This window comes from Taishania pollutisoli (assembly GCF_014518315.1).
GTDB classification, from domain to species: Bacteria; Bacteroidota; Bacteroidia; order Flavobacteriales_D; family Crocinitomicaceae; genus Taishania; species Taishania pollutisoli.
On the sequence record NZ_JACVEL010000015.1, the window covers coordinates 1 to 46044 of the forward strand.

At 40.0% G+C, this 46044-nt stretch carries 34 protein-coding genes; 18 read left to right on the plus strand and 16 right to left on the minus strand.

All coding sequences use genetic code 11. The features are described 5' to 3' along the window. Positions 1-519 precede the first annotated feature (519 nt). The 7 genes from H9Y05_RS14915 to mtnB form a co-directional block, all read right to left on the minus strand. Positions 520-2310, minus strand: a complete 1791-nt coding sequence (locus tag H9Y05_RS14915) for a hypothetical protein (RefSeq protein WP_216714745.1) — start codon at positions 2308-2310, stop codon at positions 520-522. Positions 2311-2620: 310 nt separating this feature from the next. Then, the gene (locus tag H9Y05_RS14920; protein WP_216714746.1) at positions 2621-3466 is read right to left on the minus strand and encodes a hypothetical protein; all 846 of its coding nucleotides are present in this window, start codon (positions 3464-3466) and stop codon (positions 2621-2623) included. A gap of 63 nt (positions 3467-3529) precedes the next feature. Beyond that, the gene (locus H9Y05_RS14925; RefSeq protein ID WP_216714747.1) at positions 3530-5221 is read right to left on the minus strand and encodes a DUF4139 domain-containing protein; all 1692 of its coding nucleotides are present in this window, start codon (positions 5219-5221) and stop codon (positions 3530-3532) included. A 334-nt stretch (positions 5222-5555) separates the two neighbouring features. Then, complete coding sequence (locus H9Y05_RS14930) at positions 5556-6548, minus strand: CAP domain-containing protein (RefSeq protein ID WP_163492925.1); 993 nt, start codon at positions 6546-6548, stop codon at positions 5556-5558. 82 nt (positions 6549-6630) lie between these two features. Further along, positions 6631-7767 (minus strand): radical SAM family heme chaperone HemW, encoded by a 1137-nt coding sequence (gene hemW, locus H9Y05_RS14935; protein WP_216714748.1) that lies wholly within the window; start codon positions 7765-7767, stop codon positions 6631-6633. 11 nt (positions 7768-7778) lie between these two features. Further along, positions 7779-9014, minus strand: coding sequence for an acireductone synthase (gene mtnC, locus H9Y05_RS16425; protein ID WP_235992229.1), 1236 nt, complete (start codon positions 9012-9014; stop codon positions 7779-7781). Between the two features lie 107 nt (positions 9015-9121). Further along, complete coding sequence (gene mtnB, locus H9Y05_RS14945; RefSeq protein WP_163492923.1) at positions 9122-9724, minus strand: methylthioribulose 1-phosphate dehydratase; 603 nt, start codon at positions 9722-9724, stop codon at positions 9122-9124. Between the two features lie 83 nt (positions 9725-9807). Here mtnB and H9Y05_RS14950 point away from each other — a divergent pair, with 83 nt between their 5' ends. Then, on the plus strand, positions 9808-10467 hold the full coding sequence (locus H9Y05_RS14950; protein WP_163492922.1) for a DUF4412 domain-containing protein: 660 nt from the start codon (positions 9808-9810) through the stop codon (positions 10465-10467). 75 nt (positions 10468-10542) lie between these two features. Here H9Y05_RS14950 and H9Y05_RS14955 read toward each other — a convergent pair whose 3' ends face one another. Next, the gene (locus H9Y05_RS14955; RefSeq protein ID WP_216714749.1) at positions 10543-11826 is read right to left on the minus strand and encodes a pyridoxal phosphate-dependent aminotransferase; all 1284 of its coding nucleotides are present in this window, start codon (positions 11824-11826) and stop codon (positions 10543-10545) included. 200 nt (positions 11827-12026) lie between these two features. On the opposite strand from H9Y05_RS14955, the gene H9Y05_RS14960 reads away from it, so the two are divergent. Together H9Y05_RS14960 and H9Y05_RS14965 are read left to right on the plus strand one after the other, a co-directional pair. Continuing rightward, positions 12027-12767 carry an FkbM family methyltransferase gene (locus H9Y05_RS14960; protein WP_163492920.1) on the plus strand — a complete coding sequence of 247 codons (741 nt, stop codon included), beginning with the start codon at positions 12027-12029 and terminating at the stop codon, positions 12765-12767. Next, positions 12767-14200: an oligosaccharide flippase family protein gene (locus H9Y05_RS14965; RefSeq protein ID WP_235992230.1), complete on the plus strand. Its 1434-nt coding sequence runs from the start codon at positions 12767-12769 to the stop codon at positions 14198-14200. Before H9Y05_RS14960 ends, H9Y05_RS14965 begins: the two co-directional genes overlap by 1 nt. 303 nt (positions 14201-14503) lie before the next feature. On the opposite strand, the gene H9Y05_RS14970 is transcribed toward H9Y05_RS14965, so the two are convergent. The 3 genes from H9Y05_RS14970 to dxs all read right to left on the minus strand — a co-directional run bounded on the left by H9Y05_RS14970 (position 14504) and on the right by dxs (position 20827). Next, positions 14504-16951, minus strand: a complete 2448-nt coding sequence (locus tag H9Y05_RS14970) for a TonB-dependent receptor (RefSeq protein ID WP_216714751.1) — start codon at positions 16949-16951, stop codon at positions 14504-14506. Between the two features lie 11 nt (positions 16952-16962). Next, positions 16963-18699: a peptide ABC transporter substrate-binding protein gene (locus tag H9Y05_RS14975; RefSeq protein WP_163492917.1), complete on the minus strand. Its 1737-nt coding sequence runs from the start codon at positions 18697-18699 to the stop codon at positions 16963-16965. 175 nt (positions 18700-18874) lie between these two features. Continuing rightward, complete coding sequence (gene dxs, locus H9Y05_RS14980; RefSeq protein WP_235992231.1) at positions 18875-20827, minus strand: 1-deoxy-D-xylulose-5-phosphate synthase; 1953 nt, start codon at positions 20825-20827, stop codon at positions 18875-18877. Between the two features lie 147 nt (positions 20828-20974). On the opposite strand from dxs, the gene H9Y05_RS14985 reads away from it, so the two are divergent. From H9Y05_RS14985 to H9Y05_RS15025, 9 genes are all read left to right on the plus strand, one after another. Next, positions 20975-21646: a T9SS type A sorting domain-containing protein gene (locus H9Y05_RS14985; protein WP_163492915.1), complete on the plus strand. Its 672-nt coding sequence runs from the start codon at positions 20975-20977 to the stop codon at positions 21644-21646. A 93-nt stretch (positions 21647-21739) separates the two neighbouring features. Then, complete coding sequence (locus H9Y05_RS14990; protein WP_163492914.1) at positions 21740-22918, plus strand: sigma-54-dependent transcriptional regulator; 1179 nt, start codon at positions 21740-21742, stop codon at positions 22916-22918. 24 nt (positions 22919-22942) lie between these two features. Next, the gene (locus H9Y05_RS14995; RefSeq protein ID WP_163492913.1) at positions 22943-26059 is read left to right on the plus strand and encodes a YfhO family protein; all 3117 of its coding nucleotides are present in this window, start codon (positions 22943-22945) and stop codon (positions 26057-26059) included. A 25-nt stretch (positions 26060-26084) separates the two neighbouring features. Next, positions 26085-27002, plus strand: coding sequence for a glycosyltransferase (locus H9Y05_RS15000; protein WP_163492912.1), 918 nt, complete (start codon positions 26085-26087; stop codon positions 27000-27002). A 131-nt stretch (positions 27003-27133) separates the two neighbouring features. Beyond that, the gene (locus tag H9Y05_RS15005) at positions 27134-27886 is read left to right on the plus strand and encodes an FkbM family methyltransferase (protein ID WP_163492911.1); all 753 of its coding nucleotides are present in this window, start codon (positions 27134-27136) and stop codon (positions 27884-27886) included. Between the two features lie 15 nt (positions 27887-27901). Beyond that, on the plus strand, positions 27902-28504 hold the full coding sequence (locus tag H9Y05_RS15010; RefSeq protein WP_163492910.1) for a class I SAM-dependent methyltransferase: 603 nt from the start codon (positions 27902-27904) through the stop codon (positions 28502-28504). Then, on the plus strand, positions 28501-29328 hold the full coding sequence (locus tag H9Y05_RS15015; protein ID WP_163492909.1) for a LicD family protein: 828 nt from the start codon (positions 28501-28503) through the stop codon (positions 29326-29328). Before H9Y05_RS15010 ends, H9Y05_RS15015 begins: the two co-directional genes overlap by 4 nt. Next, positions 29325-30314: a glycosyltransferase family 2 protein gene (locus H9Y05_RS15020; protein ID WP_163492908.1), complete on the plus strand. Its 990-nt coding sequence runs from the start codon at positions 29325-29327 to the stop codon at positions 30312-30314. Before H9Y05_RS15015 ends, H9Y05_RS15020 begins: the two co-directional genes overlap by 4 nt. Before the next feature lie 103 nt (positions 30315-30417). Then, on the plus strand, positions 30418-31920 hold the full coding sequence (locus H9Y05_RS15025) for a lipopolysaccharide biosynthesis protein (RefSeq protein ID WP_216714752.1): 1503 nt from the start codon (positions 30418-30420) through the stop codon (positions 31918-31920). Between the two features lie 168 nt (positions 31921-32088). On the opposite strand, the gene H9Y05_RS15030 is transcribed toward H9Y05_RS15025, so the two are convergent. Continuing rightward, positions 32089-35142, minus strand: coding sequence for a T9SS type B sorting domain-containing protein (locus tag H9Y05_RS15030; protein WP_216714753.1), 3054 nt, complete (start codon positions 35140-35142; stop codon positions 32089-32091). A 176-nt stretch (positions 35143-35318) separates the two neighbouring features. Between H9Y05_RS15030 and H9Y05_RS15035 the strand changes: the two genes are divergently transcribed. Both H9Y05_RS15035 and H9Y05_RS15040 read left to right on the plus strand, forming a co-directional pair. Continuing rightward, a complete protein-coding gene (locus tag H9Y05_RS15035) occupies positions 35319-36386 on the plus strand; it encodes a sensor histidine kinase (RefSeq protein ID WP_163492905.1) in 1068 nt (355 codons plus the stop codon). Next, a complete protein-coding gene (locus H9Y05_RS15040) occupies positions 36367-37125 on the plus strand; it encodes a LytR/AlgR family response regulator transcription factor (RefSeq protein WP_216714754.1) in 759 nt (252 codons plus the stop codon). Before H9Y05_RS15035 ends, H9Y05_RS15040 begins: the two co-directional genes overlap by 20 nt. Before the next feature lies 1 nt (position 37126). On the opposite strand, the gene H9Y05_RS15045 is transcribed toward H9Y05_RS15040, so the two are convergent. Next, positions 37127-37756, minus strand: coding sequence for an NUDIX hydrolase (locus H9Y05_RS15045; RefSeq protein ID WP_216714755.1), 630 nt, complete (start codon positions 37754-37756; stop codon positions 37127-37129). After that, positions 37756-38349 carry a hypothetical protein gene (locus H9Y05_RS15050; RefSeq protein WP_216714756.1) on the minus strand — a complete coding sequence of 198 codons (594 nt, stop codon included), beginning with the start codon at positions 38347-38349 and terminating at the stop codon, positions 37756-37758. Before H9Y05_RS15050 ends, H9Y05_RS15045 begins: the two co-directional genes overlap by 1 nt. 208 nt (positions 38350-38557) lie before the next feature. Here H9Y05_RS15050 and H9Y05_RS15055 point away from each other — a divergent pair, with 208 nt between their 5' ends. Continuing rightward, on the plus strand, positions 38558-40990 hold the full coding sequence (locus H9Y05_RS15055; RefSeq protein ID WP_216714757.1) for an outer membrane beta-barrel family protein: 2433 nt from the start codon (positions 38558-38560) through the stop codon (positions 40988-40990). Between the two features lie 5 nt (positions 40991-40995). Here H9Y05_RS15055 and H9Y05_RS15060 read toward each other — a convergent pair whose 3' ends face one another. Further along, the gene (locus H9Y05_RS15060; RefSeq protein WP_163492900.1) at positions 40996-41169 is read right to left on the minus strand and encodes a hypothetical protein; all 174 of its coding nucleotides are present in this window, start codon (positions 41167-41169) and stop codon (positions 40996-40998) included. Between the two features lie 192 nt (positions 41170-41361). Between H9Y05_RS15060 and H9Y05_RS15065 the strand changes: the two genes are divergently transcribed. The 3 genes from H9Y05_RS15065 (at position 41362) to H9Y05_RS15075 (ending at position 45034) form a co-directional block, all read left to right on the plus strand. Then, entirely contained in the window at positions 41362-41802 is a 441-nt protein-coding gene (locus tag H9Y05_RS15065) for a deoxycytidylate deaminase (RefSeq protein ID WP_163492899.1), read from the plus strand. Beyond that, positions 41792-43384 carry a S41 family peptidase gene (locus H9Y05_RS15070; RefSeq protein WP_216714758.1) on the plus strand — a complete coding sequence of 531 codons (1593 nt, stop codon included), beginning with the start codon at positions 41792-41794 and terminating at the stop codon, positions 43382-43384. Before H9Y05_RS15065 ends, H9Y05_RS15070 begins: the two co-directional genes overlap by 11 nt. Positions 43385-43516: 132 nt before the next feature. Next, on the plus strand, positions 43517-45034 hold the full coding sequence (locus H9Y05_RS15075; protein ID WP_216714759.1) for a hypothetical protein: 1518 nt from the start codon (positions 43517-43519) through the stop codon (positions 45032-45034). 54 nt (positions 45035-45088) lie between these two features. On the opposite strand, the gene yaaA is transcribed toward H9Y05_RS15075, so the two are convergent. Beyond that, the gene (yaaA, locus tag H9Y05_RS15080; protein ID WP_216714760.1) at positions 45089-45853 is read right to left on the minus strand and encodes a peroxide stress protein YaaA; all 765 of its coding nucleotides are present in this window, start codon (positions 45851-45853) and stop codon (positions 45089-45091) included. Between the last annotated feature and the right edge of the window lie 191 nt (positions 45854-46044).

Consider the following 46044-nt stretch of genomic DNA (forward strand, 5'->3'; position numbering starts at 1 on the left):
GCCTGCCTGCGCTGATGGTACTGCCCTTTTGAGGGTGGGAGAGTAAGTCGATGCCACTTTTTAAAAGCCCATACATTTAGTTGTGTGGGCTTTTTTGTTTATACTGGTTTATCCCTCAAAAATGGAATGAATAGGATAATAGATAGCTACAAATTCATGGATTACTTAACTGTATACTTTAAAATCACATAGATACATCGTTGAATATTGTAAAAATCACTGTAGTTAGTGACACATAGCAGTTCATTTTATGAACTGGATGTATTACTTCTTCCAATACTCAGATGCTTTTGATAAAAAATGTTAGGTACTCCCGACAATTTTCTGAAAAACTAAACCTCGATGAATGTAATAGGAATGCACTTACAAAAATGATCCGTTAATCCTCAGCAGGACGTAGTTTTTTTAGGAAGTTTTTCTTTGAAACGATAACCTGTCTGTATTCTGTTTGTCTGTGTTATCTTATCTTTTAATTATGTATCCATGGTGAAAATACCGTTCAATTTTTAGAACAGACTATTATTTATATAGACAAATAGTCAATTTCCTTAAACGCATATTGTATTTAGGATTTGTGACAACTTCAAAAGAAATGGAATCAGCAGAAAGGTTTTGTGGCAATTCTCCCTGAACCTTAAATTCACCCCATTTGTTGTTGTCTAAAACTTGTCCCAAATAAAAATTCTCCGTTAAAACTTCTGCTTCTCCCTGATGATATTTCACAACTTTCAGACTTGAGAGCGTTTCTTGGTCTTGAACAAATCCTTCTCCGGAAAGTTGATAATACTTGCTGCTTACCAATAGATGACCTTTTATGACCAACAGTGAAATAGGGTTATCAGAAACAAATGAATTTTTGAAGTTCTCTTTCCATGTATAGGTATGAAAATCATAGTGATAAATGGAAAGTGGGTGCAGTTTTGTTTCGTCAATTTCAAAATTTTCCCGGAAATACATCCAGTGAAAACGGTTATCCGTTTTTAGAAAAACATCCCAATACCGTTTGTAATTCATCTCCGACAAATGATAAATTGCGTGTAGTTTTTGATCGTTCTGGATCGTATTGTGTTTGAATAAAACAAGGATTGCAGCAACCAGTAACAATTGAATAACCGTAAAACTATAATGAAACAGAAAGGCAAAAGGAATAATCATCACAGCATAAATATCAACATAAGGCCGCATCCCCAAGCTACCTCCGTAATACCAATTCCACCAGGAAGAAGTTATATACGTAAAAATGAAAAAGAAGAGCAACCATCCCCAAAATAAGTAGCGTTGTTTTTTATAGAGTTTGAAAAGACCAATGACACACAAAATCAGTGCGGGGGTATAAACAAATAATCCCTTTTGGAAACTGAATAGGACATTTATTATTTCCGGGGAAAAAAGATTGTCAAATCCTTCTTCTGTATACCCGTTAAATTTCCAGACTCCATATTGCTGGTAAATAGTTAAAAATTGAAGGCTTACGGGAACAAGAAAAAGAAACAAAGCAAAACTTGTTTTAAGTAATCTGTTTTTCTGAAATAATGCGAAAAAATCATGTTTAAAAGCTGCAAAATTCGGATATAAAAACGGAAGAATGATGATAATCAACAAATTTACAGGTCGCAATATTACGATCAGGCCAAGTAATAGGGAAAGTAAAAAGAGAAAGAATGATGCTTGGGAAAGAACGTATTTTCTGCAACTCCATAAGAAAAGCGCGATGACTCCGAACGAATATACATGGGAAAAAGCGGGTTCAAATAATGTGTAATACTTGAGGTTGGTGCAGAATACCAACAAACTTATTGATGAAAGCGTTGTGAAAATGGAAAGGTGATAGCTTCTGAGAAAAAAATACAGAGCAACGACACCTCCCAGTAAGAAGAAAAATGCTGCAACTGCGATGGAAACTTCGTAAGGATGTGAGTAACCGTTCCTTTCATAATTACTTGCTTTGGTGTATTGGTCAGCAACGACAAAGAACGGGCTCATGCAAACGGCAGTGCCAACAAAATATTTATTGGTCATCGGTAGCTTTCCCCAATCGACGTATCCCAACCCCTGCATGATCTTACTGTTGTTTGTTTTTTCAGAAACCCGGGTAAGAAACTCAAAATTAGACGTTCCGTAGATAAAAAACTGGGGAAGATAGGCATAGTAACCGGAGCCGTCGCTACTGATGATTTCTTTTGAATTATTTTCAGACCAATGGTAATGCTCATCAGACGAATGATAATAATCATACGTGATTGTCAGTAGAAAAATCGGTAAATAAATCCACTTAGGGATTTTATTTATTAGCTGGTTGAAAAACTGCATTTGTCTGTTTCAACAAAAATAATAAACTTCGTTGATAAAGAAGTCGTCCGGATACTTACACACCAAAAAAGCGAAGAAAATATTTCTCCGCTTAGCGGTATAATGTAATTGTATAAATGCTTGAGTATGTGAAACTGTTTTGTATAACGTTGTTCGTCGTTCAATAATAACAGATTCAAAGATTATCTCCCGTTTTCTGCTGTTAACAGGTGGTATTTTTTTCTTTGTTCATTCTTTTTTCATCCATCCGTACATACGTGGTGAAAATACCACCCAATTTTTAGAACAGTACCTTTTCTTTTATAACATTTTATTTTACCTGTTTTTTTACTCTCTTAAATATTGTGTGCCTAATATAGTCGGAGCTACCTTTGATATATGTAATTTCAGAGACCTCTAATAACTTACAAAATGCAAAATAATCCGGTTCGTTTTCATTGCTGTAAATATTCCCGTTTTTAATGGTGAATGCTACTGAATTTAAATCCCAATGTTTACAAATACCTACAATTTCACCATTTTCAAAATAACATTCAGAAAGAGGAAGCTTATCATATATACCATATTGAGGGATTCTTCCGAGAAGAACACTTCTTCCTTGTAATAAACCATTCACACAATCTGCGCTAAACTCAACAGTAATGTTTTTTGTCTCATAATAGGATTGCCCATTCGGCAGATAGCCAGCGATTTTATCGGGTGTAAAACTGACTGTCAAGATTTCTTTAACTCTACCTGTAAACAGTTTTCCGTTTTCATATCTGTAAGCAACCATTTTTTCTCCCTTTTCAAATCTTACAGAAGAAATGTAAGGATTATCACTGTTTTTATTAAATCCTCCGTTGACGGTATCTGCTCTCCAGCCATCTGCCGGATAAAAACCTGCGATGTTTTCACCAACGTATTGATTATAGGTCAATCCGTCATCTGGACTTATTGTTTTCAGATCATCCGGATCAATCAGTAACAATTTACTTTTTAAATGATCATCAAATTGAGACGACTGTTTACAACAATAACAACCTACAGCGCAACAACTATGACCATGAGCACAATCAAGGCGAAAGAATTCTTCTGGTACAACTATAGTATCTGATTGTCCATATACACCAATATGGTAAACAAATGACAGTAGGAGAAAGATGCTTTTCATCATATTTCTTATTGTTAAATAATAGCGGTCATTTTACAGTGACCGCTATTATTTTGATTACTCTACTTATAAATTCAGCTGTTTGTCTTTATTATATTTTACTTTGTACGAGAATTGGATCAATTCACTTTGTTTTGGTTTCAATTTCGAATCCCATTCCAATAAACCTGTTACCGAATTGTATTTTGCTTTAGCAGATTCCAGTAAGGTAATTTCAATGTCACCATCATAAGCAACCGGAATTTGATCTTGAATAATAATGTCAATGTTGGTCGCTTTTTGATTTTTCACCTCGATCAGATATGTATACGTTTTTTCAATATAGTTACCAACGATTTTTTCTTTGGTATCATTTTTCAGATATGTTCGCTTGACAATGATATTCGGATCTTTTCCTAAGCTTAAATTCAGTGTGTCATCCAGTGAAGTCGGATCCAGGTATGTTTCTCCGATATAACTTCCGTCAAAGAAGATGGACGCTTTTGCCGGAACCAGTTGTAGCTCTTCTAATTTGGAAATTTGTGCAACCAGGTAAGCGGACTTATCGGCTTTCGGAACAGTAAAGTACTTGTAATTGGCTTTCAAATCTTTATTGCTGATCAATACCATGTGCTGCTCATTGTTTGATTCGATGGTGTAGGGGAGGTCGATGATGAACTCTGCTGAAATGGTCTGGTTGACCATGGTTACAAATTGGTCAGCGGTAGTAGCAGAAGATTCGTAATCGGCAGTTGAATAAGCTTCTGTCTTTTTTCGGTCTTCGGATGCCGCTTTTTCTTTATACATAATTCCCGTACTCATGTTATTGGTTGTACTTGGAGCCGCATAACCTTGCTGATAGCTGGCATAATTCACGTACCATGGGTGCAACGTTGGCTTTGTTTTGTTCTGATACGGGTTATTGGTAGAAATCGTCAGGCGTACATTATCCCACTTCTCACCGGTACTTTGAAACACCTGCGCTTTATAGTTCAGATTGACCTGTCCTGTGGCAATCTCGCTGCGTAAGTCATACAATGGAATCCATCCGGCTTGCGATACGAGGTATGAGACATCCAACTTTCCGGACACAGGTGTAGTGGCTTGTACTGTAATAATGATTCTTGGAATCGGACCTGCATTGGCAGGAGTAAGGTTATTACTTGATTGGTAATTGCGTAATTTGGTCAGTCTTCCGCTCATGGCATCCCGCTCTTTTGTTTTTGTTGCCTTTTTACGGTTCAGGTTTCCCAGTTTCACATTCAATTCATTCATTTTGATGGTGTAATAGTCAATGGTTTCCTTTAGCAGCGCTATTGAATCATTCACTTTTCCCTGACCTCTTACAGCTCCGTTGTTCGCTAATATGGATTTGGTTGCATTCAGTACGTCAATTTCATTTTGAAGTGTCTGCAGATCAAAATTGATCCATTCCAGTGAATCCTCCAGACGTTGGATATCCTGTCTGACTTTTAAGGGAAGCCCTTCCAGTGAAATTTCTTCGGGTTTTGGATAATACATGGAAAACTTGGTGTCCAGGATAATGATTCCTCCTGTTGCTTTTACCTGGATACTTTTGGCATCAAGGTAGGAGCTTACATTTTCTAAAATGATTTGAGAAACGCCCGTTTTTACATTGAAACTGGCTTTCCGGAAGATTTGTGCACCTTGTGAATAAACGGTTACATTGCTAATCGTGGATTTGACGATTTCTTCTTCCAACGCGTTTGAGAAAAACGAAGTTCCCAATAAACAGATAATTGCTACTAACTTTTTCATGACTTTCTGATTTTTCTATCCGTACAGTCAATCTGAAAATAGGTTCAAATCATGAATTGTTAAAAAAACGTTAATTACATTTAACTCATTGTAAAACATAGGTTTTTGATGATTTGAAAAGGATAACGATTGCTGAATCACATAGTTTTGTATAGTACATAGTTGTTGTGTGTAACGGATTTAGTGACACATAGGGGTTCATTTCATGAGTTGATGATTACTGTTGTTGTCGTTGGAATAGTGTATTGTTCTGCCAGAAAAAGAAAAGGTCGCCATTGCTGACGACCCCTTCCTGGTTGTTGTTTGTTGAGAATTTATGTTTTTATTGGTAAGATCAATTCCCCGTTGCCAGCACCCAATAATATTCATGCGGACTTCCTTCTACCTGTACAAATCCTATTCCTACTACACGAGAGTCATGTTCAAGTAATATCTTGGCATGTGCATCGCTATTTAACCATTGCTGAAATGTTTTTTCTGCTTGTTGATTGCCCGCCGCAATGCATTCACCTGCCGCATTTCCCCTGTAAAATCGTTTGATCCGGTCAAATGTACTTCCTACGATGACCAACTTGTCATTGATTTTATCATTGGATGCATGACTGAAGTATCCCTGTGTTCCCTGATCATAAGCATGATAACGACAAGCTTTAGCAAGGTCTTCATTCCACGATAATGCAGGAATTCGTCTTTTTGCCCGTTCTTTATTGATTAAATCCAGCAACTTTTTTTCTTCTTCCGCATTGTAGGACAACACGTTCTCATTACCGGAAGGCATTCCGTAAAATTGTCCTTCCACACGTACAAAATCCGTGGGAACAGCAGTTGACTCAACGTCCTGAATGACTGATTTTGTCAATAAATCATCTACTTCTTCCTGCTTGTAAAACGGTGAGAGGGATTCTACCTTTGCCAAACTTTCTAACAGGCTCAGACTCAAATCTCCCATTTCATTTTTGTCAAGCGTCTTGATCAACCGTTCAGCTCTGTTGCGCAGGGAAGAGACATGCTCATCCCATTGAACCAATTCCCGGTCATTATCTCCACTGTATTTTTCAAATTTGGCAGCACTGATCACAGAGCGATTCATCTGCAAATAAGTTCCTTTCAGTGTTTGAGATTCCTTGCTCTTGTCATAATAAATAACAGAAGCAAAATAGTAGGGGATAGACTCGGTTGATTTTTTCTTCATGACTTTCTTGGATACCTCCATGCACTTGTCACGATCGGATAAATACAACTTATTTAACTTGTTGTACAATTTTTCATTTGCCCAACTTACGGATACAGTAAGGAGCAATAGCGTTGAAACGAGGAGCGTACGCATATTGATAGAAATTTAGAGATATCTATCATAACGTAATCGATTTAAAAATATTGTTAGAACGGCGCCAATTTTTTACAGGCAACTAATTTTCATCATGCAAACGAAACAAATCTGAAGCGATTCTGTCAGCCTGCAGACGCCCTGACTTTGTCAGACGAATTGAATCACTCTTTTTTTCCATCAATCCCTGCTCACATAATTGATCTACCTGTGTATGGAAACGTACATCAATCGGAAAAATTTGTTCCAGCTGATGAAGGTTGACACCGTAAACAGTTCTCAGTCCTGTTAATAACAATTCATTATAGATATCTGTGCTGGTTAATTCCTCTGTTTCAAACCAGGAGGTCTGTTGCTCAATGGCATTCATATAGGTGTGGTTGTTACGAATATTCCATGAGCGGGAATAACCGTTATACGAATGAGCAGAAGGACCTGCGCCAAGGTAGTGAATTCCTTTCCAGTAATTAGAATTGTGTCTGGATTCAAATCCGGGTCTACAAAAATTAGAGATTTCGTACTGCAAAAATCCATGTTTTTCCAATGTCTCTACCAGTAATAAAAACTGTTCCGCCTGGGTATTTTCACTTGCAGGAATTATTTTCCCTTTTTCTACAAATGTATCCAAAGCTGTTCCTTCTTCAACAGTGAGACAATAGGCAGAAACATGTTGTACCCCCATCTTAATGACTGTTTCAATGTGATGGATCCATTCTTCATTGGTCAACCCGGGAAGCCCGTAGATTAAATCTACCGTAAGATTTTCAATTCCGTTTTGAATTGCCATGGCAACGCAACTGTATGATTCCTCGACGGTATGCGCACGATTCATCCAGTTTAGATCACTTTTTTTAAAAGATTGTAATCCAACACTTAGTCTGTTGATCCCTGAAGTTTTCCAAAAAGTGATATTTTCCGGAGTGATGTCATCAGGATTGGCTTCCATTGTTACTTCGCTGAGCAATGATGTATCAAAATAGGTATGCACAGTGGTCAGCAATTGCGTCAATTCTTCATGTAGTAAAATACTGGGAGTTCCACCTCCAAAATAGATTGTTTCTATTGGTTGATTTCCGAGGTAATCTTTTCGAATTTCCAACTCATGGCACAGCGCATCAACCATTCGTTTGCGGTATGCATGAAAAGTGGTACTGAAGTGAAAATCACAGTATGTACACTTTTGTTTACAAAACGGAATATGGATGTAAATTCCTGCCAATGGATATTGAATCAGTGTTGAATCAACTGGTCTACTTCATTGAAGCTGGAAACAACTTTATCCCAATGAGGTGTATTCCCTTCCCGAACCAGTTGAATGGTTTGAAAACCTGCTGTTTTTGCAGCAATCAGTTCCTCCGTAATATCAGATAAGAACAGGATATTCTCGGGATTCATATGAAGCGATATCGCAATATGACGATAAGTTTCAACTTCGCGTTTTCCCCCTGTTGTGGTATCGAAATAGTTACTAAAATATTGGGTAAGGTCTCCTGCTTCTGAATAACCGAAAATTAGGCGTTGAGCAGCAATGGAACCGCTGGAAAAAACTCCTGCTTTACGGCCTTCTTTCGTCCATTTTTCTAACAATGGCGCAACATCAGCATACACATGACCTTTCAATGCTCCAGATTTGTACCCTTCATCCCAAATTACGCCCTGTAAAGTTTTCAGTGGCGTAATTTTCTTATCTGCAAGACTCCATGATTTCAGTTTGGCAATGATTTCATCTGTTGTTTTAACCGTTTCGCCATCCAGTTCTTTCGCGAGTTGTTTTGTTTCCTCAAATGCCTGTTTGACCACCGGAAGATGTATCAGCTCTTTCAATTGTTCGATCCGTTCATTGAAATAAGGAAACAGGGTTTCTGTTACAAAGGAGATCGAACTTGTGGTTCCTTCAATATCAGTCAGGATATACTTTACTTCATGTTTCAACGGAATCTTGAAATGACTGTAACGTTGCTCTACTTTTGATTCGGTATAATGAGGTACCCAACCACTCATATCAATGAAAATGCGAATTGCCTTTACAAACGGACGGGAAGCTCCGGCATCAAACCAGTGCTTGGTCCCTGCAGGAACGGAAATCAAATCCCCGCGTTCACACAACAGGTTAAAAACAGGTTCCGTTTCCAGGTTGAACCAAAAAATACCTTGCCCATCCACAAAGAAGCGAATTTCATCTTCTGTATGAATGTGTTCGGAAAGAAATTTTGCTCGAATGGCTTCGTATCCTTCCATGCCCGGACGCATATTGATCACATCGGCAGTTTGGTAACCTCCCCGTTCCATAAACGGTCCCAAATCGTTGGCGTATGCCTTCAGGATTTCTTCCTGTGTAGCATCATCGTCAAACGTCACAGCGCAATGCCATTGATCAAAGTATAAGTTTCGATCGTTGAAGAATTGACGGATTTCACTGGGGTCTGTAATTGTAATATTTTTGTCCGGAATTGATAGAATTGCCATTGGGTATTGTATTTAATGGATACAAAAATACGAAAAAGAGAGGTCTGTTGAAAGACAGGGGTGGAAGATTGAATAAAAAACAGTTGAACAGGTTTTAGCAATCAGTTTTACTTTAGCAGCACATTTCTGTATTGTACTTCTGACAAATACTCCAGCGTTTCCAGGTGTCGTTTGGCTTCAAATAAGCTTGTTCCCCAGGCATACGTCCCGTGCTTGCGCATGATAAAACTGTGGTGCCGGATTCTTGCTTGATTACTACGTAACGTTCGCGCAAAATCAATCATGTCTTGCGTGTTGTCAAAAACAGGAATGCGAACAGTGGCGTCATGTGTGGTTTCTCCTGCAAATCCTTTTTGAACTTCATATCCTTCAAACGGAACCTCCTGTTGGTACATGTTCGACATTAAAACGGGAAACACCGAATGGCTGTGCAGGATCACTTTTGTCTCCGGAAATAATTCATACAGCACACAGTGAATCAGTGTCTCTGCGGATGGTTTGACACCCGCGTATTTCCCGGTTGGACGCCCGTTTTTATCCACTGTAATAAAATCTTCTGCTGAGAATTGAGATTTATCCACTCCGCTTCGGGAAACCCAGATGGTAGTGTTTTCATCCAAAAAAGAATAATTGGTAGAAGTGGCCGGCGACCATCCTCTCTGGTGATAATTGCGAATTGTTTCAGCTATTTGTTCCTTTAGAGTGCTCATGTATTTTTGGATAAAGAAGTAAAATTATAGCTTTTGGTTTGATAATTGTTGTATTTTCGTTCGAAATTTATAAAACTATAACAATGAAAAAAATATTTTCTTTACTAACAGTACTTTTAATCACTGCTTGTTCTTTTGCACAAATCAACGAAGGAAAAGTGAAATATAACCTTGAATTCAATAGCCCTGATCCGGCAATGCAGGCTCAGTTTGCAATGTTGAAAGGGTCTACAATGCAGATGTATTTTTCTCCTGAATTCAACCGTGTTGAAATGAACATGGGAATGTTTGTTCAGTCTGCAACAGTTGTTGACATCAAAGGAAAACAATCCGTTATGACAATGGACGGTATGATGGGGAAGAAAGCAACGAAAATGTCGACAGAAAGTCCTGAAAAAGAAGAAACACCGGATGTAGAAGTTGAAAAAACAACTGAATCTAAAAAAGTTGCTGGTTACAAGTGTACGAAATACATCATCACAACAGAAGATGGAAGTGTTGTCAACATGTGGGTAACGGATGAGTTGGTAAGTTCAAAAGAAGGAATGCAGTTTGTAGATGACAAAATTCAAGGATTTCCGTTGGAGTTTGAAGTAGCAGCAGAAGGAATGACAATGGTTTTCTCTGCAATTGAAGTAGAAAAAGGATTGAAAAAATACAACAAGAAAGATATTTTTAACATGTCTATTCCGGAAGGATACGAAGTAATCAACGCGGAAGATTGGAAAGGAATGGGAATGTAATCGTTCCTGAAGTAAATGAAAAAGGGCTGTTTCACATCGAAACAGCCCTTTTGTTTTGGGATCAAATGATATATTTTAATTCAGCTTGCTCAATGCCGTTCGCAGGTTGGTGATTACCTGTTCAATATCAGCTACACTGCATGTTCCGACTGACATTCTGTACCATGGAGAAGACGTTGCTGCCCCGAACGCATAAAATGGAACAATTGCCAGCTTCGCTTCGTTGAGGATGTAGGATGTCACATCTTGCGTTGTTTCCAGTACCCTTCCGTCAGCTGTTCTTTTTCCGTGTAAATCAAATTTGATGGTCAGGTAAATAGCTGCCTGTGGTGCAATCGCATCTACAGCATATCCTTCTGCTTTCAACGCAGAGAATCCATCGTAAAATCCTTTTAGGCGGGTATAAATTTTTTCTTTCTGTTCCTCCAGAAACGCGTCATACAAATGCAAATCCATCAGAAAACGGGCTGTTGCCAATTGTTCAGCTTTTGGTGCCCATGCACCTACATGCGACAGAATAGCTTTCATCTTGGCAATAATTGATTTCGGCCCCATGGCCCAACCTACACGTACACCTGTTGCTGATAACGATTTGGAGATTCCGTCAACAAAAACAGTATATTCTTTCATTGAAGGACGTAATGACACCGGATTGTAATGTTGCGTGTTTCCAAATGTTAATGCCCAATAAATCTGATCATACATCAGGTATACAGATTTTTGATTCGGGCCTCGTCGGCTGTTTTCTTCCAGGATCATGTCACAGATTTCTTCCAGTCCTTCTTTTGAAAATACGGTTCCTGTCGGGTTTTGAGGGGAACACAATGCAACCATACATGCTTCTCCGATGTGCGGACGAATATCTGCTGCGGACGGCATGAAATTATTTTCCGGTTTGGCTTCTATCACAACTGACTTAGCGCCGTTTAAATATGAATAATGATTGTTGTTCCAGGACGGGACAGCAAAGATAACGGTATCGTTCGGGTTGACCAATGCGCGGTAAATTGCGTAAATAACAGGTCGGGCTCCGCCGGCAATTAATAATTCATCCGTTGCATATGTTAAATCACCTCGCTCCTTTAATAAATCGGAAACAGCCTTACGCAAATCCAACATCCCGTCGGCTTCCGGATAATTGGTCTGATCAGAAGAGTATTCTTCAATAATGTATTGCTTTAAAGCGGATGGGATCGGAAACTGAGCAGGGCTGAAATCGCCGATGGTCATGTTGTAGATATGTTCTCCCTGTTTTATCTTTTCATTTACTTCCGCGGCAAGTTTGATGATCTCTGATCCGATAATTCCATGCGCCAAATCGGAAACCTTTACAACCTGATCTGCTGTTGTCTGATTCATACGTTTTTTGTTTTTCACAAAGCTAAAAATAAATAGGTGGATAAAAACGAAAACCAACGTGTAATTTTTTATTTTTTTGCAGCATAAAAACGATTTAGTGGGGGAATTCCGAAAGAACGGAAAAACGATGTGTTACGCGGGGAAATAAAAATTTCCGAAGTAAAATAAAATTTCTACTTTTGTGCCTTTCTGCTTAAGAAATGAAGAATTCAATAAAATATGTCTTACAAAAATCGCTTGGCTTTGAGCGGTACTTATATTTGTTTTCTCATTTTAAAATCAAAACGCTTAAAAAGGATAAAAACGAACGTGATTTCTTTCATTTTCTCAACCTGATAAAAGAAGGAAAAGGAGATGTGATCGACATTGGTGCAAACATCGGGATCATGACGTATTTCCTCGCCTCGAAATTCAATACCTGTACTGTTCATTCCATCGAACCGGTTCCTGTCAACTTCGCTGTATTGGGAAGAATTGTCAAAAAGTTCAACCTTTCTAATGTGCAGTTGTACCCGGTGGCACTGGGACAGGTTCAGGGAACATTGAAAATGATTATGCCTTACAACGGAAAAACAAAAATGCAGGGACTTTCCCATGTAAAACATGAGTCAATTTCCGAGTGGAATGAAGGCGAAGAGTTTGATGTTCCTGTAAAGACACTGGACGAATTATTCGCAGGACAAACAATCCAGGCGATAAAAATTGATATTGAGAATTTTGAGTATTTTGCCTTTTTGGGCGGGAGACAGCTTTTAGAACAAAATAAACCGATTATTTATGCCGAATTGTGGGACAACGACAACCGGAAAAATAGTTTTGAATTGTTGAAATCACTCGGTTATGATGTGTTTGTAGTTGAAAATGAAAAGCTGGTGTTGTTTGATGGAAAGAAGCACATTACCCAGAATTTTATTTTTAAAACGAACGAACCGGTGCGCTGATGCAGCAAAAATTTCTCTCAAACCTTGTTTTGCTTTTGCTTTTAAACCTGGTGATTAAACCAGTTGCAATATTTGGTATTGATGCCACCGTGCAAAACCAGGTTGGTTCGGAAGCGTATGGTTTGTATTTCAGTTTGTTGAATTTTACCTTTCTGTTTAACATCCTGCTGGACTTGGGAATTAACAACTTCACAACAAAGAATGTCGCGCAATACCCGGGACTCATGACAAAATACATGGGGCGCATTGCCGGACTCCGACTTGTTCTTTTTGTATTGTACGCTGTGTTTACTCTGATCCTGGCATCGGTACTCGGTTATCCGCCTGAGGTGTACCCTGTATTAAGTATCCTGATCACCCAGCAGTTTCTCATTGCAATGATTGCTTATTTCCGGAGTTATTTATCAGGGATGCTACTCTTCCGACTGGATGCGTTACTTTCCGTATTGGATCGTTTTTTACTCATTCTTCTTTGTGGAGCGGTGTTCTTTTTCACGCTACCCGGAAATGCATTTAAATTGGAGTATTTTATCTGGATTCAGTTTATTTCTTACATACTGTCATTCCTGGTTGGTTTGATGTTGGTCGTCAGACACATCGGAACGAGTAAAATTCGCTTCCACCGTCCGATCTCATTTTTAATCATTCGCCAGAGTATTCCTTACGCGTTATTGATTGTATTGATGATGCTATACACACGGGTGGATTCGGTAATGTTGGAGCGAATGCTGGACGACGGGGCTGTTCAGTCCGGAATTTATGCTCAGGGATTTCGCCTTATTGATGCATTCTTCATGTTTGCCATGTTGTTTTCCAACCTGTTATTACCTATTTTTTCAAGAATGATCGGATTGAAGGAAAATGTGAAGGAATTGTTTTCACTTTCTTCAAAATTGCTGATCTGGGGATCCATTGCACTTGCGTCTTTTTGTTTTTGGAATGCACACGAAGTACTGGATTTGATTTATACGAATGATATTGAAAAAAGTGTACCGCCGTTTCAACTGTTAATGCTCACATTTGTCGCCATGTGTATCATCCTTATCTTCGGGACATACCTGACTGCTTTGGGAGAAATGAAAACACTGAATACAATCGCGTTTATTGGTTTGATAGTGAATGTAGGTGTTAATCTGTATCTGATTCCTCGCTGGGGAGTATGGGGGGCAGCGGTTTCCACATTGATGGCACAGTCTGTTGTAGCTGTCAGTCAGTTGTATATTGTCGCAAAACGCTTGAAGCTAAACTGGCAATTCGCAGATGCAGGTGTATTCATGTTGTTTGTTGCAGTGTGTTTTTCAATCGGATGGCTGGGAATACTGTATAACATTCACATTCTTCTCCAGATGGGGGCACTTATTGCTTGCCTGTTGCTATTTAAGGTGATCAATATTCGTCTATTTTCCAGCATTCTTTTTGCCTCCAAAAAATAACTCTTTTTTACCACACAGAAAACATAGAGAGATAGGTTGGGATGTGTGGAAGTAAGTGATACATAGTGGTTAGCTTAATCAGTTGGTTAGATGGCGATTATTCTTTTTTCACCACATAGAAAACATAGGGACATAGGTGTTGGGATGTGTAGGAGGTAAGTGACACATGTTTGCAAGCTGGTTGGATTACCTATTTTAGTTGAAATGTGTTTGGTTTGTATGACGGATGGAATTCATTGGTGTTTTAGACTGTATAAATAGTCTCCAAAAGAAAAGGCTGCTCATCTGAACAGCCTTGTTTGTTTATTTCTTTGAAAACCTGAAATCAATCTTATAATAAAAGAGCGGGAGGAATCCCAATTGACGTTTCTCTGCAATCGGCTCAACTGTCGGATCTGATAAGTTAGGCGCGTATGCCAGGCTCAACAGGTTTTTTGTGTTCAACACGTTGACAAGATCCAAACCAATCTCGTGTGTGGTCTTTTTGGCGTTGTATTTCCAGTTGATTTTTACATCCAGTCGGAAGTAATTGCGGAATCTTCGTGTATTGAAACCGTCTGATAGGAAAATCAATTCATGGTATTTTTCTGTTTCGGCAACATCCACATATCCGTAGCGTTGTCCGCCTGCATACGTCGCTTTCAAACCGAGTGAGATGGATTGTTTGACCCCCAGCTTAAACTCCTTTCCTGACAATACATTGAAGACATAATTACCGTTATAGGAAGTGTTTCGTATAATTCCGTCACTGCCTTTGTACTTTGAATCATACAGTGAGGCTGTTACCAATACAAAAAAGGATTTATCAAAGAATTTCTGCAATGTCAATTCCAGTCCGTAGTTGGTTCCCGTTCCGGTATTTTTTAATGAATCCGGGAAAAAACGTTGAAATCCTGCTCCCATATTGATCAATGAATAATAAGAAGGTTGGATGGATACAGGAAGGCTGTACAAATGTTGGTAGTATGCTTCTGTTTTTATATTCCAGCTCTTACCGATCGCAATATCATATCCGATCCCCGTATGAATGCTTTTACTGAAATCCATGTGTTTGTTGTGGTAAATTTTATCCCCGTTAGTATCGTACCTGTGATAAGTATACGTATACAAAGGTTGGGTCTGGCTGTGCATTCCGGCACCTGCGAATACACTTTGATTATTTTTTATCCTCCATCTCCAACCCAGGCGAGGTTCGATTCCGCTGAAACTATTGCTGAGGGAAAAATACTGGGCATGCAGACCTGCTGTCACATCCATTTTTTCAGTTGCCCGCCATTTCCATTGAACGAACGGTTGAATAAGGATATAAGCACCTTCGTAGTCCCAGCGTTTTTCAAAAATACTGTCTGTTACAAGTGGAAGAGCAGAGTCGCGTTGCACCACATAATACAAATCCGTATTCAAACCAGCCTTAATCAGATGGCGGGTATTGAACTTATGTGTAATGGCAAGGTGGTGAGAAACTTTGTGATGTTGGTACTTATATCCCATCATCTGGAAGATGGAGTCCACTACAATTCTGTAGGTTTCATTTTCCGTTCCCTTGTCAAGCGTATCCAGGTGGCGAAGCAGGTAATTGTGCTTTGATTTTTGTTCTTCGTAACTATACGCAAGGGTTGTTGACAAATACGTTTTTTCTGAAATCGATTGCTTATAATTCAATCCTGATACAGCCATTGCTGTTCCGAAATACTGATCACGGTCGCCTTCACCATACAATTCCGTCGTATATTCTGTTTGCTCGGAAATTAAAATCTCGATTTTACTTTTTCCACCGATCCCGAACAGAGAGAGGTTCGCTCCGTTTTTTAAGCGCCAGTTGAATTTAAATGCGCCATCACCGTAGGTTGGAACGGCATCTGTTCCGATTTGAATTCCCATCGATTTGAATAAACTCAAGGTGGAATAACGTCCCATAACCAGGTAACTGGAATTCCCACTCTTACTCATTGGCCCTTCTGCCAGTAACTCTGTCCCTAAAAATCCGAACTGACCGGTAAATTCGTGGTTTTGATTGTTTCCATTGCGCAGTTTCAGATCAAAAACAGCAGCAGTACTGTTTCCGTACTCAGCAGGAAAGGCACTCATAAAGAAGTCAGAATTTCCCAGGATTTTATTATTGAGAATGGATACCGGCCCTCCTGTACTTCCGGAGATTGCAAAATGGGATGGATTCGGAATATCAATTCCTTCCACTCGCCACACAACACCCAGTGGTGAGTTTCCCCTTACGATGATATCATTCCTGGAATCATCAGCTCCCTGGACTCCGGCAAAATTGGAAGCCATACGGGCAGGGTCTGAGCGGGATCCCGGGTAACGGTCTGTTTCTTCTACACTAAACTGCCGTGCGGAAATCAACGCTAATTCATTGATCACTTCTCCGGATTTTCGTGCTGTTACAATTACTTCTTCTGATTGACTGACATAACTTTCCGTGATCGGAATTTCCAGAACGGTTTCTTTTCCTGAATTGACGTCAATTGTAAGTGTTTTGTCATCGTAACCGAAAATGGTTACCGATAGCTGGTGTTTTCCAATCGGAACATCCGGAATAAAGAAGGATCCGTTGTCATCGGTTACTGCCCCATATACTTTAGTGGTATCACGGGTATTTACAATTACTTTTGCTCCTGTAATCGGAGAAAATGTTTCAGAATCCATAACCCTTCCTCTCACATTTTGTGAAGGTTGGGCAAATGAGTAAGCTGTTAATAAACAGAATAATAACAGCGTATAGTGTTTTAGCATGTGTTAGTTCTCTATTTTTTTTGAGCAATTTCTTTTTGGTACTCTTCAGCAGTCCATGGCTTCAAATATACTTTTTTGAAATTAAAAAGACTCAATGAATTGAAGTGCAAATTGCGAACATACGAGTGAACGATTTGTAAATCACCACTATACCACAATGGGATAATCGGCGGATTTTTCATTAATTCTGTTTCCGCTTTTGTATACAACTTCATTTTCTTACCCACATTACTTTCCTTTTTTGCCTCATCCAGCAAATTGTCAAATAATGGATTGTTGTATTTAGAAAAATTCAGCCCTGTTTTATTTTGCTCTTTATCAGGAATATTCCCGCTTTGGAAATTGTTCAGGAAGTTTTCCGGATTCGGGTAATCGGCAATCCAACTGCTTTTAAACATATCTCCTTTTCCGTCAATTGCGTCGTTGGTCAATTGTTCGAAGTCGGAACCGTCAATATTTACGTTGATGCCAAGTACCTGGAAGATTTGCTGGGCAAATTCATCTGCTACGGCAGAGTTGATATCCCCGATATTAAAACGCAGATTGACCGTTCCGAAATCTTTTCCGTTGGGATAGCCTGCTTCAGCGAGGAGTTTTCTGGCTTTTTCCGGATTGTAGGTATAACCGGCGTCCCGGACAGCTTTAAAATCATAGCCTCTGAATGTTTGGGAAATTGGAGGAACAATTCCGTAATAACCGAGTTCGTCGTATTGATTTTTCAATACTTCCCGGCCGATTCGCTCCCGGTCGACGGCATAATTAAATGCTTGCCGGACTTTGATGTTCTGAAAACGTGGTTCCTCCATGTTGAAACTATAGAAGTGGGTGTGTAGCAACGCATTCTTATTCAGCATCAACGAGGGAGGGGTTGAGTTGAAATCCGATAATCTTCCTTCAACCATTTTCGTAATTTTACTGGTTGGAAGTGCTAAAATCATATCAATCTGTTTGTTCTCAAACATGTCCAACTGATCGAGTTTTCTGTTTTGAATCACGAATTTGATTGAATCCAGATAAGGCAATTGATCTCCCTGCTCATCGGCTTCATAGTAATCCTCATTGCGGGATAAAAGAATCTGAGGAACTTCACCGGATTGATAATTGTCGAAAATAAAAGGGCCGGTTCCGATAACATCTGTTACCTTGTTGGCATCAATGATTTCTTTTGCGTGAATCGCCAATTGAATTTGTGCCAGTTTATACAGGAAATTGTCGTCTTTTTCGTCCAGTGTTATTTCAACGGTATGCCCCTTTACCTTAATTCCTTCTATCTTTTTCGTCTTTTTTTCATAAAATTCCTGAACACCTTTCACCGTTCCTTTCAGCAGGTGTCCGTATGCAACAGATTCAGTATTCGATTTTGTCGGTGAACAAATCAATTCAAACGTTGCCACAATGTCAGCAGGTGTAAGTTTCCGTTCGTTATCATTTTTAAATGTCTCATGCGGATGAAAATAAACATCTTCCCGGATATGAAAAGTATATACGGTCCCGTCATCACTAACCGTACTGGATGATGCAATCTGGTTTTTGATCTTGAGTGTTGAAGGGTCAATACTTACAAGTCCTTCCATAACCTGCCCGAAAACCGTTGCTGAATAGTAATCTGAAATTTCATAAGTAAGATAGGTCATTGGTTCTGTTTCAAGACACATACGGATTGTTCCTCCCTGGTGTTCGGATGTCCCTCTTTTTCCAGAGCAGCCCAATAGTAGTATAGCGATAAGTAAAAAATAGATTTTATTCATAAGTAATCAATAAGCAATGATTCTTTTTTATTGTAACAAGTTATTCTGTGGTTATTCAAGTGTGTTAATTTAAACAATAAATTGAAAGTGAAAAACAGAGATACCTTAAAAGTTATAAACAAGCAGTGGACCCAATTGCATTTGTTTGTGGAATTCTGTCTGTACAAAGTTGAATTCAGCTGCCGACTGACCCAGAAGCCCGTTGCGTTGTTTGATCCATGTGGAGCATCGTTTTGACCGTCTTGACAATACCGTTGGCATCGTACCCACATTCAGCCCAAAGTTCGTCCTGCGTTCCATGATTGATGTATTTATCCGGAATCCCAAGGCGTACAACCTCTGCATGATACTGGTTGTCTGCCATGAATTCAATTACCGCGGAACCAAAACCGCCCATTAAGCATCCATCTTCAACGGTAATGACTTTTTTGAATTTCGTAAATACCTCATGAAGGAGGACTTCGTCAATTGGTTTTACAAAGCGCATATCGTAATGTGCAACGGTTACTCCGCTTAGTTTCAAGTGATCAATGGCTGCTTGTGCGAAATTTCCGGGATGCCCGATTGTAACGATTGCGATGTCTGTTCCGTTGGAAACCCTGCGGCCTTTTCCAATGGAAAGTTCCTCAAATGGCGTTTTCCATTCGGTCATAACACCGTTTCCTCTCGGATAACGGATCGCGAAAGGTCCCTTGTCCTCCAGCTGAGCAGTGTACATCATATTTCTCAATTCCTGTTCATTCATCGGTGCGGCAACGATCATATTCGGAATATGACGCATATAGGCCAGATCATACGCACCGTGATGCGTTGCACCATCTGCACCGACGAGTCCTCCTCTGTCAAGGCAAAATACCACGTTTAAATTTTGAAGTGCGACATCGTGCAACACCTGATCATACGCACGTTGCATAAAGGAAGAGTAGATGTTGCAGAACGGAACAAGTCCCTGGGTTGCCAATCCCGCAGAGAATGTTACGGCGTGCTGTTCCGCAATCCCCACATCAAATGCTCTGTCGGGCATGGCTTTCATCATGATGTTCAATGAACACCCGGAAGGCATCGCAGGGGTAATTCCCATTATTTTTTCATTCTTCTCAGCTAACTCTACAATGGTATGACCAAATACATCCTGGTATTTCGGTGGTTGAGGTGATTTCGGAACGATTTTTACAATTTCACCCGTATCCTTATTGAAAATCCCGGGTGCATGCCATTGCGTCGGATTTCCTTCTTCAGCAAATTTGTAACCGGCTCCTTTTTTTGTGATGCAATGTAGTATTTTTGGTCCCGGAATGTGTTTTAAATCTTCCAATATTTTGGCTACACCGATTACGTCATGGCCATCAATAGGTCCAAAATATCTGAAATTCAGTGATTCGAATAAGTTACTTTGCTTGAGAATGGATCCTTTTAAAGCTCCTGATATTTTGGATGCAATGGTTTGCGCATCAGGGCCGAATTTAGAGATTCTTCCCAGTAATTTCCACACTTCATCCTTTACTTTATTATAAGTATGCGAAGTGGTAATATCCGTCAGGTATTCTTTGAGCGCGCCGACATTCGGATCAATGGACATGCAGTTGTCGTTGAGAATCACGAGTAAATTGGCATCTTTTTCGAATCCGGCATGATTCAATCCTTCAAATGCCATCCCTGCAGTCATTGCCCCGTCACCGATAACAGCGATGTGGTGTTTGTTCGTTTCCTTCTTGTAACGGTTGGCTACGGCCATTCCCAAAGCTGCCGAAATAGATGTGGACGAATGTCCTACTCCGAATGTGTCGTATTCGCTTTCCGAGCGTTTCGGAAAACCGGAAATTCCGTCCTTGATCCGGTTGGTGTGAAAACGTTCCCGTCTTCCTGTTAATATCTTATGTCCGTAAGCCTGGTGTCCCACATCCCAAACCAATTGATCTTCGGGAGTGTTAAATACATAATGCAACGCGACGGTCAATTCAACAACTCCCAAACTTGCCCCGAAATGACTGTTCCCGATTTCCGAGATCACATCAATGATGTATTGCCGCAACTCGTCGGAAACCTGAGGAAGATCCTCAACGGTAAATTTTTCCCGTAAGTCATGCGGTAAATGGATCTGTTCTAAGTATGGACCGGCTTTGTACAACGTTAAAAATTTAATTTACAAAAATAGGGGTATTCAGCATGAAAACCAATTTAAGTGAGGTATTTTTCTTTCTAAAATTGTGAACACTGGTTTGTCATTTCAACTATTCGCAATAAATGCTTATTTTTAACCAAAATATTGTTTGGAATGGATAAACGCTTATTTCTGTTTAGTATTGCTTTTCTTTTGTTAAAAACGCTTCCGGTACACGGTCAGGTATTTTATTTCGATAACAAGGAAACGACACTTGTGAAAACGACAGATCATTCACCGGTACACTGGTATATCAATATTTATTCTGCCAGTAACGAGGACGAAACATTGCAATGGAAAGCTGTTTTTCAAACCATTCCGGAAGAATGGGTGATTACATTTGACGACCAGACTGTCTACCACCAGGACGTCCGTCACAATGACAGTTCCGATTTTATTTTAGTTACAAATCCTGAAGTTACACAAAAACTGATCATCGGAGCGCAGTTAAATAACCAGGTTGGACAGGGGACGGTTTCGTTTGAAATTTCAGATCCGGATACGCCGGGAGTAAGTGATACAATTCATTTTCATTTCAACATCAGTCAGGGAAGTCTGGGAGTGGAAAATACGGTTCTTTCAAGTCAATTCAAGATCGAAGGAGGAAAGGTGTATGCTGTTTCAGGAGAACCGGCATCATTTTCGGTTTTTGATCAGACGGGACGCCTGTTGGTACAGCAGGAAGGTACAGCCGCTTTTAACCTGACGGATTTGTCGGCGGAAGGAATGTATTTCTTTCGGATTCAGCAGCATAATCACCTCTATTTAATGAAGGTGCTGAAATAACGGGAAGTGTAAAGTTCTTTGCAGATATTTAATTATTCGCAGGATGTCTGCCTTTTACAGCTTCTTATTATCTTTACCCCCAAAGATTTTAAAATGAGCAAAATTCTTATCATTGATGATGAACGGGCGATTCGCCGTGCACTGCGTGAAATTCTTGAATTTGAAAAGTTCGATGTAGATGAGGCGGAAGATGGAAAGCAAGGAGTAGAAAAAGCCGTTTCAGAAGAATACGCTATTATTTTTTGTGACATTAAGATGCCGAATATGGATGGCATGGAGGTGTTGGATGCATTGAAAGATGCCGCTGTTGAATCACCTGTCATCATGATCAGCGGACACGGTACGATTGATACGGCTGTTCAGGCAATCAAGAAGGGAGCTTTTGATTTTATTGAAAAACCATTGGATTTGAACCGGATTCTGGTAACCATACGGAATGCTTCAGACAGAGCCGCTTTGGTGGAAGAACGAAAAGTATTAAAGAAAACCGTTCAGCGCTTCAAAGGAACTTCCATTATCGGGGAAACACCTGAAATTCTTCAGATCAAATCAATGATCGAGAAAGTGGCTCCTTCGGATGCCCGTGTACTGGTAACCGGAGAAAATGGTACCGGAAAAGAATTGGTTGCCCGCTCGTTACATGATTTATCGAACCGGAAAGATCAGGCATTCATTGAAGTGAATTGTGCTGCGATTCCGGCAGAACTGATTGAAAGTGAGTTGTTCGGACACGAAAAAGGAGCATTTACTTCCGCGATCAAACAAAAGAAAGGAAAATTTGAATTAGCCGAAGGAGGAACATTGTTCCTGGATGAAATCGGCGATATGTCCGCTTCTGCCCAGGCAAAAGTATTGAGAGCATTACAGGAGAATGTGATTCAACGGGTAGGAGGGGAGAAAGATATTAAAATCAATACCCGTGTTGTTGCCGCTACGAATAAAGATTTACGCAAAGAGATTGAAGAAGGGCGATTCCGGGAGGATTTGTACCATCGACTGGCTGTGATCCTGATTCATGTGCCCTCGCTGAATGAACGACGTGAAGACATTCCGGTATTGGCGGAACATTTCCTGACAATGGTCTGCAACGAGCACGGAATTTCCCGTAAAAACTTTTCACCGGATGCATTGGATGCACTGAAGCAAACGGACTGGACCGGAAATATCAGGGAACTGAGAAATATTATTGAGCGACTGGTTATTCTTTGTGGTGAAACCATCAAAGGAGAAGATGTCCGGTTATTTTCCAATCCTAAAACTGTTAAAAACTAATAAACCTTAAAGAGAAACGAATTTATGAAAACATTTTTTCAAAAGAACTGGATTCATTTTGCTGCCGTTGCAGTGATGTTTATTATTGTTGCAATCTATTTCCAACCAGTATTTGACGGTTATGCATTAAAGCAACATGACTTGGAACAATGGAGAGGGATGGCACAGGAAATCATATTCGTAGGAGAAAAGTTAGGTGAATATCCTTTGTGGACAAATTCAATGTTTGCCGGAATGCCCGCAGTTCAGATCATGATGTCGTATGGCGGAAATTTGTTTCATGAGGCGATGAAAATTTACTACGAAGTCGTTTCATTGCCAATCGGATTGGTTTTCCTGCATATGATCAGTTTTTATTTTATGGCATTGATGTTGCGAATCCGTCCTCTAATTGCTTTGATGGGAGCGATAGCGTATAGCTTTGCAAGCTATGAAATCATTATCATTCAGGCAGGACACTCTGCAAAATCAATGGCATCAGCATATCTGCCCTTGTTATTAGGAATGTTTATCTATGCATACAGGTATAAAAATTGGCTTGCAATCGTGTGCTCAGGTATTGTGATGACCGTTGAATTATCTTCTAACCACGTTCAGGTAACTTATTACATGATCTTTGTATTGATGTTTGTGGGAGTTTACTTTTTCATCGACGCAATTAAGAAAAAAGAAATGACTTCTTTTATGAAGGTCACAATCGGCTTGATTTTAGCTTATGGAATGGCTGGGGTTATTAACAGTCCAAACATACTATTAACAAACGAATATGCTAAAAATACCATTAGGGGGACAAATGACATCACGATTGCTCCGGATGGAACGGAGGCGACCAACCAATCAAAAGGTTTGGATAGGGATTATATTACGAATTGGTCGTATGGAATCGGTGAAACGTTTACATTTTTGTCTCCTGATGTGAAGGGAGGTGGATCTTTTGTATTGGGAGATAGTCAATTTCAATCCATTTTGGATGATTCCGATTTGAGTTCCGAATCAAAAAATAATTTGCGTAATTTCCCTGCTTACTGGGGGGAACAGCCATTTACTTCCGGCCCTGTTTATATAGGTGTCGTTGTCGTAATGCTTGCTTTTCTCGGTCTTATTTTTCTTAAGACAGAGTTGAAATGGGCTCTGTTTGCAGCAACATTATTGGCGATTGGATTGTCGTGGGGTAAAAATTATGTGTCTGCTTCAGTTCTTTTACCCATCATTTTGTTTTTATGCATTCCCTTTTTGAAAGGAAGAGCCGCATTTTTCTTCGCAGTTGGAAATATGTTGCTACTTCTCATTTTATTCGCGTTTGGGGATATGTTTGTGTCAAAAAGTTTGACCAATTTCTTCATTGATTATGTTCCCGGCTACAATAAATTCAGAACCGTTACGATTGTTTTGATTATCGTTGAACTCTGTGTGCCGGTATTAGGTGTTCTATTCCTTAATTTACTTGTCAATAAAAAAGAAGAGTTAAAAGAGAAAAAGAATCAGTTGATTCTGGCTGTTGTAGGTTTCTTTATCTTTTTATTCGTTGTTAAAATTGTAGGATTAGGGGACGGTTATACAAGTCAATCGGATAGGAATCAGTTGGCAGGTATAGAACAAAATATCACCAAGCAAATTTCATCCATGGACCCGAATGCACTCATGTCACAGTATAATTTAGATGTGAATAATCCAAAACAATTGGAGGCATTTGTCGGTCAACAAATGGAACAATATGAAAAAGGGTTTGAAGATTTGAAAGTAGTCCGACAAGATATTTTTGATGCAAGTTTAAATCGTTCTTTAATGTTCACATTCTTTGCGGGAGTGTTAATCTTGTTATTTGTTTTTGTTTCCCTTCCCTCTGTTGTTGTAATGGGTGGGGCTTTGTTATTGGTAATGATGGACATGATTCCTGTTGCAAACCAGTATTTGGGAAAACAGGAAGTTGGTATAAATTATAAATATTGGGAGGATAAAGGAGTAAACAAATATCCGTTTGCTGCGCGAGAAGCAGATGAGCAAATTATGCAGATGGAAATTCAGGCAAATCCTGCGCTGGAGAAAGTGATTCGAACTGCTGAACAATTTGCAAAAGAGAAAGCAAGTGATTTGGGAATCGAAGGAGCCGGAAGGAAGAATATGATTAATAGCTATCGATTTTCTGAATTGGGTCTCGCAACCAATTATCGTGTTTTTGATATGAGTGGAGGATTTAATAGCAGTTATACATCTTATCTGCATAAGTCATTTGGTGGATATCATGGTGCCAAACTGCGCAATTTTGCAAATCTTATTGATTTTCACGTGGCTCAAGGTAATAATAAGGTGTTTGATATGTTGAATGTCAAGTACTTTATCCACAATAATGAACAAGGCTCTTATGTTCAACCAAATGTGAAAGCAAAAGGAAATGCATGGTTGGTTAAGCGTGTAGAGACGTATGACACACCCAATGATGAAATCCGTGCATTAGGTACGCGATTTAAATTGGTAAATGAAGGTGTTGGTGAGCTGTATGTGAATGGAAAGAAAACAAAAGAATCGTTTGTGTATGGTGCTGAAAATATCCGCTATGTAATTAGTGGTTCAGATTCTGTTGAAGTGCCGTTGAGTAATGGAATGTCAGAAGGAATGTCAGCCATTTTTGTGATGGATAAAAACGGAAAACCGGATTTGGTAATGCCGCAAGTATTTGACAACGACACAGCACGATTGTCATTCCTGAAAATGGTAAAAGTAACAGCAGAGAATGAATTCAAAATAGATGAAGAAGTTGTAACGCTCAAAGAATGGGCGAAGAAACTTTCTCAGGAAACATATACAGCAGAAGGGACGGTGGCAATGACCAAATACAATCCGGATGAGATTACCTATGATGTGAACGTGAAAGGAAAACAGTTGATTGTATTCTCTGAAGTATTTTATCCTGAAGGATGGACAGCAACAGTAGATGGAAAAACAACTGAAATCTTGAAAGTGAATTATTTGCTTCGTGCAATTGAAGTGCCTGACGGGAAACATAAAGTGGTGTTATCTTTCGATCTTCCAAAGTATCACACACTCAATAAAGCTTCCTTTATAGCGTGTATTGCATTGATTGTAGCATTCATAGGCGTTCTTTATTTTGAATTGAAGAAAAGAAAAAAAGTACAAGAATAATTTCTTTGGATTGAAAATAAATAGAATGAAGAAACTGTCGATTGTTATCTGTACCTACAACAGGGAGAAGTATATAGCAGAATCCATTCTGGCGGCTTTAAACCAGACAGTACCTCAGGAAGAGTATCAGGTTATTGTTGTAAACAATAATTCAAAGGACAGGACGGATGAAATCTGCAGGGAATTGATGAGACAACATCAGTTCGATTATTTTGTAGAAACCAATCAAGGGAATTCATACGCACGAAACAGAGGGATTCAAGAATCAACAGGAGCTATTATTGTTTTTATTGACGATGACGCAATGATGGAACCTGATTATGTGAAAAACTTACTTTCCTTTTATCAGACATACCCGAATGTGGATGCTGCCGGTGGACGAATTTACCCGCGTTACGAAGAAAAAAAAGCGGAATGGCTGTCTCCCGTATTGATGCCGCTTATTGCAGCACTGGATTTGGGGAATAAACCCCAACCATTTCGCTGGGGGAAATTTCCCATTGGAGCGAATATGTCATTCAGAAAACAAGTCTTTGAAAAAATAGGCGTCTTTAATGTCGACCTGGGAAGAATCGGCACAAATTTACAAGGAGGAGATGAAAAAGATGTATTTGCAAGAATGCGTGTTGACTCCATGTCTATTTGGTACTGCCCCAATGCGGTTGTTCATCACATTATTCCCGCGTCAAGATTAGAGAAATCTTATATTAAAAGAATGGGAATAGGAGTTGGAGAAAGTGAATATAGACGAACCAAAATTATTGGACAACAGGCATTGTTAGTTGCTTGCCTGAAAGAATGTATAAAATGGGGGGTAACACTTGCGATGGCGTTCATGTATACCATTTTACTTCAGTTCCCCAAAGCTAAAATGTTGATTCAATTCAGAGGATGGGTGTCGAAAGGTTTGTTTTTTAATGATATTAATCTAAAAACGACCTGATGTGATTGTCGGTGACGTAAACAAGTCGAATAAAGAGGAAGCAAATCACATTGTTTGGTTTTTTTGATAATTTTGAGATGATTTGTATATGGATGCATGAATATGGGAATCAAAAAAGATAAAAGAGAATCATGAAAAATAAAGCAGATAGCTTAAGAAAGAAAATTTCAAGGATGTTGATTCCCCGAAGTTGGGTTGAGGTTGCTCTCAAGAAGTTAACCAATCGATTGATTAAGCAATATCAAAAAAAATATCCATGGTTGATCGTTCGAAAGAGTACCTCTGATCATTATGTTTTCCGGGATATTTTTTTACTTCATGAATTCCAGCTGCCAGTTGAGGTAAAGCCAAAATTGATTGTTGATCTTGGTGCCTATATCGGATTGTCAGCCTTGTATTATGCCGAAACATATCCGGATGCAAAGATCATTTGTGTTGAACCGGAAGATTCAAATTTTGAGTTGTTGCGCTCAAATACAGAAAGACTGAGGCAGGTAGAACTCATTAATGCCGGAGTTTGGTCTAAAAATGCAGGGCTTCGCATCAAAAATAAGGAAGTGGAAAAGTGGGCTTTTTCCCTGGAGGAAGTTCCGGAGGGAGAAGAATACGATGTTTTTGCGGTGACGATTGATTCCATTTTAGCGAAATCGGGATGTGATCGGATTGATATTTTAAAAATAGACGTTGAAGGAGCAGAAAAACAGCTATTTTCGGAAGGTTTTGAAAAATGGATCGATAAAGTAGATGTAATTGTCGTGGAATTGCATGACCGAATCATTGAAGGCTGTTCGAAAGCTGTTTACAATGCAATCGGTGAAACAGATTGGGCAGAATATAAAAAAGGCGAAAAGGTAATTTTTGTAAGAAAATTACTCATCAAGTAATAACTACACATCAAAATGATAAATAAAAATTATTGGGATAACTTTTATAAATTGAACATTGCTCCGAAAGAGGAGAGTAATTATGCTCGCTTTGTTTTAGATGCGATTACCCAAAACGATCAAAAAAATAAGAAACTGATTGACATAGCTTGTGGTAACGGTAGAGATACATTCTTTTTTCTTAATAATGGGATTTCCGCTACAGGAATCGATATATCTGTAACACCAGATTCTGATGAGCAGATTTTTATAAAAAACGATATTACCACATTTGATTACGAAGGGTATGAATTAATGTACATGCGGTTTATTGTTCATGCCCTGCGAGAAGAAGAATTAGACCGTTTAATTCTACAGATGTTAAAGAATTCCAAACCGTTCACTTTATTTATTGAAACACGATCTTCCAAAGGGATCACAGACGAAGCTAAATCAGAGACGTTTTTCAAATCATCCATAGGAGAAGAACACTTCCGAATGTTGTATTCTAAAGAGTACCTGATTGACAAATTTTCAACGCACTTTGATATCGTTTTTGTGGAAGAAAACACAGGTTTTTCAGTATACAAAGAAGATGATCCTGTCTGTATCCGATTTACATTGAAAACCCGTATATGAGATTAACAGAATCTGAGGACTTTAGTGTTTATAACGGAGAAGGAACAGTTCTTCGAAGAGCTCAAATGAGAATGTTGGACATTCTTATTGAGTTTGATACGATTTGCAGAAAACATAATATCTCCTATTGGATTGACTACGGAACCTTATTGGGAGCAGTTCGTCACGGTGGATTTATTCCCTGGGATGATGATTTGGATGTTTCTATTTTGAGAGAAGATTATCAAAAACTCTATACGATATTAGAGACGGAGCTCCCAACTGATTTTGTTTGTCAAGATTGGAGGAATGAACAAAAACTTACCATGAAATGCTTAAAAATTCGAGATACAAAATCGTATTACGCTGAACCGAATGTCCAAAAGGGAGATTTAAAACACCAAGGTATTTTTATGGATGTTTTTCCCATTGAACGAATCCCTACGGTAAAAATCAGGCGATTTATATCCAACATATATGGTAAAAGTTTTCGCCACAAACGAAGGTTGACAAATAGCAATGCTAAATACGTTCAAGCACTTATGTTGTGGCCTTTTTCAGTATGTTTGGGACAATGTTCACGCTTTATGGCTTATATCCTGAAAAGTAAAAGAGTGGCAAATATATACGGAGGATTGAATTTTCAATGCACACATTCAGTCAATGATCTTTTTCCTCTGAAAGAGATTTCATTCGAAGGAAAATTGTTTTATGCTCCGGCAAATTATGATCAGTATTTAAGAGATATTTACAAGGATTATATGCAAATTCCTCCTGTAGATAAACGTGCTGTTCATGCAACCGAAATCATCTTTCTTGAAGATGAAAAAAATAGCAAGGTATGAAAGACCCGCTAATTTCAGTCATTCTCCCTGTATACAATACGGAACGGTACATTGAAGCATCCATTCAAAGTGTACTGAATCAGACATACCGTAATTTTGAGTTGATTATTCTAAACGACGCTTCCACGGATGGAAGTAAAGAAATTATCCGTTCGTTCAATGATGAGAGAATTCGTTACGTGGAGAATGAGCAAAATCTAAGACTCATTAAGACATTAAACAAAGGCGTGGAATTAGCCCGTGGAGAATACATTGCAAGAATGGACGCAGATGATATTTGTCATCCTTCCAGATTTGAACGTCAGCTCCGCTTTTTACAGCAAGATAAAAGCTATGTGATGTGTGGAAGTTGGGCAAAAATCATCGATAGCAACGGGAATAAAACAGGACGCATTAAACGAATCGATACAGATGGATTACTGAAGGTAAATATGTTGTTCACTACACCGTTTGTCCACCCGACAGTAATGATAAAAACAGATGCCCTCAAAAAAAATCTGTATTCTGAAGAAGCCATTCACTGCGAGGACATGGAATTGTGGCCACGGCTGGCAATGAATACATCATTTCGATTTGCAACGATTCCCGAATACCTGTTGGAATACAGATGGCACGACAAAAATATATCTGTTGAACACTCCGTCCATCAATCTAATTTCCGTAGAAAAGTATTGAAACCGTATGTAGAAAGGTTGTCAGGTGAATTGACAGAAGACGATTTACAAACTCATTTTTCTCTCTTTGAACGGAATGTGAATTTCAAAAATAGCCAGGTGAGAGAAAAAACAAGGAAGTGGATCCTGTTTTTAATCGAACAAAACGCAGCTAAAAAACAGTATGATCAATCCGATTTAAAAGCACTTCTATTAAGCCGATGGTTTTTATTAAATCTAAGGAGTGGAACAATGTATCTGTTTGGTAGTGGAATTTCATGGTTTTCCCCTTCTGTTTTTATCAAAACATTTCGCTTATTGTATTATAAGTAACGATTGAAAAGAGGCAAGACCTTGAAATCAGATATAAATTACAGGTTTATTCAGCATCTTAGGGTGAAATATTGTACTTTCGTCCCACACGAATTTTGTTTGAATGGGAATTGTCCAAAAAGATGCGTTTCGTACAACAGTCATCTCCTTGATAGGAGTTGCACTGGGCTATATCAATAAGGGACTCCTGTTTTTATTGATCCTGACACAGGAACAAATCGGGTTGATCAATTTATTAATTACTGTCGGAACCCTATTTGCCCAACTATCCAGTTTCGGTACCGCATTTACAACCCTCAAATTTTTTCCGTTTTTTAGAAATCACGACAACAAACACCATGGTTTTTTACCATTCATTATCCGGATCACAATTGCCGGTACACTGGCATCAATACTTGGTTTTTTTGTATTCAGATCGTTGATTGAATCCTGGTACATTGAAAAATCGGAGGATTTTGTCAATTATTACTGGTGGGTGCTACCCATAGGGATCGGATACGTCGTGTACTTGTTGCTGGAAGCATACCTGAGAAGTTTTTACAAGAACATTTTGTCCGTATTCTCATATGATATTATCCTGCGGTTGTGTGTTACAGCTTCCCTGGTTTTGTTCTGGAAGGAATGGATCTCATTCGATGTGTTTATTAAAATTAATGCCCTTGTTTATCTGGTTCCTCCAGCCATTTTGGTCGTTTACCTGTGGAAAACGAACGAGTTGTTTCTCTCCGTTAAGGACATCCGTATTTCCAAACGGTTTCAGAAGCTTATTTTTCGGTTCTCAGCATACAATTACCTGAATTCCCTGGGAGTTTCGCTTGTTATTTCCCTGGATGTCATGATGATTGCACAAATGATGGGATTGAAGCCGACAGGAGTATATTCCACGATCATTTTTTTAGCGAGTGCCCTGCTTGTCCCACACAGATCCTTGTTGCGGATCAGTGCCCCGTTGGTGGCTGAATACTGGAAAAACCGGGACATGAAAGCGATGAATGAGTTGTACAAAAAATCAGGTTCTGTTTCGTTGCTCATCGGTTTGGGAAGTTTCATCATTGTCTGGTTGAACATCGATCTGTTGTTTAGTTTTCTGGATGCTGAATTTCAACCGGGAATCTGGGTGTTTTTTTTCCTGATGATGGGACGCTTGTTTGAAATGTTTTTCGGATTAACAGGTATTATCTTCTCCACATCTAAAAAATACAAGTACGACTTGTATTTTACATCGGTATTGGTCGTCATTGTCTATGCAATGAATGTATGGTTCATTCCGAAATGGGGAATCGTCGGTGCTGCGGTTTCTACGGCAATTGCACTTATGTTGTTTAATTTCAGCCGTTATTTGTTTATTTCCTTTTCTTACCGGTTGAATCCTTTTGAAAAGAATCAGTTTATTGTTTTAGGATTGGGCATTCTGACCATTTTAGCCGGAGAATATTTCGGTGGAATGACAACCAACCTGTGGATACGGTCAGTCATCGTAACAATACTTTTCCTGTTATTGTTTGTATTGCCGGTCTTCATCTTTCAATTGGAAAAACAATCTGTAACCTACGTGAAAAATGCCTTGAATGCAGTTTCGGGAAAACTGAAATCTAAAAGAGAATAACAGAAGTATTTACTCTTTGTTCTTCAATGCAGACACAAGGGAACCCGCTCCTTCTGGCGATCAGTATATTCTATAATTATCTCTGATTTTTTGACCCCAGAATGGGATAGAAACAAAAAACGTGGAATCAAAACCGACCCCACGTTTTTTAATTCAGATCTATAATTTCTATCGCCCCTCTACATGTACAAACCCATGTTGTTTATTCCCATTGGGTAATTCAAGTATATATGTATACACTCCTCCGGTTACATAGAGTCCGGATTTGTCTCTCCCGTCCCATGTATTGTTGTAATTGTCGGAAGTGTACACAACATTTCCCCAACGATTCAGAATGGTTAGTTTTGAATGAGGAGCCAGCCCTGCAATAATGAAATAATCATTAACACCATCGCCGTTTGCGGTAATCACATTCGGAACGACAAACGGCCATTCAATGATCATTGTCATTGAATCGTAACATCCGCTGGCAGAATAAGCATACAATGTAATGGCACTTGGTCCGTCGAGTTGTTCAAATAAAACGGAAGGATTAGTGGCCGTTGTTGAAGTTCCGTTCGGCAATACCCATACATAATTAGTAGCATTGGTACTTTCATTAACCGTTTGAACCGTAATACTGGATTGTTGGATGAGGTTGAATTGTGCATCCGGTAGCACTTCAATACAGTAACTGTCATTTTGATTAACAGTTGTTGTACAACCATTCGCATCTGTGGCGACAAAAGATACATCCTGACACCCTGGGTCTGTTTCTGTGAAGAGAGCTCCCGAACAATCTCCTGTAACAACCTGCCCATTCACATACCAGGTACAATTCCCATTCGGAACGACACTGGAGGGTATTAACGTTACTTCTGCAGGCAGACAGTCTTCCGCTTGTGAAATAAAGGTAACATTCGGCGGTGTGGTAACCGTTAAGTTCAAGGTTGTGATCACATCACATCCGTTTGCATCTTGTGTTGTATGCGTAGCGACAGCCGCTCCTCCGGAAGTAATTGTCTGACCGTTCCATGAAAACGGTAAATCATAATTACAAATCTGAATGTTATCCGTCAGGTTCGTTTCATTATTGACATTGGCTACCGCTGTTACAACAGAACTCTGACATCCGTTTAAGGTTCCCGTAATGGCATATGTAACAGTCCCTCCGGTTCCGGATGCGGTCAATGCCTGGGAAATGGTATTTCCAGAACCGTTTGATGATCCGATAATATTTGTCGGTGCAGCGATCCAGTTGAACGTTGCTCCTGCAGGAACAGAGGTCAGTTGGAAGTTCGTCGTTCCGGACACGCAGAATGATTGTTGTGCAGGTGTCACCTGAATTTGCGGAACAGGGTTCACCGTAATATTGACAGAATTGACACTTTCACATCCATCCACATTGGTTCCTGTTACAGTATATGTTTCACTGCTGGACGGCGATGCTGTTACTGTACTTCCGCTTGTTGTATTTAATCCTGTTGCCGGAGACCAGGCGTAAGTATTTGCCCCGCTTACTGTAATTGATTGAGAAGCTCCGTTACAAATGGTTGCAGCAGTTGGATTAAACGTCAATACCGGTAATGCGGAAACAGTGACAGATGCAGTTACCGGTGTTCCGAAGCAGCCATCCAACTCAGGAGTAATCGAATACGTAGCAGATCCGTTGGTTGAACCTGTTGTTGTCAATATTTGAGTAATGGTGTTACCCGTTCCGTTTGCGCTTCCGTTTGTTCCCGTTCCGGATACTGTCCAGTCGAATGTTGTCCCTGACAAGTTAGAGGTAATCTGAAAATCAGTTGCTTCTCCGGAACAGATCAAATCAGTTGTCGGTGTAACTGTTGCAGTTGGCACCGGTTTGGTAACCACAGCACAGGTATCTGTCCCGCTACAATTGTAACGGTCAGTAACGGTTACAATATACGTAGCATCTGTTGTCGGTACGGTTTGCGATTGCGTCGTTGCTCCGTTGTTCCATGAATAGGTATATGGATTCGAACCTAAAATCGGATCTGCAGCAGCGATAACTGTTGTTTCATTGCTACAGACGATCACATCAGGTGTTGAAATCACCGGACAGAGGTTCACTTCAATGATCGATTTGGCGTTCGCCGTATTACAGTTCAGGTCATTCCAGAGTCCGTCCGGGTATATTTGTGTACATCCTTCATTACCTCCTGAATTATTCGGTTCTCCCGGAGCCCAGTTCGTATACGTAACAGGAGCCTGATCGTACCATACAAAATTTCCTTCTTCCGCTTCATCATTGAAACCAATCCAGATGACACCGGCTTCATTGATCCGGTTCAATTCATTCATAATGCATTCATTTTCCTGTGCATCCTGTACCGAAATCAGATTGGCTCCGTATATCTGTGCAAATGCCTGTGCGCTGCTTCCGGAGTTCGGAGAAGGATTTAAGAAATACATACTACAGTCACTGTAACAAAGCGGTAATTCCAGGCATCCCGCTCCTAAGAATGTTGAACGGATCAATTCGATGTCACAGGTGTTCGCTACCGGATCAGGACAGCCGACGGAATTTGTTCCATAATCACACGGACACAAATCATCCAGGTCGTTTACACCATCCCCGTCCGAATCCATGTTGGCGCTGTTCGTGCCATTTGCTACTAAGAGAAGTCCGTAGGGATTTGTCGCTCCTACAGGCGAACTCGGCGCATTGTAAACAAGAATATCCACATAGTTCGTCCCAACTACCCACGGTCCGTTGAGGTAAATATTCAATTGGTTCCCGGGGCCGAAACCTCCTCCTGAAATTCCCTGGGAGTTTCCATTGATAAAAACATCAATTATGCTGTTGTCAACATATCCGTCAAAACTCAGGATGTAATTTCCCTGAACGGTTACACTATTTCCATTACAATCCGGAGGTAAATTGAGTGTTAGACGAAAATACCGGTACCCATGTGCAGTGTTGGTTGCACAATTACTTTCTGTTCCCGTAATCCAGTTCCCGTTGTTTAAAGGAGGCGTTAGCGTCGAAGGATCGACCCATGCCCCCGGGGCACAGTTGTTATTGATCAGCGTGGGACCGTATGTCTGTCCCATCGGATTCCCCGGAAGTGTTGTCGACCAGGGAGAACACAACCAGATCGGGTCTTGCGTGCCGGGTGCTCCCTGTCCGGTAGACAGCGTTGCGGGATTTGGAAAATACTGTGCGATTGAAAATTGACAGAGTAGTAATAATAAAAGAGTTGATAAGGTAATTCTTTTCATTTTTTAGTAGCTTTAGTCTTTTAGTGTTCAAAACGAAAAAACAACTTAAAAAGTTGTCTGACAATAAAAAAAGTTTCTGCAAAAATAATATAAAGAGTTTAAAGTCATATACTTTTTTGTCCGTTTGGAATATTTTTTTAATAAACCTGATTTGATTTAGTTCTAATTTTGCACCTATGGAATACAAAATCCCGGTCGACGATCTGTTTAAGTATAGTTTCAAATTCTCACTGTTCATTATGCTCACAGCGTTTGTGAGTATCTATGTGATGGAAGGAGATCTGAAAATTGTGATTTTCCGTACAATCATGGCGTTCGTACAATTTTACGGATGTTTTCTCATTAACATCTACCTGTACTTGAAAATGCAGAAACGGGAAGGGCCGTTTAGTGAGCGACTGAAGATCATTGCAGGAATTCTCATTACGATCGTTTTTACAAGTATTACCACAATTACGACGCAATACGCCATGAAAATAGGGTGGTTGCCCAATGATTTAAATGATGAACGAATCCTGGAAGTATTCAATAGCTGGAAAGTCTATATTTTCATTCCTTTTCTTGCTACCGTTATTTTTACAACAGTTCATTTCTTCCACCGGTTTGTGATTCTGGCCTATGCCACCAAACAGTCCGAGCTGGAAGTCGTAAGACTGCAGACAGCGAACGCGGAAACAACGAACCAATTGCTCAAACAGCAAATTCAACCGCACTTCTTGTTCAATGCATTGAATACACTCAAGTCGTTGATCAAAAAACAACCGGATGTTGCTGAAAATTACCTGATTCAGCTGTCAGATTTTTTAAGAGCTTCTATTTCCGGACACAGAACAGATACCGTGTCTTTAAGGGAGGAATTGACGTTGTGTGAGAATTACATGCAAATGCAAAAGACCCGGTTCGGAGAAGCGTTGAAGTACCAGGTGGACATTCCCGAAGACTACTTTGACCGGTACTCAATTCCTTTTTTCTCTCTTCAGCCTTTGCTGGAAAATGCGATTAAGCACAACGAGCTGACAAAACAATCGCCGTTGTCCATTCAACTGTTTGTAGAAGGAAAAGACATTCTTGTAAAGAACAACCTGCGACTGAAAAAAAACGTGGAAACATCGACCGGAAACGGATTGACCAACTTAAAAGAACGCTACCGGATTTTGTTTGATGAAGAAATAAAAATTGAACAGACAGCAGATGCGTTCATTGTGGGGATTAAATTAATTTCAAATGAAAATCGTAGTAATTGAAGACGAGCAATTAATTGCGGAAGACCTGATTGATATCTTGAAGATAATCAGTCCGGATTGTGAGATTGTGGCACACCTCTCCAGTGTGAGAGAAGGAAATGACTTCTTTTCAGGGAATTACCAGGTAGACCTTATTTTTAGCGATATTCAACTGGGAGACGGTCTGAGTTTTGAACTGTTTAAAAACTTTCAACCCCATATCCCGGTTATTTTTTGTACAGCCTATGATGAATATGCGATTGAAGCCTTTAAAGCCAACGGAATCGATTACATTCTGAAACCATATTCAGCCAAAAATATAAAGGAAGCGCTGGAACATTACTCGAATTTAAAAGCAGGGTTTATTGCCGGGGAACAAAATTTATCCAAATCAATTGATGACTTTACCTCTAAAACGGCTTCCCATACCACCATTTTAGTTCACCACAAAGAGAAAATCATTCCATTGAGTGTTACGGAGATTGCATTGGCCTATATCCGTAATGAAATGGTCTTTCTACGCACCTTCGAAGGAGTCAATTACATGATCAATAAAAGCCTGGATGAACTGGATCAGCTATTGGGTACGGATTTTTACAGGGCCAACCGCCAATTCATCGTTAACCGGATGGCAGTTCAGGACGTTACTACTTTTTTGTCACGCAAGTACTCCGTCAACCTGACGATCCCGTTTCCAGAACAAATAACAGTCAGTAAAGAAAAAATGACCGCTTTCCTGAAATGGCTGAGAAAAGAGTAAATCAACTCAGCAGCTCTCTGAATTCACTCAGAATAATTGCAGTTGCTCCCCATACAACATGATTGTCAATATCAAAATAAGGAACGTCTTTCAGATTCATTCCTGAAGATACCCGGATTGTTGTCGTTTTTACAATGGATTTGCGTCGAAGATCTGCAACAGGAAATTGAATGATCTTTGCAACCTCTCGTGCGTCGGGAAGAAATGGTTGAGGTCCTTCACAAAAGTACAGAAACGGTTGGACAGAAAACTTACTGACAGGAATAAACAATTCTGTTAGCTGTCCCAGGTAATGTTCTTCGGAAAGTTTCCACCCGATTTCTTCCTCTGTTTCCCGTCGTGCAGTGTATTCCATTGTCAGGTCATCCGGTTCTGCTTTTCCGCCCGGAAGACTGATTTGTCCCCCGTGATTACCATTGTAATCGGGACGTTGAATAAGAATGGAATGTACGTTATTGTCGACCGGGTAACAAACAATGGCAACGGCGGATGCCCTGTATTCTTCAATGTCGGGAACTTCTTCACGAATCAACGGACGTTTCCCGGGAGTCAGCAACTTGTGCGCTTCGATACCTGGTAGCGGATGGTTAAAAGAAGTACGTATTTGCGTAAGAAATTCTTCCGAAGTCATTACCGTATGGATTTAATCAGCGACAGGAAGTCATCCAGGAGATAAGACATGTTATCCTTTCCGGCAACCATCTGGACAACATAAAAATTACCTTTAAATGAAATGGTTCCGATGAGGTAGTGCAGGTCGTAATTATTTCCATTGTGTGTATCCTCCACCGATTGCATCCAACCTTTTTTCTTCGTTTTTGAATACAATTCAATCGGTTCTGAAACAATTGAATTTTGACTTGCAGCCTTGCGTTTTTTTACGAAGTAATCCCTCAGTGCTTCCAGATCCGGTTGGTTTTCCTGCTCATTCTGAAATTGAATGCCGGATAGCGATGCTGGTGTAAACCGTTCGATGGACACCAGGATTTCCGTATTGGGTGTGCTGTAAGTGAGCGAGTTTGCCGAATTGAGTGAGAAATGAGAATAATAATCTGTTTCAAATAATTCAGAAAGCTCAAACCGGATTCCCAGGCCGTTTCTGCCTGTAGGATTCGGTAGATTTAAATCATTTTCCTCAATTTTTTTTTGTGTCTGGTTAACAGATCCCGGGCATCCCGTAAGAAGAAAACCGAGTAAAGGAATAAGCAACAAATGGATTCTCATGACTCTAAATTACAGATTTTATCCATATTCAATTCTATTTTTTGGGAATTTGTTAAACTGTGTTAGTTTTTTGTTAAAACTGGATGTGCCGGGAACCGGAAAAACTGAAAATCTGCTAAAGATCGTATATTCGTGACGCGTTAAAAACCGGATGCGTTAAAAACAAGTTGAAAAATAAGTTGTTACGCTGCTAATAATAGAGTTAAACATGACCAGGTATTATTTCTTTTTTCTTTTATTTCTTCCCGTAATTACTTTTGGACAGACAACTGTTTCCGGAGAAGTGGCAGACAGTGTTACAGGACAGGCAATGGAATTTGTGTCCGTAAAACTGTTTACTGAAAAAGATTCGGTGCTGAAAACGGGAGCCTACACCGATGAAAAGGGAAAGTTTATCATGGATAATATCCCGGGAGGGAATTACTACATTGTGGTAGGATTCTCCGGGTACGAGGACAAGCAGATCAGCTCGGTTAAATTAACAGGACAACCGGTCTATTCAATCGGAAGAGTTGCACTCGCCCCCGTCAACTTGAAGCAAATTGATGAGCTGGTTGTTGTCGGGAAGATGGAAGTACTCAGTGCCGGGATTGACAAAAAAGTATACAATGTAGATCAGGATATTGTGGCGAGAGGTGCAGGAGCGGATGAGGTGTTGAACAATATTCCTTCCATTACCCTGGATGAAGAAGGACGCGTCTCCCTGAGAGGAGAAGGAAGTGTAACGATCCTAATCAACGGACAACCCAGCTCACTGACAGGATCGGGAGGAGATTTGCTGAGCAGTATTCCGGCCAGTACAATCGAACGGATTGAAGTGGTTACCAATCCGTCAGCAAAATATGATCCTGACGGAACTTCCGGTATTATCAACATCGTGTTGAAAAAGAACAAGGTCAGAGGAATCAACGGGCAGATTGCGGCAACAGGAGGCATTCCCGGACATGACCACAAGTTGAACGCAGCATTGAGCTTCCGCAACGATAAACTGAACGTTTACGGATCTTACGCATTTGACTACATGGAAGGATACAGAAACAATTTTGGTGACATTGAACGGGTAATCGGAACAGATTCATTAATGAACTTAAATCAGACACGTTATGGAACTGATTTTAAACGCGGACACATGGCACGCCTGGGATTGGATTGGTACCTGAGCAATAACAGTACATTCGGAATCTCCGGAAACGGACAGATCAGTGCAAGAAGAAGAACCGGAGATCAGTTGAATGAACAGTTTATCGCCTCCGAATCCGTTACCAATGAATGGGTGAGACGTTCCGAAGAGCCGGAAAACAGAAAAGGAATTGATTTAAATGCCTATTTCAACCACAATTTTAAGAATGAATTGAGTAAATTTTCTTCCAGTATTAATTATTCGACATCCGACCGAACGGAGGATGGGTACTTCAGCCAGGATTACCGGGTATTCGGAGGAGCCATTACAACCATGAATACAATCTACCAGAATCAATATTCGGCCAGCAACGACGGGATTTTTACCGCGCAGGCCGATTACGAACAGATTGTACCTAAAATAAAAGCACGCTATGAAGTAGGAATCAAAGCCATTCTTCGGGATGAAAAACTGAATTCATCTTCTGCCTCATACGATTATGCCTTACAGGATTTTGTTACAGATACATTTGCAACATACGATTACAAATACAATGAAAATGTGTACAGTGCATATGGTACGTTTGGACAGGAATTAGGAAAATTGAAGTATCAGGCGGGATTGAGAGGAGAATATGTACTGCAGGATCCGCGTTTGCTTTCTGAAAATAAAACCTATACAAAAGAATATGCGCAGTTATATCCTTCCGCTCACGTTCGCTATGCGACGGGAGAACGTTCAGAGATCAGTTTTGGTTATTCCAGACGGATTAACCGCCCGAACTCAAGAGACCTGAATCCGTTTACAAACTATTCGGATCCATTCAACCTGCGGACAGGAAACCCGGATCTGAAACCTGAATTCATTCACTCATTTGACCTGGGATATACACAAACCTTTAAATCCATGTCATTGACCGGAAGTGTATATTACCGTCATACAACGGATGTCATCCAGCGGGTTAAGATTTTCTACGATGACAATACCGCAGCGGTGACAATGGCGAATATCGATGTCAGCCAGACAGTTGGAGGGGAGCTGATTTTTCAGTTCCGTCCGCTGCCATGGTGGAGAAATACCATCTCATTCAACGGAAATTATATTGATTACCAAAATGCGTCTACAGCATCTGATAACTGGAACAACAGTGGGTTTAACTGGGGAGTAAAATACAATGGAAGTATCGATTTTTGGAAAAAGACAGCAACGTTTCAGGTCAATGCGACCTACAATGCACCCCGGGTGACAGCACAAGGAATTATTTACCTGTGGAACTTTGTTGATATTGCCGTTCAAAAGCAATTTTTCGGAAAGAAATTTTCTGTCGGGGTAAAACTGGCGGATGTCTTTAATACGAAAGGCTTCAAAATGCGCATCGATCAGCCGACATTGAGACAATACTCGGATTTTGATTTTCAGACCAGACGCGTGTACCTTACGCTGACGTATAATTTCGGGAAAATGGAATTCTCACAAAAACAATTGCCGAAAGATACCGAAGGTGGAGGAGGTGATTTCTAAAATATTTAAATCGTAGAAACAACCGGTTTGACTTTTTTATCCCCTTTTTTCTTCTGTTGAGAAACGCCCAATCCTTTCAGTGCCTCATCGAAAGGAGAGGCAGTCTTTCGCAATTTACTCGGTGCCTCCTGACCGTTTAATGTCGAGAGTCGTGTGTGGGTAATGGCTGCTTTTTTCATAACGATGAGTTTTATTTTTTAGCAAGATACACAATATATGTGCCAATCTATTAACGAATGATTAAACGGATCGGTTGGTTGAGTGAACGGGAAAAAGTGCAAAGGTATGATTGAATGATGTAAGTGACCGTAAATTTTCCCGATCATTCAAGAGTGATTGACTGAATGAAAAATGATTATTTTTGTAGGAATATGAGTGTGAAAGTAAACAAACAATTACGGTACGATCAGGCCTACCTGAAAATGGCAAAAAGCTGGTCAGAGCTATCTCACTGTAAGCGAAAAAAGGTCGGGGCCATCATCGTTAAAAACGATATGATTATCTCTGACGGATACAACGGGACACCATCGGGATTTGACAATTGCTGTGAAAACAGCCAGGGAGAAACACATTGGTATGTGCTGCATGCCGAGGCCAACGCTATCTTAAAAGTAGCCAAGTCGACCAACAACGCACACGGTGCAACCCTATATCTGACACTTTCTCCGTGTAAAGACTGCAGTAAGTTGATCTTACAGGCCGGTATCAGACGAGTAGTATACGCAATGAATTACAAAGACACTTCGGGAGTTGACTTTTTGAAAAGTGCAGGGATTGAAGTGGAACAAATTAATGTCACAGATGGAGAATAACAATATACGACTATGGACACCCGTTTTGATCGGAATTGCCATGGCAGCAGGAGTTTTCTTTGGTCGTCAAATGGCTGTGCCCGCTGGTTCCGGTGCAGGATTGGAATACGGGTATGAGAATTCGAATTATCAAAAGATGCAGGACATCATCGAAATTATTGATAATTATTACGTCGACAGTGTAAACAGAGACGAATTGTTTGAGCAAACCATTGAAGACATGTTGCACAAACTGGATCCGCACTCCAATTATATCTCAGCAAAAGATTTGCAATTGGCGAATGAGCAGATTCAGGGAGAATTTTCAGGAATCGGCGTGCGTTTTTTTATCCTGCGTGATACCGTGTGTGTAACAAACGTAATCAAAGGTTCGCCATCCGAACAGGCGGGATTGAAAGCAGGAGACAAAATTGTAAAAGTAGACGGAAAGACAGTTGCAGGAGTAAAAATCTCGAACGACGGAATTATGTCTAAGCTAAAAGGGCGTACCAATACGGAAGTAAAGGTAGATATTCTTCGTAACGGAAAGCAATTGACAAAATCGATTATCCGGGGAGCGATTCCGATTTATTCTGTCTCTGCGGCATATATGATCGATCCGGAAACAGGATTTATTAAAATTGACCAGTTCTCATTGACAACAGAAGAAGAATTCAGACAGGCCTCTGAAAAATTAATGACCAAAGGAATGAAGCGACTCGTGCTTGACCTGAGAGGAAACGCAGGCGGAGTATTGCAGACAGCAACCCAGATTGCAGATGAATTCCTGTCCAACAATAAAATCATTGTTTCAACGAAAGGACAACACTCAAAAGAACGTTTTTACAGAGCAACCGGTAAGGGAAATCTTGAGAACATAAAGGTAGCTGTACTGATCAATGAAAATTCCGCTTCGGCAAGTGAAATCCTGGCAGGAGCATTGCAGGACAACGACCGTGCAACAATTGTAGGAAGAAGAAGTTTTGGAAAAGGATTGGTGCAGGAAGATATGAAACTACGCGACAACAGTAGTTTGCGGTTGACCATTGCGCGGTATTACACACCAACGGGAAGAAGCATTCAAAAACCGTATAACGGAAACATTGAAGACTATTACCACGATCAGATCGACCGGTACGACAATGGAGAATTGTATGCGCCGGATACAACCAAGTTTGTTGATTCACTCAAATTTGTTACCCCGAAAGGAAAAGTTGTGTACGGAGGAGGCGGAATTATGCCGGATGTGTTTGTTGCGGTTGATACCGTTGGCAACAGCTGGTACCTGGCACAATTGAGGTATACGATGTCTTTCCAGGCATTCGCGTTTGACTTTGCGAACGGAAAATACGATCAGTGGAAAACACCACAGGAGTATGCACGTACCTTTCATATTTCGGATGCGTTGCTCAATCAATTCCTGAAATTCAGTGAAAAAGAATCAGGTGTTAAGATTGATCAAACCGGGTTGAAAACAAGTAAACAATGGATTAAGAATATTCTGAAAGCTGAAATTGCACGCCAGATCTGGACGGAAGAAGGTTACTTTATCGTTATGAATCAGATAGACAAAGAGGTCCAGACAGCGTTGAAGCATTTTTAAAGGATAATTTCGAATAGTGAATCATGAATGTGGAATGATCAATTATCAAATGACGTGAGTGTAATGCATTGTTCTGAACCCATAATAATTAACACTTGATAATTGCCCCATTGATAACTGATAATTAAAAAAATGAAATACTACGCTTACGCCGAATTAAGCCGTTTGTTGAATGAACCCGTTCGTTTCGATAAGTTGGATGACTACATACACGGATCAACTGATCCCGTATTGGTGGAATTTCTGGAATACCTGAAGCGTCCGAATGCAGAATTGTTTATCGGCTGGATGGAGCAATGGAAGGAATTGCGGGAAATTGTGTTGAAAGGAGAGACATCCGGATCTTTTTCTGACTACCTGCGTGTGCAGGGGCATACACTCTATGCATCATTTCAACAGTTCGTAACTCCTTTTTTATTTCCGCAATTGATGCGTACAGCTGAAAGCGGGATGTTGAGCCCGACATTGGAATATGTAACCGTTCTGGAACCGGATGCAAGAGCAATTATTGAAAATGTAATTTATGAACAGATAAGTAGGTTGTTTACTGCTGTTCACCAGTTACAAGCACAGAAAAAGGTGACAGAAGAACAATTGGTTCCAGTCATTCACGAAGTGGTAAATGATCAGATTACAGCCGTTCTGAATGCTTTCTCGAAACGTTCTTATGTACATGTGATCAGTTATGTAGAACATTGTTTTTCTGTATTAGAATCCAAAGGTTGTACAGTGCGGTTGGCAAACTGGATTGTGAAGCAATTACAACAACTGAAATTGAACCCGGATCACCTCCGTCAATTGTCCGATTTTCAACAAAAATTACGGTCAGGTGAGGTGCGTGTCGAAAACAAAGGAACACGTATGTCCGGTAGCTGGCTGAAACCGGTTTTAACTGTTGGAACCCTGGTTGTTTTTGCTGGATTGATTACCTGGATCATCGTATTCAAGCCTTGGAGTGAACACCCGGATCCCCAGGAATTAGCAGGCGGATCGTCCTTTACTGAATTTACAGTGGAAGAACGTAAACACATAGACTCACTCTTGAAAATTATTCAACCCGAACCGCTGTTTCAGTATTCGGAAGAACAGGATTTTTACATCGAAGGACGAGAGCTGATGGTGGATGCCCGAAAAGAATTTTCAAACACAAAAGTGGATAATTTCTACAAAGCATGGGAGGAGTACCTGCTGAAAGATTCCATGCAAACTCCGCAGAAGTGTAAAGAATTGGCAAAACAGATCACAAAAGATGTCCTTCCGGAAGGATTTACTAAACTGAGTGAGAAAAAGAACGGAAAACCGACATTTGTACGCAATGAATCCGATTTTGCCGTACAAGTACTGGTGTTTAATGATCAACCGGGGGCGAAAGCTTATTATTGTGAGTTGAAAAAAGATGAACAGGTAGAGTTTAACATGAATCCGGGGGAGTTCATTGCCGTTGTTGCCGGAAAACATGCCATTCCGTATCAGGCTGCAACTGAAAGTATTGTTTTCTGTGAAATTGATAATGCGACCATTAGTTCCTTACTGACCTCTTATGTGCTGAAAGCAAGTAATGAGTATAGCTTTAAGTTCTTGATCTCAGGAACGAATATTTCCGACTTTCAATTGATTGATATGTATGGTGTACTGGAACTTAACAGGTAAGTTATTCAGTGACCAATCAGGAAATGACGGAGGTTGGCCCTGTTTCGATGCGTGTTAACGTGTAAACACCCATTCATCGGCTGTTGATAAATTAGCGTCAAACCGATATCCGTCGCTGTCGAATGCCTTGAGATCTTCCGGGTGACTTAATTTGTTCTTTATTATATAATGCGCCATTGACCCGCGGGCATTTTTTGCATAGGTCATAATCACTTTGTACTCCCCATTTTTGAATTCTTTGAAAACAGGTGTAATTAACCGGTGTTTTAATTGTTTGTGTTGAATCGCTTTGAAATATTCAGAAGAAGCAAGGTTAATAATCACTTCACCTGTTGCCAGCTCATCCGTTAATGCCTTATTCAATTTAAGTCCCCAGAAATCGTACAGGTTTTTTGTTTTAGGGGTAATGGCCCATTTGGTTCCCATTTCCAGTCGGTAAGGGTAGAGGAGATCCAATGGTTTCAAAATACCATACAGCCCGGATAGAATACGGAGATTCTCATTCGCATACAGGAAATCAGCAGTGTCAAATGACGAGACATTCAATCCCCGGTAAACCTCTCCCGTAAAAACGGTAACTGCGGGTTTGCTTGTTTCAGATAGCGCAACCGGGAGCGTCCAGTTTTTATTCCTGTTAACGTTCAGTTCAGCAATATCCCTGGAAACATGCATCAGTTTTTCCAGTTTCCCGGCAGATAATTTCGACAATTTGTTCATGAGCGTGTCCGCTTCTTTTAGAAACTGAGCAGTTGTAACCTGTGGAACAGGAATGTCAATCGTCATGTCAATTGATTTGGCCGGGGAAATTAGAATTTTCATATAGATGGTGTTTGTTGTATATCTCGCTGCAAATATACAAAACCAGTCATACGATAACGGCAGTGATTATAAAAAATACAACCGAGCGATTTAAAAACAAATGAAAAATACAACTTTAGAAAGAAGGACACGAAATGGTTCTGAACTGCGGAATTTTCTTCTTACAATTCAGGTTCAGTCCCAGTGACACC

What these genes read in the sequence shown, in the direction of transcription:
- H9Y05_RS14975 (WP_163492917.1), bottom strand. Translation starts at nt 18,699, where the DNA reads ATGAATAAAATCTATTTTTTACTTATCGCTATACTACTATTGGGCTGC.
- H9Y05_RS15070 (WP_216714758.1), top strand. Translation starts at nt 41,792, where the DNA reads ATGGAGAATAACAATATACGACTATGGACACCCGTTTTGATCGGAATT.
- H9Y05_RS14990 (WP_163492914.1), top strand. Translation starts at nt 21,740, where the DNA reads ATGAGCAAAATTCTTATCATTGATGATGAACGGGCGATTCGCCGTGCA.
- H9Y05_RS14930 (WP_163492925.1), bottom strand. Translation starts at nt 6,548, where the DNA reads ATGCGTACGCTCCTCGTTTCAACGCTATTGCTCCTTACTGTATCCGTA.
- H9Y05_RS14970 (WP_216714751.1), bottom strand. Translation starts at nt 16,951, where the DNA reads ATGCTAAAACACTATACGCTGTTATTATTCTGTTTATTAACAGCTTAC.
- H9Y05_RS15055 (WP_216714757.1), top strand. Translation starts at nt 38,558, where the DNA reads ATGACCAGGTATTATTTCTTTTTTCTTTTATTTCTTCCCGTAATTACT.
- H9Y05_RS15045 (WP_216714755.1), bottom strand. Translation starts at nt 37,756, where the DNA reads ATGACTTCGGAAGAATTTCTTACGCAAATACGTACTTCTTTTAACCAT.
- H9Y05_RS15020 (WP_163492908.1), top strand. Translation starts at nt 29,325, where the DNA reads ATGAAAGACCCGCTAATTTCAGTCATTCTCCCTGTATACAATACGGAA.
- H9Y05_RS14920 (WP_216714746.1), bottom strand. Translation starts at nt 3,466, where the DNA reads ATGATGAAAAGCATCTTTCTCCTACTGTCATTTGTTTACCATATTGGT.
- H9Y05_RS14925 (WP_216714747.1), bottom strand. Translation starts at nt 5,221, where the DNA reads ATGAAAAAGTTAGTAGCAATTATCTGTTTATTGGGAACTTCGTTTTTC.
- H9Y05_RS15030 (WP_216714753.1), bottom strand. Translation starts at nt 35,142, where the DNA reads ATGAAAAGAATTACCTTATCAACTCTTTTATTATTACTACTCTGTCAA.
- yaaA (WP_216714760.1), bottom strand. Translation starts at nt 45,853, where the DNA reads ATGAAAATTCTAATTTCCCCGGCCAAATCAATTGACATGACGATTGAC.
- H9Y05_RS15000 (WP_163492912.1), top strand. Translation starts at nt 26,085, where the DNA reads ATGAAGAAACTGTCGATTGTTATCTGTACCTACAACAGGGAGAAGTAT.
- H9Y05_RS15065 (WP_163492899.1), top strand. Translation starts at nt 41,362, where the DNA reads ATGAGTGTGAAAGTAAACAAACAATTACGGTACGATCAGGCCTACCTG.
- H9Y05_RS15015 (WP_163492909.1), top strand. Translation starts at nt 28,501, where the DNA reads ATGAGATTAACAGAATCTGAGGACTTTAGTGTTTATAACGGAGAAGGA.
- mtnC (WP_235992229.1), bottom strand. Translation starts at nt 9,014, where the DNA reads ATGGCAATTCTATCAATTCCGGACAAAAATATTACAATTACAGACCCC.
- H9Y05_RS14960 (WP_163492920.1), top strand. Translation starts at nt 12,027, where the DNA reads ATGAAGAATTCAATAAAATATGTCTTACAAAAATCGCTTGGCTTTGAG.
- H9Y05_RS14965 (WP_235992230.1), top strand. Translation starts at nt 12,767, where the DNA reads ATGCAGCAAAAATTTCTCTCAAACCTTGTTTTGCTTTTGCTTTTAAAC.
- H9Y05_RS14955 (WP_216714749.1), bottom strand. Translation starts at nt 11,826, where the DNA reads ATGAATCAGACAACAGCAGATCAGGTTGTAAAGGTTTCCGATTTGGCG.
- H9Y05_RS15035 (WP_163492905.1), top strand. Translation starts at nt 35,319, where the DNA reads ATGGAATACAAAATCCCGGTCGACGATCTGTTTAAGTATAGTTTCAAA.
- H9Y05_RS15040 (WP_216714754.1), top strand. Translation starts at nt 36,367, where the DNA reads ATGAAAATCGTAGTAATTGAAGACGAGCAATTAATTGCGGAAGACCTG.
- H9Y05_RS15050 (WP_216714756.1), bottom strand. Translation starts at nt 38,349, where the DNA reads ATGAGAATCCATTTGTTGCTTATTCCTTTACTCGGTTTTCTTCTTACG.
- H9Y05_RS14915 (WP_216714745.1), bottom strand. Translation starts at nt 2,310, where the DNA reads ATGCAGTTTTTCAACCAGCTAATAAATAAAATCCCTAAGTGGATTTAT.
- mtnB (WP_163492923.1), bottom strand. Translation starts at nt 9,724, where the DNA reads ATGAGCACTCTAAAGGAACAAATAGCTGAAACAATTCGCAATTATCAC.
- H9Y05_RS15060 (WP_163492900.1), bottom strand. Translation starts at nt 41,169, where the DNA reads ATGAAAAAAGCAGCCATTACCCACACACGACTCTCGACATTAAACGGT.
- H9Y05_RS14995 (WP_163492913.1), top strand. Translation starts at nt 22,943, where the DNA reads ATGAAAACATTTTTTCAAAAGAACTGGATTCATTTTGCTGCCGTTGCA.
- H9Y05_RS15075 (WP_216714759.1), top strand. Translation starts at nt 43,517, where the DNA reads ATGAAATACTACGCTTACGCCGAATTAAGCCGTTTGTTGAATGAACCC.
- H9Y05_RS15005 (WP_163492911.1), top strand. Translation starts at nt 27,134, where the DNA reads ATGAAAAATAAAGCAGATAGCTTAAGAAAGAAAATTTCAAGGATGTTG.
- H9Y05_RS15025 (WP_216714752.1), top strand. Translation starts at nt 30,418, where the DNA reads ATGGGAATTGTCCAAAAAGATGCGTTTCGTACAACAGTCATCTCCTTG.
- H9Y05_RS15010 (WP_163492910.1), top strand. Translation starts at nt 27,902, where the DNA reads ATGATAAATAAAAATTATTGGGATAACTTTTATAAATTGAACATTGCT.
- H9Y05_RS14950 (WP_163492922.1), top strand. Translation starts at nt 9,808, where the DNA reads ATGAAAAAAATATTTTCTTTACTAACAGTACTTTTAATCACTGCTTGT.
- H9Y05_RS14985 (WP_163492915.1), top strand. Translation starts at nt 20,975, where the DNA reads ATGGATAAACGCTTATTTCTGTTTAGTATTGCTTTTCTTTTGTTAAAA.